Source organism: Chryseobacterium sp. WG14, from assembly GCF_024586945.1.
GTDB lineage: Bacteria > Bacteroidota > Bacteroidia > Flavobacteriales > Weeksellaceae > Chryseobacterium.
Genome location: NZ_JALCZD010000001.1, coordinates 57,672 through 115,342, shown reverse-complemented (window position 1 = coordinate 115,342; position 57,671 = coordinate 57,672). Strand labels below are relative to the sequence as shown.

The following is a 57,671-nucleotide window of genomic DNA, read 5'->3' as shown; positions in this document are numbered from 1 at the left end:
ATCATATTTACTCCAAAGCTCAAAAAAAACAAAAGAAAAATCTTCGTCTTCATATTATATTATTTAAATGGATTGATGTTTAGTTTTACTATTTCCTGTACCTCTTTTCAGAGTTTCTAAATCCTTTGTTGGATCAAGTAAGTACACTTAATTTCTTCTACCTATTAAGGAGAAGAGCTTATACCGAAGATGTTTTTGTTTGGATAGGTCTTTGTCCTGTATTCCCAGTATATTCACAAGATTGAATATAGGTGTTAAAACCTGTAACGGATACAGGCAGGAGGATTGTTTTTCTCATGGTTAGTTTTTATTATCATTTCAAATCTATATCACAAGCATTAAAGATATTATGCCGTTTCAATGAAATGTTATATTTTTTTCAAAAATAAAATAAATATAATTAAAAATATAAATTAAAAACTAAATAAAACGAAAATTAATTAACTATTTTACGAAAAACACTATTAAAACTGTAGTATTAGTAAACATCTGATCGGATCATAAGAACAAAATTAATACTTAAAAATATTTAGATTATCTTTGTAAAATGTAATTCTTTCAGGCTGAAGGAATTTTTATTTAAATTTTAAAATAATTCATTTGAATTTTACAGACTTACAATTAATAGAACCTATTGCAAAAGCAATCCAGGAACAAGGGTATACTAATCCTACTCCCATTCAGGAAAGATCTATTCCTGACATCTTAAATGGCAGAGATTTTTTAGGATGTGCGCAAACAGGAACAGGAAAAACAGCGGCCTTTTCTATTCCTATCTTACAGAACTTATCTAAAAAGAAAATTTCTAACAATCATATAAAAGCCTTAATCCTAACTCCTACAAGAGAACTGGCGATCCAAATAGAAGAAAATATCAATGCTTACGGTAAATATCTTCCATTAAAACAGCTTGTTATTTTTGGAGGGGTAAAACAGGGAAACCAGGAAGCTGCATTGAAGAGAGGTATTGACATTCTGGTGGCTACACCGGGAAGACTTCTTGACTTCATTGCCCAGGGCATTATCAGTCTTAAAAACATTGAGATCTTCGTTCTTGATGAAGCAGATAGAATGCTTGATATGGGGTTTGTACATGACGTTAAAAGAGTAATTAAGCTTTTGCCTCAGAAGAGACAGACTTTATTCTTTTCCGCAACCATGCCCGGGGAGATTCAGAAACTGGCTAATTCCATCCTGAATAATCCTGTAAAAGTAGAGGTAACACCTGTTTCTTCTACAGCAGATACCATCAAACAATCTGTTTATTTTGTAGAAAAAGATAATAAACTAAACCTGCTATCCCATATTCTTCAGAATGACATTTCAGATTCTGTATTGGTTTTTGCCAGAACAAAACATGGTGCCGATAAAATTGCAAGAAAGCTTCAAAAAGATATGATCTCTGCAGAAGCTATTCATGGTAATAAATCTCAAAATGCCAGACAAAATGCGCTGAATAATTTCAAATCCGGAAAAACAAGAGTGCTTGTAGCTACGGATATTGCAGCGAGAGGGATTGATATTGACGAATTAAAATTTGTGATCAATTTTGAATTGTCTGATGTTTCTGAAACCTATGTACACAGAATTGGAAGAACAGGAAGAGCCGGTGCTGAAGGAAACTCAATATCTTTTGTAGACGGACTTGATCTTCTTAATCTAAAAAATACGGAAAAACTTATCGGAAAGAAAATTCCGATTGTAAAGGATCATCCATTCCATACAGATGATCTGGTTGCTCAAAAAAGAGATTCAAACAATAAGCCGATGTCTGGAGGAGGCGAAAGACAGGGCCCGAGACCAGCAAGGACTCCCAATAATAAAAAGCCGGCTGCATCCACAGGATTTAAAAAGCCTAAGAATAAGAGTTTCACCAGAAAGAAATAAAAAAAAAGAAGCCTTTTCAAAATTTGAAAAGGCTTCTTTTTTATCTTATATTGAATAGAAATCATCTATTTGAATAGTCTTTCTGCGTTTTCAGTAGTAATCCTGTCAATCTCTGAAAAATCTTTCCCATAGATATTTACCAGTTTCCCGGCAACTAAATCAAGGTATGCACTTTCATTTCTTTTTCCTCGGTGAGGAACCGGCGCCAGATAAGGAGAATCTGTTTCCAGAACAATCTTATCTAAAGGGATTTCGTTCAGAAATCGGTCTATTTTACCGTTTTTAAAAGTAACCACTCCTCCTATGCCCAAAATAAAGTTAAGATCTACAGCATGCCTTGCCTGCTCCAGATTACCCGAAAAGCAATGAAAGATCCCTCTAAGCTTTGGATGTTTTTTTCTTTCCAGCACTTCAAATGTTTCATCAAAGCTTTCTCTTGTATGAATTACAATGGGAAGATCTTTTTCTATCGCCCAGTCAATCTGCTGTTCAAAAGCTTGCACCTGGATATCCAGGGTGGTTTTATCCCAATACAGATCGATTCCTATCTCCCCTATCGCCGGAAAATTTCTTTGATCAAGATAATTTTTAACAATATCCAGTTCTTTTTCCCAGGATTCCGGTTTTACATAACAGGGATGTAACCCCATCATTGAAAAAATCTGCCCGGGATATTCGGTTTCCAGCTGTAACATCTTTTCATGAGACTCAGAATCAATAGCAGGAAGATAAAACTCTGTAATCCCTCTATCTATAGCTCTTTGAATAGCTTCTTTTCTATCTTCATCAAATTCTTCTGCGTATAAATGTGTATGTGTATCAATCATTTTCTTATCATTTTAACAGATCTTCGTAAGGATTTTCAAGATGCATCAGCATGCCAAATGCCGGTTCCGTCTTTATTCCCTTTTTTTTCAGCTCTATTATCTTCTTTTTAAATTCTTCTCCTTTTTCCTGTAATATTTTGTATTCCGCAATCATATGCCTGTAAGCATTCTGCTCTCTGGCAGGTTTATTCTGACCAAAAATCTCAATAGGAAATTCTTCCAGCATAAAATTTAAAACAATACTTCTCTCCCCATTTAAAGTGATATTTTCAACCTTAACATCGATTTCCTGAGGAATCAGATCACATGACCTTAGTTCTTCCAAAAAATCCTCTTCAAATCCAGGATCTACTTCACAGATAATATCCAGGTCACTGCCCGCAATATCTATTTCAATAGGAATGGTTCCCGCCAGTAAAGGCGAATACTTACTTAATTTTTCAAAAATTTTATATTTTGTGAGCACTTCAAAAGCCCTCTTCTGTCTTTCGTTTCCATTTTCCAAATAATCAATCTGGGTAAAATCAATCATTTGAAAATATTTTATGTTTTACTTTTGTACGTTGGTTTTCAATTCTCTGATCCAGCTTTTCCCTGAATTCAATAAACTTCGGATCTTTTTTATCACTCGTTGTATGTTCTAAGGCTTTGGTAATTTTAAAATTTTCTTTAATAAAATCTTTAGTATCCTCAGAAAAATAAGCATCCCCAAATTTGTCAAAGATATAGTTTACAGCCTGGGTACTGGGATGGATCATATCTTCTTTATAAAAACGATAATCCCGGAGATCATCCATTAAAATCTCATAAACAGGTAAATAATGACAGTCTTCAAACATGGATATGGATTCATGAATAGCAGTAATAAGTTTGGATTTACTCAGCTGGTTCTCAATCATTCCGTCTTTGGTGTGCCTTACCGGTGAAACGGTAAATAAAATCTGCACCTCTTCTTTACAAATATCCTTAAGATCCAAAATTGTATTGTAAATAGAATCGGTCAGCTCCTGATGAGAAAGCAGTTTTTTTTCGAAAAACTTTTGGGGAATCTTATGACAATTAGCAACCAGCTGTTTCTTTGGAATAAATTCATAGATAAATGAAGTTCCATAGGTAATAATAATCCAGTCTGTCTCCTGAAGAAAAGCATTTCCTTCTTCAATAGCCCCATTGATCTTATCTAAAGTCTGATGAATATACCGTGTATCAAAACTGGTATGATGATCCAGTGAAATATATTCTTCATTATAAGTGATCAGGTCTTCTTCCTCGTAAAACAATGAATCATGAAGGATTTTTACTTCATTACGGATGGAAAGGGGGTTGAAAATTGTTCCAAAAGGATTATTAAGTGTTTGCAGCTGTCCTTGCTTTAATAAATCGGTCATTTCTGAAGCAAAGCACGAACCTATTGAAAATATTTTATCTTCAACCTCAATTTTCTTTTCTGATTTTTTAATATCAACTTCAGTTCTGAATTTCATTTTTTTCAGGGAGTAGAAATTAAGCAGCAGGTAATAAGTTCTTATTAACGAAACCTGCCACCTGCTGGCTCTTATCTAAAATCTTATTTAGCTTTCTCTTCTCAACAAATAATTGGCCAGTTCTATAAACGGCTTTTTCTTTTCTTCAGGAATATCAATTTTTTGAAGATAGCTCTGTCCTATTTCATTGTGCTTTTCAATCAGGCGGAGCGCTTTATCATCTACTTTTGCTCTTCTGAAGATTTTTTCAACACCATAGACTTTGTCTACATTATCTGTCTTCTTAGAATACCAGTAATCCAGTTCTTTTCTCTCTTCTTCCGTAGCATGTTCTTTTGCTAATAAATAAAGAACGGTCTTCTTATTTTCATAGATATCTCCAGCATGCTTTTTACCAAACTGAGCCTGATCACCGAAAACATCAAGATAATCATCCATAATCTGGAAAGCAATCCCAATATGTTTTCCGAAATTGAAAATAGCTTTTGCATCTTTAAAATCCGCTCTGGCAATCAATGCACCGATTTCAAAAGAAGAAGCACTCAGAACTCCTGTTTTATAGGTAATCATTCTGATATAATCATCAAAAGTTACATCTTTCTGAGTCTCAAAGTTGATATCATACTGCTGTCCCTCACATAGTAAAAGTCCCGTATGGGTAAAAATCCTGATACAGGCTTTGAAAATTTCCGGCTCCAGATCTTCAAAAAATTTATAAGCTTTAAGCATCAGCCCGTCTCCGGAAAGGATACCTACATTGATTCCGTGTAGCGTATGGATGGTAGGTTTATTTCTTCTTAAAGGAGCTTCATCCATAATATCATCATGGATCAGCGTGAAATTATGGAAAAATTCTATAGCCAATGCCGGCTTTATAGCCTCTTTCAGATCTCCTCCAAACAGATCACATGCCATCAGTACCATAATGGGACGAAGACGTTTTCCCCCATGAGAAATGATGTAGTTCATCGGATCGTAAAGTTCTCTGGGTTTATCTTTAAAAGTATACTTATTGATGGCGTCGCCAACGATCTGCTGGTATCTGTCTAAAAATTCCATAAATTCTTATAATTTGAACAAAAATACGATTTTCAGGGCTTTATAAAACAAAAAACTTTGCCCAAATGGACAAAGTTTTATATGATCATTTTAATTTTTCTTTTAAGATAAGAAACTTACTAAAAGATAGGTAATACCTGCTACAATAGCTGAGATTGGAATGGTAAGTACCCAAGCCCAAAGTAAGCTTACTGTAATTCCCCATCTTACCGCAGAAATTCTTTTCGTCAATCCCACCCCGATGATAGAACCTGTGATCGTATGTGTAGTAGATACAGGAATACCGAAGTGATCAGTAATGAATAGAGTGATTGCTCCTGCTGTTTCTGCACTTACCCCTTCCAGTGAGGTTACTTTTGTAATTTTAGTTCCCATTGTCTTGATGATCTTCCAACCGCCACTCATGGTACCCAAACCGATTGCCAGGAAGGAAACCAAAGGAACCCAAAGATAGTGCTGTGCAAAGTAATCAAAACGTCCTGCAGAAGGAATATTCAGATAAATAGGGTCATGCAGCATTTCAACATGATAATAGATCAATGCGGCCCCTATGATCCCCATTACTTTCTGTGCATCATTCAAACCATGTCCCAAGCTGAATAAAGCTGAAGAAGCCAGCTGTAATCTTTTAAAAGACTGGTCTGCCTTATGTGGGTTTGATTTTTTATAAAGATGAACAATTATTAATGTAATGATGATCGATATAATCATCCCTATAATCGGTGCCATAAAGATAAACAGGAAGATAGGAATTACTTTATCAAACTTTACAACACTCTGTGTCGTTACCTGATGGAGAGCATGTTTGCAGGTTTCAAAGAATCCTAAAGCAGGTTGAGCTGCTGCCACATCGCGATAATCCATCATAAAGGCATGCATCAGAGCAGCTCCCAAAAACCCACCAATTAAGGTGTGTGATGATGAGGAAGGAATTCCAAACCACCATGTTAAAAGGTTCCAGGCAATAGCCGCTACAAGACCTGAAAATATAACTTCAAGGTTGATAAAATTCTCATTAACAGTTTTTGCAATTGTATTACCGATTTTAAATTCTCCAATAATATAAGCGGCGATAAAAAAAGCGGCAAAGTTCCAGAGTGCTGCCCAAAGTACAGCCTGGAATGGAGTTAAAACTTTTGTAGAAACAATGGTTGCAATGGAGTTGGCTGCATCATGAAAACCATTGATATAATCGAAAATTAAGGCTAAAGCAATAATAACCGTAAGTAAAATAGGAAATTCCATTTTTTGCTATGTTATGTATTGTTTAGGCGTATTTAATCATGATGTTCTCAATCGTGTTGGCAACATCTTCAGCTTTATCAGTTACTATTTCAAGATAGTTCAATACGGATGAAACTTTGATGATATTGATAGCATCATTGGTTTCAAACAATTCTACCATTGAGTTGGAAAGCAGGTCATCAGCAATATTCTCAATAGAGTTTACTTTGATACAAGCTTCTTTTACCTGTTCCATATTCTTAAAACCTTTAAGGTTTTTCATAGCATTCTGGATTTCAAGACATGCCTTGTGGATCAGTAAAGAGAAGTCTGAATAAGCCTTCATCTCAGGTGATTTGTACAAAAAGATATATTTTGTAGAAGCATAGATGTAATCAGCGATATCATCCAATCCTGTTGCCAATGTGTGAATATCTTCACGGTCAAAAGGAGTAATGAAGTTTTTCCCCAGTTCTACAAAGATCTCGTGAGTAAGTTCATCATTTTTATGCTCAAAGTCGCTCATTTTTTTCAACATAGAGTCATCATTAAGATCGAAATCTTTGATTCCTGTGTTGAAGTCTTCAGACATTGCAACTAGATTTTCGGTTACTTTTTCAAAAAGCACGAAAAAGATTTTATCCTTTGGTTGAAAAGCGTGGAAAATATTACCAATTCCCATTTTTTAGTATTTATAATTTGAGTGCAAATTTCCTAAAAAAGGATTTGACCTGAAACTATCTAACATTAAGTTTTGTTAACATTCGCTTACCATTTGATAATCAAATAAAAAAACCGGCATTGCTGCCGGTTTTATATAGTGTCAATAAGGGTTTAGTTTGCCACTTCAGCCCTCATATCTTTTCCTTTGAACTTCATAGACTGAATATTGCTTAGGACATTGTCTTTGAATGATTTCTCAACTTCGAAGAAAGAGAATTTTTCTAAGATCTCAATATCTCCAATCTCAGCTCTTTTCTTGGTCTTTCCTCCTGCAGTAGCCTGGTTGATAATATCCAAAACGTCAAGTTTCTTCAAGTGATCTTTCTTTCCAAGATTAAAGAAGAATCTTACCATATTCTCATCTTTTCTTCTTGGCTTTCCACCACGGTCTCTGTCTCTTCCGCGATCTCTGTCTCGGCTATCTCTGCTGTCTCGGTCTCTTCCACGATCTCTGTCTCTATCACGACCACGGTCTCTTCTTGAGTAATCATCATCTCTGCTGCTCAATTTCTGCTCAACAAGATCGTGTTTGTCTTTGTAATATAAAGCAAGATCTTTCAATTGGAACTGTAGCAACTGGTGCACCAATTCTTCTTTTGTAAAGTTGCTTAGATCAGGAATCAGGCTATTATCAAACTCGAAAAGATCTTCGTGTTCTGTTAATAGTTTTTCGAAAACACCTCCTACCTGAGCTTTGATAATCTCTTCACCTGTAGGAATGAATTTTTCGTTGATATCAATCTTTGTTGCAGATTTGATCTGCTTCAGCTTTCTGCTTTCTTCAGGCTTAATTAAAGCCATAGAAATACCGTCTTTTCCTGCTCTACCTGTTCTACCACTTCTGTGAACAAATACTTCAGGATCATCAGGTAAAGAGAAGTGAATAACGTGAGTCAGAGAGTTTACATCCAATCCTCTTGCTGCAACGTCTGTAGCTACAAGAATATCGATATTTTTCAATCTGAATTTCTTCATTACCGTATCTCTCTGCGCCTGAGAAAGGTCTCCATGAAGTGCATCTGCTGCATACCCGTTCTGCATTAAGAAATCAGCAACCTCCTGAGTTTCCATTCTCGTTCTACAGAAGATAATGGAATACTGATTAGGGTTTGCATCGATCAATCTTTTCAACGCTTCTTTTTTCTGACGGTAACCTACCACGTAATATTCGTGTGTAATGTTCTTCTTCACTTCGTTGATAGAACCTACTGAAATACGGTGTGGTTTTGTAAGATAATTTTTGGAAATTCTTTCCACTTCTTTATTCATCGTTGCCGAGAATAAGAAAGTCTGTTTTGTTTCCGGAGTTTCGCTTAAGATGGTTTCCAATTCGTCTTTGAATCCCATAGAAAGCATTTCATCAGCTTCATCTAATACCAACCAATGAATAGCAGAAAAGTCTAATGCTTTTCTGTTGATAAGATCAATTACTCTTCCCGGAGTTCCCACAATAATCTGTGGTTTATCCCTCAAAGATCTCATCTGATCTACAATACTACTTCCACCATAAACTGCAGTAGTTTTGATGTCTTTCATGTACTTAGAGTAATTCTTTATGTCTTTAGAAATCTGAAGACATAATTCCCGTGTCGGACAAAGCACCAATAATTGGATTTTGCGACTCGTATCGTCAATCATATCCAAAATCGGAAGCGAAAACGCTGCTGTTTTGCCTGTCCCTGTTTGCGCAAGTGCGATCAAGTCGCGAATATCTGAAAGAATAAAAGGGATAGTCTGTTTTTGGATTTCTGTTGGGCTTTCGTAGCCCAGTTCGCCAATTGCCTTAAGAATATCAGGACTTAAATTGGTTTCCGTAAATAAATTCATTAACTATTTTAAAATTTTTGCAAAGATACAATAAATATTTGACTTGTTTTTGAATAAAGTTTTAAATATACAATCTTAAATTCAGAATCCTCTACTATTTTTTTGATTTTTTGAAAATTAAATCTAAAAAAACAAGCTTGAAATTAAAGACTTGTTAAACATTATTTTTTTTTATTAAATTGGATTGATTTTTTATGGGTTATTTATGAGTTTTTAAAAAATAACAGTACGCTTATTCTTTTATTCAACCGATTGATTATTTTTGAACCTATCCGTAAAAACCTGTTGATATTTTATTATACAATTAGGAATTACGCTGGAAATTCGGCCTTATAACTATGATTTATCATTATTTTTTTTAATAATATAATGATAAAAAAAGACTTCCCTCCAAGAAGGACAGCCTTGTGTTGGTTTTGCTAACAGTTAATGGTTGGGTACACATCTTAAAAATGTAGGATCTCCATTAAGCGCCTGGCAATAGCATTCGTAAATGTAATTTCCACACTGCTCCCCTTCTTTACTGCAATAAGATCCACAGCTGTATGCAGCTGCTCCACCCTGTAATTTTTTCAAATCCATTCTTGAAATTTTTTTCAGATTTTTCATAGTATTTACGTTATAATAAGTTGGTATCTCAAAGCTAAAAAATAAAATTCCCAGCTCCGTGAACTCCAGTTTAATTTTTGGTAAACGCAAGTTTATTTTTTAACTTCGTTTAAAATAAATCGGCATATCATTTCTTACAGCCCTTAGTAAACCAAGCTCACAAAATGAATACAATACAACCAGGAACACTTACCTTTTTAAAAAAGTTAGCCACTAATAATAACCGTGAATGGTTCAATGAGAATAAAAGCCTATACACAGCATCACAGGAAAATGTGATTTCTTTTTTGGAAGATTTAATAAAAGAAATGTCAGCATTTGATGAAGATCTGGCTAAAATAGACCCTAAAAAAGCAATGTTTAGAATCTATAGGGACACCAGATTTTCAAAAGACAAAGTCCCTTACAAAACCAACTTCGGAGCCTCTTTAGGAATGGGAAAAGGCAGCCAGAAAGGTGGATATTATCTTCATATTGAACCCGGTAAATCATTTCTAGCCGGCGGAATCTACATGCCTGAATCTTCTGTTTTGAAAGAGGTAAGGAAGGAAGTCTCTTTATATGGCGATGATTTTCTCAAAATTTTAAATCAAAAAAATTTCAAAAAGCACTTTCCTGAGCTTGATCAGGATGGTAAACTTAAAAAAGTTCCCCAGGGTTTTGAAAAAGAAGATCCTATGGCAGAATACCTGAAGCTTAAGAATTTTATCGTACTATACCGTTTAAAAGATGAAGAAATACTAGATAAAAAAGCAGTACAGAATCTGACAAAAATTTTTAGTCTGATGAAACCTTTTAATGATTTTCTAAACACTCCCTTTGTGTAACCAATCCGGAAACTGCTTCATAAAACAGTTCTGTTAAATTCTTACAGATACTGCAAAATTCTCTTTAACTCCCATTGATATGCCTTACAGGTAATATTGGGGAGAAAAAACAGCTATGCTTTATCATTTTATGCTGTTCCAGAATCTTTAAAACAAGCTGTTTATTAGCCAGAGGAGTCTCCCGGACAAAGAAAAAACCTGTTATATCTCATTTTCCCTCAAAACTATCAGGAAATATTATCAACTGAAAATCAACCTATTATATTTAACATTTTTTAAGATAAGTTTTACATTTTTGCTTATCTTTGCTGTTCGTCAAAAAGCTAAGGATGTCTTTATACCAAAAACTTGCAGAAAAACTACAATATATAAGTCCGAATTTCTACAAAAAAAGATATTTTAAGACCTTAAAAAATCTTAATAAAAATAATTTTTCGGAACGTAATGTAGAACCGGAACTGGTATGGATCAAGGAATACCTTCCTAAGAATGCTGTAATCCTTGACATTGGTGCGAATGTAGGAACTTTTCTCTATCAGCTGGAAAACAAGCTGGATCATGAACATATTTATGCTTTTGAACCTAATAAAAAGCTTTACCAGCGCCTTAAAAGGCTGTTTTCCACAATGCAGGTTCTGCCTTTGGCTCTTTCTGACGAAAATACAACAGCTGAATTTAAAGTTCCTGTTATTAATGGAAAAACAATTGCTTCCCGGGGAACCTTAAACACTTCTTATAAGGAAAAAGGAGAAGAAAAAAGCCTTACTGAAAAAGTAAAGGTCATTAAGTTGGATGACTGGGCTGCCCTGGAACACTTTGACAAACTGGATTTCATCAAAATAGATGTTGAAGGAAATGAAATAAAGACTCTTCTGGGGGCACAAGAAACCATCAGAAAGTTCCTGCCGACCCTAATGGTTGAAATGGAGCAAAGACACCATCAAACTCCTATATGGAATGAAATCTCTGAGGTAAAAAGCTGGGGATATGAAGCTCAGTACCTTAACAGAAACAGCTTTATCCTGGAAACACTTACAGAGGATATTTTACTGCAAAATACAAGTGACGAAAAAAATAAAACTCAGTATATCAACAATATTATTTTTATACCTAAAAACCTTTAAAATAACTTTATGAGCGTAGTAGCGAGACAAGGCTTCAAATATTCCATTATCGGTTATATTGGTTTTTTGCTGGGCACGGTTTCCGCAATATTCATTTTCCCCAACGACTTTGAATTTTACGGAAAGCTTCGCTATATCCTTCCTACTGCTGAGATGTTGGTTCCTTTTGTGGTATTGGGCATTTCTTATTCTAATGTAAAGTTTTTTCATTCGGTAGAAAAAGACGGCAAAAAGCAGAATATGCTTTCGTTATCGCTGCTCACTGTTTTTGTCAATTTTCTCATTTTTGCAGCCGTCTTTTTTGTGCTGCCTTATTTTTATCCGAAGTTCAGACATTCGGAAGCCTGGAAGATTAAAGAAATGATTCTTCCATTAATTTTGATTCTTTCGTTCTGTGCTATTTTCAATAAGTACACTTCCAATTATAAAAGAATTGTAGTTTCCAATATTTTTGATAATCTTTTCCCCAAAATAGCTAATCTGGGAGCATTCTGTTTGTTTTACTATTTTGCTCTTTCTCAAAAAATTGCTTTTGCATTCTTTTTCGGAATTTTTGCTTTAATGCTTTTTGGATATATCTATTACACGAACAAGCTTGAAAAGATACATCTCGATTTTAATACAGATTATTTTAAGAAGGATGATTTATGGAAAAAGTTTTTCAATTACAGCTTTTTCGGGTTTCTGGGGACTTTTGGAAATTACCTGGCCATCAACAGCTTTATGATTGGTGAATTTATGGGTATGGAAGAGGTTGGAATTTATTCTGTGCTGTATGCCCTTATTTCGCTGATTTCCATTCCCCAATTGGGATTATTTAATATTTCGGCTCCTATTATCAACAAAACACTTGCTGACGGAGATATGGAAGAGCTGGACAGGTTTCACAAGAAGACCTCACTCTCTTTATACTTTTTAGGTGCCGTGCTGTTTTCATGCATTATGGTGGGTTTTCCTTACCTTACCCAGTTTATGCCCAAAAATGGAACTATGCTCAGAGAATATGAGCCTGTGGTCTGGATCTGGGGATCTGCCGTTTTAATAGATCTGGCAACCGGCTTCAATGGAAATATTATTTCTCTCTCAAAATACTACCGATTCAATATTCTGGTGATGCTTTTATTGGCAGGATTAACCATTGGCCTGAATTATTATTTCATTAAAAATACTGATCTGAAACTCATCGGAATTGCCCTATCTACTGCTATTTCATTATCTGTTTACAATATCATCAAAATCATCTTTAATTATATCGTGTTTAAAGTTTCTCCTCTGACTATTGAGATGATCTTTGTTTCCATTATCTGTACTTTGGCAATTACCGTAGCTATTGTTCTTCCTAACTTCAACAGCAATCTTATCAATCTGTTTTATAAACCGGCTGTCGTATTGATACTGATCTATATAGGAAACTATTTCACCAGGATATTCCCGATTGAAGATTACCTGAATATGAGGTTTATTAAAAGTGTTTTTAAATTTAAATAAATGCGCTAGTATTTAATTTCAGAAACAATACACATAGTTTAGAAATGGCGTTACGGCACCAATATTAGCATTCCACTTCACTTAAAATCCATAGAATAATATAAAAAACGCTCCGGTTCGGAACGTTTTTTATGCAATAGAGCGTGCACTGAAGATTTCCGTATCTATTGAGCAGGAAGTTCAGGGGGTCTCATCTTATATTTATAGCTGTTAAGTGTTTTCAGAAAAGCTACAATATCAAAAACCTCATCATCTGTAAGATTCAGTCTGACAATCATCCCTGATTTATGAGGAAATTTCGGATCGTTCATCTGATTGGCCTTAGGTGTTTCTCTTCCCATTCCTGCATTATACATCATCACGACATTGGCAAGCTCCGGAAACAGGCCGTTATGCATATAAGGTTTATTATCTGCAACTTCTCTCAGGGTAGGTGTTTTAAACTTTCCTACATCTTCATTTTTCAGCGTTTCCGTATATCTTCCCAGATCTTCATATTTCCTGCCATAATACGTAAGACCTAGATTATGAAATTTCTGATCCGAGAAGTAAGGTGTATTATGGCAATTGATACAATTCGCTTTAGTACGGAATAGATGCAGCCCGTTAATCTCAGCATCGGTAAGTTCATTTTTCTTTCCTCCGATAAATTTATCAAATCGGGAGGCCGGGCTCACCAATGTTCTTTCAAAAGTTGCAATCGCCTGGGAAATCCTATCTTCAGTAACGTCCTTAGTTCCGAATGCTTTTTGAAAATAGGTTCTGTAGCCTTTTATCTTACGTATATTTTTTGTCGCCAGCTTATAGTGAAGATTCATTTCTACAGGGTTTTCAATCGGAGATTTTACCTGTTCTTCCAGTGTCATTGCCCTTCCATCCCAGAATAGAGTTTTAGCATACCCTATATTCACCAAAGTAGGAGCATTTCGGGTTCCCGTCTGCCTGTTATGGCCAAAAGAAACCCTGCTTCCATCTGCCCAACCCAGATCCGGATTATGACAGTTGGCACATGAAATCTGCCCGGATCCTGATAAACGCGGATCAAAAAAAAGCATTTTTCCCAATTCTGCTTTATCTTCAGAATACGGATTATCTGCAGGAAATTCCATTTCAGGGAGTGCTCCTATATCCTGAAATCCTTCTTTAGCCTCATCAAAAAGAGAGAGTTTAGGCCATAAAGCATGATTTCCGCTTCCATACATTTCACGCAGCTCTGTTACCGTATACCCTGTGGAATCATTGGATGTATAGGCAGACATTATGATCACTGATGCAATAGCGAGTATTGCCAGATATCTTTCCTTCATTTTAATAAAATACTTTCAGTGCAAAACTAGCAATAAAGTTCGCATTCCCATTATAACCAGGTACCGCTTGTTTATACTGATTGGCAGCCAGCCAGTTTTGTGTTAAAACTCCTTCCATTTCATATCGGATCTTTCCCCTGTTCATTTTATATTTCAGATTAAGCGTAAGCCCCAGTTTTTTGGAAGCATCATAAGCATAATCCGGTATGGCAATTCTCTGTACAAATATATTTTCTTTACTGCTCTCATAAGGAGTATATTCAAAGCTTTTATGAACAGGAAGATACAGATACTGATCCACTCCCAGCGCCAGTTTATCATCGGAATTGATACGGAATTCCTTTTCATATCCCAGATGGTACTGAAAATAATTAATTTCCCGGTTCAGGACAACCGAAATATCCTTCACACTATTCTGTCCATACAACAAATCCAGACGAATTTTCTGAGATTCATTTTTTGAATTAAACCAGCTCAGATTGTTATTCCATCCCAGCTGGTACTGATGCAGCCTATAGGTTCTGTATTTAAGTTCATAATTGAAATTATCATCCAGCTGGTCCCAGAAATAGAGTTTCGAAGCCCAGTTATATCCATTAAATCTCCCCAAAAAGTTCGCATACATACTATGTTTATCGGTTCTTAATCCTGAATACTTATCATAAACTCTATAACTCTGATTGTCTGTATCTTTGTAAGTGTATATTTTATAAAACCGCTCAATAGAATACTGATAGTCATATCCGGCACTGAAGTGAATATTCCTGTTATTGAATGCATATTCGCCTCCCCAGATATAACCGTCAGACTTATATTCGGTTGAAGAATAAAGTGTTCCCTTGTACTGATTTCCATATCCTTCATTATAGCGGATATATACACTGTCACTAGAAGGAACATTGGTATTCATATTGACGTACATAATGTCATTTACCTTGTAATCATTAAAATATTTTCCTTTTGCAAAAAGGCTATGCTGTTTCCAGTTCAGACCGATTTTTGAAAATACATTATACACATAATGGTCCGTTTTCGGGCGGGGATCAGCATCTCTATATGCTTTTGTAAAGTTACCTTCCACTCCCAACTGGGTAATCAGGAAATTCAAAGGCCTGTATGCCAGTACTCCATAAATATTATAATCCTGTTTCAACCAATCTGCCGCCCGGGGAGCATAAAAATAGGACGGGTTATGGATAAAAGACTGATTAGTGGTTCTTTCTTCTGTTAAGATAAAAGGAACAGCGTGTTCTTTTTCCCGGACAGCATTAAGCCTTCCGGAAAGCGCAACTTTCGGAGAAAGCTGAAATACACCTTGTGAATTGAAATTAAAGCCTTCGGATTTCTCAGGTGACTGCACTCTTTTAAATTCCTGTTTGTGAACAGAATAATTAAAAGAGGTAGCAGAGAAGTCCAATGGATGGAAAAAGCTCAGGTATGGATTTTCCAGCCTGATATTTCTTTCTACTGTACTGATATCGATACTATCGAGCCTCGTAGCCTGGGAAAATAAGCTTTGATTCGCCATTAACAGCAGGAATAGCAGTAGACATTTATTGAATGATAGTCTGTTTTTATGATTATTGTGCATTTCCTCGTGGGTTAGCTTTTATAGTTGTAAAGTCATTTTGTGAGTTATTGGTATCCGCCAGAACCACTCTGCCTTTGATAATTTCTTTTGTTTTGCGAATGATGGAATAAGAGCTGTAATCCGGATAAGGTGACCCTGCATCATTTTTTATGAAAGCTCTCGTAGCATCAATACTTACCGGTAAGTCTTTCGGAGCTTTCTGCTCTTTATCTGTAGTGTCTACCCCATCAATAATAATTTCTTTAGGAATTCTTACGAACAATGCCCCATTTAGATTTTTAGGACTCGGTACTTTTGCAAAAGAAGAAATTTCTCCCGGTGTTGCTTTAAAAACAATCAATGCAGGTCTTGAAGTAACTCCCAGTAACATATCCTTGGAATTTAACGCCCAATGCACAATTTCCATATCCGGAACCATTATATTCTGGATATCATACAGATAAGGACTTCCTCCATTGGCTGTAAAATAATCTCCAAGGTAGGTTTCGAAATCCGCTCCACTAAGATCTACCGTCTCTTCTGGTTTTTTTATACTCACAGACTGTCCTTTAATATCATCATACGGAGCCTTATGATTAATTGCCGTCTGGGCAATTACAATACTTTTCCCCGGGAGGATAGGATGCTCTTTTCCGCTTCCGGGAACTCTGATGATGGTACTGGCATATACAAAATCCGTATTGGCACTTCCTCCGATCGTGTTTCCTGTGGATTTACTCCAGTCATACTGCCCGTTAGATAAAGTATATGAAGTCACATTACTGTTTGTATTCCCTTCCAGAAGCCCCACATATAAACCGTCAGCATAGATCATTTCATTAGAATTATTATAAATCTCCAGGAAATGGTCTCTGAAGCTTGCTGCTTCAGTGGTAGAAGAACCCGCATAGTATACCTGCTTGATAACAAGATCTTCTATCCTTCCTGAAGAAAGGGTGATCACTGCTGCGAAAACATTGACATTAACAATAACTTTTTCCTGCATTCCCCCGAAATACACTTCAGGATTGATCGTAGGTATTTCAAACATATCTTCATAATCTTCTTTAGACATCGTCATGTCAGCGGTAATGGTATAGGTTCCGGGAAGAATGGCATTGAATTTTAATTCTCCATTGGCATCAGTTTTTCCAATAATTTTATCTCCGGTAGAGGTATTTTCCAGAGTGATATTGGCATTCGCAGCTTCTTTGCCATCCAACTTTGCATCATATTTAGCGGCTATAGTAAATGGTACAGGCTGAAGATCACTCCCACTACCGAAATCATCTTCTCTTTTACATCCTGTAAGCATAAGAAGAGGTAAAAACAAATAAGTTATTATATTTTTCATAGTACAAAAAGTCTTTTATTAAAATTTATATGAAATATTAGCTCCGAAAGATGCCGGACTGAAATTTGTATAGAGTGTCCCATATTCATTGTATGCCTTAAGGTTGAAAACATTATTTACATATATGGAAATCCTGAAACCGCTTAAGAAATCTTTTGTAACCCGAAGGTGTATATTGTGTAATGTTTTCTTCCCCAAACCGGATAAAGATTCTTCAGAAGCTTTTCTAAAAAGGGTCTGATATTTTGGATTACTTATTTCCCCTTCCGGAATCATCACCGTATTAAGCTCTGAATCTATATATCCAATGGGATAAATACTGCTGCCGGATGTTATTCTTTCATCGATTAAAAAATGGTCAGTGCGGAGCCCTATAATCAATCCGGAAGATGGCAGGTGGTAATCAAAACTAAAGCTGGCTCTTGCCATATTGGCATTTGAATACGTGTCATTATACAATCCGTACTGAAAGGCAGGGTCCGGAATAGACAGGGCTGCTATTGTAGGTATATCTTCATTCTTTTTACTCTTCGTCTTTACATAGGAAGCATTAAAGCCTGTTATCAGGTTCAGTGCTTCTATCTTTTTAAAAGATACCATAAGCTCCAATCCTTTATCGGTAGATTCATAGCCGTTTATAATCCTGTTTTGTAAATAATGGAATTTATCCTTACCCACAATCTCAAAAGTAGGAACATCGGTTCCCACTGCGGTTATTTCCACTTTAGCCTTATCCATCATTTTTGCTACGGATAGGGTACTGAAACCATCAAAAAGTTTGTTATAATATCCTGTTAGGTTGATGGCAGCGAAAGGCAATTTGTAATCTATTCCAAATTCTGTTTTCCAGCTTTTTGAAGGTTTAAGATCTACATTATCTCCGGGGGTTACCACTGTCTGCATTATTCCAACGGTGTAATATCCCGGAATACGGTAATCTCCCAACAGCATATCAAAATACCTTGGTCCTGTATACAACTGGTTAAGTGAAGGTGCTTTGGAAGTCAGTCCCACTCCGGCACGAAAAGTAAGATCCCCCATCTGGTAAGAAGTATTCACCCTTGGAGAGAGGGTTGATCTTCCATTCTGAATATCATAACGCAATCCAAGATTAGCCCTTATCCCATGCTTGTTATTTAATCTTTTAAAAATATTATCCTGCACATAAAAAGCGTATTGCGTACTAGCCAATACATTATCCTGATAATTATAATCTCTTACTCCGTTTGCCGTTCCTCCGGTAGTGGCAATTGTAGAGAATTGTCCGGCTGTCCCATATTTTCCTCTTCCAAGGTTATCACCGTATCTGAAATTAAATCCCGCAGAATAGGAATGAACCCATCTTTTAGACGTAGTATACACACCATCAGCACTTGTGTTGAAGTAAACATTGATCGGTTTTCCGTCCACATAGGTCATATTTTCATAACTTGGCGGCGTATAAGGAGCATAGTACACACTATTTTCCATTGCATTACCGTAGGGACGGGCTCCCTGATTCAGGAAATATTTTCTTTCCGTACGCTGAGTGCCATAGCTTAGTCCTACATCTGCTCCAATACTTCTAACTATTTTTTTAGTTCCCTTAAAAAGATATTTAAAATTATTGCTTAATGAAAAACTTTTATTTTTACTGCTGATTACAATACCCTGAAGGTCATCAGGATCTCTTTTCCCATTGCTTGTATTTTGAGAGAAAGCAAAAGAAAGTTTATTTTTTATACTGTTTTTATTAATCCCCCAAAGAACATTACTGCTAAACCTGTCATAACCTACCAGGCTTGTTCTGGGATCTACAATAGAATTCATATAGTCTGCAGAAATATTCAGAGCCTGATCATTTTTCAGAGAAAACCCTCTGGTAAGTCCCAGCTGATAAGTACCTTCCCTTATGGATGCATCCAGACGCAGAGGAGACCTTTTGGCGAATGTAGTCACCTTAATCAGCCCGGAAGTAAGATCTCCGTATTTAGCATCAGGAATTCCCTGGATGACTTCTATACTTTCAATATTTTCTGTAGGAATTTCGCGCAGGTCAACCCCGAAATTAGGCTGTGAAGGAGTCAATGTACCTGATTTTCCGGCTGTGGCGGTAAAGTTGAGTCCGAATGGTGAGCCGTATGCAGAATTATAGCTTTGCATATTTTCATTATTAGACAACGCAATGTCATTCACCATTACCTGTACCCCAAAAGCTTTGTTTCCTGCCTCATCTCCACTTAAGGATGTAGAACTCGATGTCACTGAAGCTCCACTTGCTGTACGAAAAACAATATTCTTGAATTGTGCATTATCAAAAGGCTGTATATACTGCCCCGGCAATTGCTGAAGGACGTCACCAATAGAAAATGACTGTATATTCTGAAGAGCCTCCTGTTTGATTTCTATTTCAGAGAAGTTCTTCTTTTTGGCTGTAAGTTCTATTCCATCTATCCTAATATCTGAAACAACATCTGTGTAAACTATAGCCGCTTTCTTGTCTCTGACAACAAGTTTTTCATTCTTTTTTAAAAAAATAGTTTTAGGAGCTTGCCCGGGTTGCTTTACAATAATCTCACATCCTCCTGCATAGGTAATATCGTCTTTATTAGCGTATATCATTCTGCAACCTTTAACTTCAAAAGTACCGGCATTCAGGTCAATCTTCTTTTCCTGACCACATAAAATCGTAACAGACCCCATGAATAGGGCTGTGCTTAATACAATTCGTTTCAATTTTTTATAATTAGAGCGCGAAGTTATTTATAATTTTTCTAAATAAAAATAGTTTAATATTGAAATTTATCATTTTTACAATAATTATAATAAAAATATATAATATCATTAATAATACACCCTGTTGTGAAAAACCAAAATACCCCAACAAAAAGAAGCTCTAACATAAGTCAGAGCTTCTTTTTATAGGTAAATATTGTAATCAGACCAGATTATTTGGAAATAAGCCTGAATAAAATTTGTTCTGTTTTTTTCTGAATTTCTATTTTGCTATAGTGCTTCTGAAAATTAAAATGAAGATGGGAAAGCTCATTCAGCTGTTCCAGAATATTTCCTTTTTCAGGAATGATAAAGTCTAGTTTTGATGGGTATCTGGCAGGGAAAACAGCCCATTTTCCGTATGCCACAGCATCACCGAGATTACCGGTCATTTTTGTGACCCCATAAGTCTCTTTCAAACTGAAGAACTCCGTTTGTTCCTGAATAGGACACCAAAGAACATCTGCTTTCTGCATCCATTTTTCAAAATCTTCAGCAGAAACTCTTTCTGAAAAATAAGTAATGCGGATATTATCCGGTAATTTTTGCGACAGTCTTTCTAAATCTTTTAATTCGCTTCCTGTTGCTTTTCCAAGAAATACAAATTCACAGGGTTTATCGGTCTTAGCATTTTTAAGTGTTTTAAAAATATAGTGGTAATCTCTCCTTTTCTGCGATACACCACCGGGAATAACCACTACCCTATCCTTGTTTTCAGCAGCATGACCATTCTTTGTATAAAAAAGAGGTAAAAACTGATATTTTTCTGAACTCATAGCCTCGTCTAAAACCAAAAGTGCTCCTGAAGCCTGGTATACTTTAGAAGAATATAACAACCCTTCTTTCATCCATAATTTGAGTCTGTACATCACATCTTTTTTAAAGACACTTTTTACCAGATCCAGCTTTGAGGCTTTGGTAAAATTGAGATTATGGGCAATAACCGCCGTATTATATTTCTTTGTTATGGCTAAAAATGTATTAAAAAAACGGTGAACCGTTCCAATAATAATCAGATCGTATCCTTTTTCCTTTAATTGGTCTAAGATCATGGAGCTGTCTGACAGAAATACAGCTTCTTCATTTTTGCTGATCCGGTCCTTAATTTTTTTTGAAAAATAATAATCTATGGTAAAATCCTTAGTATCCCTCATGATATCTATGAAAGACTGTGCTATTTCTGCGTGGGTGTCTATTTCTATATAGGCAATTTTTTTCATGGATTATCGGTGATCTTTTTATGTCTTGACTAAAGCCGGATGACTTTTCTTTTTATTAAATGGCTAATGCCTGTTTCTACTGAATATATCTTTCAACTTACATGTTAAGCCATTTTTTCTTCAGCATTTTCCAACGTTGGTCATTTACTGCCTTCTGTTCTTCTTTTGTGATCTTCAGTTCCATTTTCTTTGCTCTGCAGCTTTCGTACGATGAAATAATATCAAAGAAAAATGATGGCGATTTACTTTTCATCGCTTCTTTGGAAGAGGCAATATAGGCCAGAAACCTGTTTAAACCCAGAAAATAAAAATATTTGCCATAGTAATCGGCAGGCCGTATGGTATAGTCAGCTCCTTTCACTTTAATAAGCTTTACCTGAAGTTCCGGAAGAACAACTTCCTTCCATCCAAGGCTCTCAAGGAGTATAGCATCTATATTATCCCAGCCTAATGTTTCCCTTAAGCCTCCGATCTGAATAAAACAGGCCTTCCTGTAGGCCTTCATTGGACCTCTTACATGATTTTTATTGGAGTTTCCTTCGTATACCCAGTGTCCGTCTTTCTCCACATACAGCAAACCGCCTACCAATCCATAGGCAGGATTACCGGCAAAAGCTTTTTCTAGTGTTTCCAGATAATTTTCAGGGAGAATGATATCGGCATCAAATTTACAGATGATATCAAAATCATCTATAGGCTGTTTCTGCAAACCGTTTTTAAAAGCATGAACAACTTTAGAGCCCGGCTGATGCTCAGATTTCTGAAGGCTAATGGTTTCAAAACGGGAATCAGTCTCGGTATATTTCCGGATAACCTCAGCAGTACGGTCTGTGGAACCGTCATTAACCACAACGGCTCTAAAATCTTTACTGCTTTGCTGCTGTAAAGAATCTAAAGTAAATGAAAGATTATTTTCTTCGTTATGGGCAGGAATGATGATTAAAAACCTCACTACTATTTTATAAATGATGAATAATAAGTGATAAATGATGTAAAACAATCGCCATCATTTATCACCTATTGATTGATATTATTTGTTATGCGGTTTCAGCATATTTTTAGGATCCAGAATTTCATCTAATTTTTCCTGAGAAAGAATTCCTTTCTCCAAAACAAGATTATAAACGCTTTTTCCGGAGGATAATGCTTCTTTAGCAATCTCTGTAGACTGCTTGTAACCGATATAAGGGTTAAGTGCTGTTACAATACCAATACTGTGTTTTACCATATTCAGGCACACTTCTTTATTGGCAGTAATTCCTACTACACATTTATCACGAAGGGTATCCAGAGCATTGCAAAGGAAATTGATATTTTCCATGATTGCATGAGAAAGTACCGGCTCCATTACGTTAAGCTGTAATTGCCCTGCTTCTGCAGCAAACGTTACTGTAAGATCATTTCCAAATACTTTAAAACATACCTGGTTCACTACTTCCGGAATTACCGGATTTACTTTACCTGGCATAATGGATGATCCCGGCTGCATTGGAGGAAGGTTGATTTCAAAAAGGCCAGCTCTTGGTCCTGAGGAAAGCAATCTCAAATCGTTACATATTTTTGATAATTTTACGGCAAGGCGTTTTGTTGCTGATGAATAAATCACATAAGAACCCGTATCCGGTGTAGCTTCTACAAGATCCGGTGCCGAAATAATCGGGAACCCGGTGATTTGGGCCAGATTCTTAGCACAAAGGATTGCATAGCCTACCGGAGCATTTAATCCTGTCCCAATGGCTGTGGCCCCCATATTTACCTCTACAAAAAGGCTGGCGTTATTATTCAATTTAGAGATATCTTCTTCCAGTGTAGCTGCATAGGCTTCAAATTCCTGTCCCAATGTCATGGGTACAGCATCCTGAAGCTGGGTACGTCCCATTTTGATGACATCCTGGAATTCTACTCCTTTAGCACGGAAAGCCGCCACAATTTTCTCAAGCCTTTCTACCAACCCGATATTCATGTGCAATAATCCCATTTTAATAGCAGTAGGATAGGCATCATTGGTGGATTGAGAAAGGTTGATATGATCATTTGGAGAGCAGAATTCATATTCTCCTTTGTTTTTTCCTAATTTTTCCAACACGATATTGGCAATTACTTCATTCGCATTCATATTGATTGAAGTTCCTGCTCCGCCCTGGATCATATCTACCGGAAACTGATCGTGATATTTTCCATCTACGATTTCGTCACAAGCTTCTGCTATTTTAAAATACAGGCTTTCTTCAAGCAGCCCCAATTCATAGTTGGTTTTTGCAGCTGCTTTTTTTACAAAAGCTAAGCCTTTAATAAAATCCGGGTATGAAGACAAAAGCTGTCCTGAAATTTTAAAATTGTTGATTGCTCTTTGTGTCTGAACCCCATAATAAGCGTCTAAAGGTACATTAAGTTCCCCTAACAGATCGCTCTCTTTCCTGAAATTTTCCATTACAGATATTTTACTGTTTTTGATGGTTTAAAGATAGCAAAAACGCATCTAACCGATGCGTTTTAATTTGACTTTATTTTACAGGATATTTTTGAATTAACGCCTGCAGTATAGACCATGTTTCGGCATCCATAATTCCGTCATAATTTTGAGGACGGTAATGGTACTGGAAGGCTTCAATGGTTTTCTTGGTTGCATCATCCCATTTTCCGCTAAGATCTAAAGCATACCCAAATTTCTGCAATGCAGTCTGTGTCTGAAAAATAAAAGATGAATCAATATATCTTGTTGCAAAATCTGCCTGTGCGATAGTAAAGAAATTCTGTTTTGCCGTTTCATCATACCACATTCCCAGCTGATACTCATCATATAGCTTCTTCCATGGAAACATTGGGCCGGGATCCTGTTTTCTGGTAGGGGCAATATCCGAATGAGCCAGAACATTGGTTGCCGGAATCTGATATCTGGTTACAATATCTTTTGCCAAAGCAGCTACTTTTCTCACCTGCTCATCACTGAACGTTGCAAATATTCTTTTCCCGGTTGCATCTGTAGTATATCCGGCATTTACAATCTCTATTCCTATGGAAGTATCGTTAAGATTTTTATCATTTCTCCATGCGCTTACTCCCGCATGATAAGAACGTTTGTTTTCATCTACAAGCTGATAGATCTCATTATCTCCGGTATTGTTTACCAGATAATGGGCGCTCACAGCCTGCTGGGTAAGTACTGTAATCGATTTATCATCCGGAAGTGCTGTATAATGTAATATTAAATAACGCTGTCTGAAGTTTTGTGCAATAGCAGGAAAATAAGTCTTTACCACTTTATATCCGGCTGGTTTTGCAGAAACAATTGAACCATAACTTGCCGTATTATCATTTTTTGCCGGGTCTGCTATATTGGTAGTGAAAAATTCTATTCCACGGTCTGAAACAATTTTTGGTTTTGGAGCTTCCGGACTTGCTGTTTTAACGACCGGTTTAGGCTGTGATACGGGGGTTTTCGGTTTGTAAGTATTTTTTTTCACATTTTGCTGAGAAGTACATGAAAAAACAAAAGTGCTTAATCCGATGATATATAATGTCTTACGCATTTGTTCAGTTTTTTAATGATTTATTACCTCAAAAATACATAAATTTTTCTTGAATTTTATTTGGTAAATAAAGAAATCTATTCTATATTTGCACTCGCAATAACGGAACAACGATCATTAAAAAATAAACAAAAAGGAGGGTTGCCAGAGTGGTTAATGGAGCAGTTTGCTAAACTGTCGACGCGAAAGTGTCGCAAGGGTTCGAATCCCTTACCCTCCGCATTCTATATATCTCGGGGCGTAGCGTAGTCCGGTCATCGCGCCTGGTTTGGGACCAGGAGGTCGCAGGTTCGAATCCTGCCGCCCCGACTTTTTAATGAAGCTTATTCGATAAGCAAAAACAACTTTTAAGGGTGCGTAGCTCAGCTGGATAGAGCATCTGCCTTCTAAGCAGACGGTCAAAGGTTCGAATCCTTTCGCGCTCACAACGAACTCACAATTTTTATTGTGAGTTTTTTATTTTATATTAGCTTCATGTGCTACTCTGTTGCATACTTTATTCTCAAACCTTAGAAAAATGGATCAGGTTATAAACTTGGGGACTAAGCAAATTGGGTTAAATCTAAACTTCTTGTTTAGATGACATTCAAAAATCTATGTATAAAATATGTGATTTTTATATTTGACTTGAAAATAGGATGGAAATAACCTTTTATTTCACGCAAAGGAATAATCATTCGGATGTTCTATTTTTAAGAAAAGCAAAGAAAGGGACTTTGTCGCTGAATAAGCGATATAAAAAGTTAGCTTCATCAAAATCGATTTCTAATCGATTCATTTTTGGCTCGCTTTACATATTATTCCCGTAATTACAGCACGACTATTTTTAAATAGCCGCGCTGCATTTGGCCACAAACTGCTCAAATTTCCGATCTGTATTTCGCATGACCGGTCCGTGACCGAAGCAGATAATTGCAGGGTTCAGTTTTGCTAACTTCTGAAGCGATTTGATGTTGAGCTGCTGATCTGAGGTGAATATGTTTGGCGGAAGCCGCAGACCAACCGCTGTCGTGAGCAGGTTCATATTTGTCGCTACATCTCCGATTATCAGTATACCATCTCGCTCACGGAATAAAGAAATATGACCTGCCGAATGTCCGGGTGTCTCTATTACCCGAAAGTTCCCGATGCTATCGTTTTCCACGATTGTCTGTTCGACTTTATGCCCCTGACCTGCCCAATACTTTTGTTGAAGCTTTGCTACCCAATGCTGCGGAGTTGGATAGTCGTTGGTTACCATACCGGTTTCGGTCCTAAAAACTTCGTCGGGATGACAGAGTAAGGGTATGACGAACTCAGCGCATATCTGATCGCTACAGCCCTGATGGTCTGCATGCGCATGCGTCAGTATATGTTGATAAACGGGAATTTTCCGGAGCGCTTTCTTGATAGTAGTATACGAACTCCGTATTCCGGAGTCTACCAAGACCCCTTCGATAATATAGCAGTTGATACTGTTTCGTGGCATCAGTGAAACCTGAAACACTTCGGGAGCAATTTGATGTAACATATTTTTTCGTGCAAATCTACATCACTGATCAGGATTACATAAGGACATTTGTCCTAAAACAGATCAGGTCTGTGTATTTGTCCTTTTGCCCGTGTAAGCGATCGCTGTGTGATGCCCAGGTATGATGCCAGATCCTGTGTCGCTATGCGCTGAACGAGCATCGATTCGCTAGACAAGACATGACGGTATTTATCCACAGCGGACTTATTATTGTAATTTAGCAGATAATGTTCCTTTTGGGTATACTCCTGTTCCATCACCGACTTTATCACTCCGTTCCAAGCGGTCACCTGGCCAAGCAGATGCTGATAGTCCGGGTAGTTTATCCTGTAGATTATGCTGTCTTCTATAGTCCTGATACTCCTTCTGGATTTTTCCTGTGCCACAAACTCCGAAAACGAGGTGACAAATTCATTTTCAAACTTGAAGCAGGTTATATTTTCCTTTCCTTCTTTGTCGACAGCATATGCTTTTACAGCGCCACTGGCGATAAATCCAATATGACGGCAGGATTCATCCTCACGAATAAAAAAATCACCTTTTTTTAAGCGGACCGGTTTGAAGAACTGTGCAGAAAAGTTGATTTCCCCGGCAGACAGTCCTCCTGTTGAGGATAGATAATTTTCAAATATGTCAGTCATTTCGCAATCTTTCGTCCTTTTATTTTCTTTTTTTAACTGCCTGTGGATAGATACCAAATCCAACATCCAAATCTAACAATTATTGTACATTCAAAACCAACAATTATTGTACATTCTAAAAAGGCTGCAGATGCAGCCTTTTTAGTAAACAACGAACTAGAAACCAATGCCAGATAAAACAGACTGGTGTAAAAGTATAATATCTTTATGGTGAACATTTTGGAAACCAGCCACCAACTGTTTTATAAAAAAACCGTCATTAAACTTAACAAGCAATGACGGTCATCCATTTTAAATGATACCTGACCCGAATTCAGGCCATATTATTTATTCTTATTATTGTACATATGCTACATAAGATTCATTAATAGCACCTTTAGTTGTTTTTGCAAAAAAGGAATAGTCAATCCAAAAATAACCATTACTTCCCCAAGATGAACCCCAAGAATTCTGTACTTTAAAGGCTTGTTTAGCGTCATCATACCCTATCACACAAATTGCATGTCCACCATACACTTTCCCAGAATGTGATTTCCAAACCCATCCTGTAGAAGACATATTATAGAAACTTTGATCCACAGTTATTCCTATGATTATCGGAAGCTTCATGCTTAGTAATGTTTTTATATTAGTTAAATCAGTTTTGTTTACAGTAGCCCAAGTCGTGAATTTATGTGCACTTGCTGCCTGTTTTTGTGTAGCATTAGGCTGTGTTGAACATTCCGCATCTGTATAAGGCATTTCTGACCAACTGCATACCCCTTGATTTTTTATTAAGTCTAATCCATAGCTAACATAAGTTCCACCTGAACAATCACCTATTTTAATCTGATTATACACATATTCGGGACTTCTAGGTTCTGTAACACCTTTAAAGTTATATTCCAAAGCACTTGCTGCTGCATAAGCTGTTGCCCAGGCAACACATGATCCCTCACTACCCTGATCGCCAATTGCAGAACCCGCAATAGTAAAACTAGATGGTAAAGCAGCTTGTACTGAAGTGGCACTTTTCCCAAGGTATTTCATTGCCAAAGCATTAACATCCACTTTCTGAAAAGACTCATATGTTTTTGAATCAACAAATTTTGCACCTAATGCATACTGCTTAGAGGAATCCGGGATATCAGCTAAATTACTTTGTTCAGAAGAATTGGTACAGGAGGAAATAGAAAATATCCCTACTGCTGCAATAATAAGTTTTAAATTTTTCATAATACTATAAATATTTTTAGAGAATAAATATATATACTATTTTCAAAGATTTATGATAAATTATTATTTATTTTTCAATTAAAGTAATTTTTTAATAAATTATTTATAAACAAAAAGCAATTTATAAGTTGAAAACGTAAAAAATGGAATTTTTTTCTTTGAATCAATAAATATTTAGAATTTTTATACGGCATCTTTATTAATTATTCAATTAACCGTTAATCCGTAACACTTTTACTTTTATCTTTTTTATAATCTGTTTGCATTTGGGTCAGCTATAAAAGCACTTGAGAATATTCCTTTTTGTACTCACTACAAACTTAGCCATGTCCAGAAGTAACAAAAGTATGTTGCTGTAATTTCAAAGTTCATTTTTCTTTTTATCAGGAAGACTTGCTTATATTTGAGAGCTGGCAAAATTTGAGAACACTATAACGCTTAGAATATGAAAATACAACTTAGCTATTTATTTATTTTATTATATACCCTTGTAAGCTGTCAGGAAAAATCAACCATCAATGATCTGAAATTTTCTAACTATTCAGGCCATCCCAAAAAAATTACAGAGATCATCACTTTTTCAAATCAAAATATTGATAAAAGCATTTCTTATTTTGACAAAGACGGCTTTCTGACAAAAATTGAATCTTTTAATTTAGCCAAAAGCGAATTCCCTGATAAAAGGTTTATAAGTGATATTACACAATATAAATCACAGGGTAAAGCTAAACGCTATTTCGAAACTATCAATCCTGAAAATAAGAAGATAGAAGGTAAGGGCTATTTTGAAAAAATTTCTGATTCTTTATATAAGAGAGTTTCAAATTTTAATGTTGACAGTACATCGCTTAACAAACTATTTTATTTTGACAAAAATAACCGCCTTATAAAAACAGAAGAAACCGGGAATTTTAATGGCAGACCTGTTAATAACACCATTTCTTATACTTATATCAATTCAGTAAAAAATGAAATGCTTTTTGAAGATTTAATTAATCATAAAACATTTAAGATTATTTATAAAAATGTAAAGCTCGACCCATACGCCAATTCTGTTTATGAAGAATTAGTTGATGACCATGGAACGTTACAACAGAAAGTAGTAAGAGAATTTGAATATTATTAAGACAAAAGCCTCTACAATTTCTCATGACTATTGAGATACCAAGAAAATAGAAAATGCATGGAGTGATGTGATTTTAATTCCGGATCATATTTCAGGTATTTTATCATTGATCCTTTGCTATCCGTACCTCTACCCTAGCCCCGATAGAAACGGTTACCCCGCAACAAGCCAGGCTTTTTCAGCGGAGGCGTGAGGAGTATGAGTGGATAGCGGGATAAAGCTCCATATGGTCTAGATATATTGCATTGAACATAAATTTACATTTCATAAAACAGCCTTAGAATTCATGATTCTAAGGCTGTTTTTATTACTATCAGGCAGCTTCTTTTATTTTTATTTTAGTTTTGGAAGCTTCATATTTTCTATTTTTAGATTCTTCCCGTTTCATTTTTCTATATTCCCAGGGAGCCACAGCACGGTTATCCTGCCAAAGACCAACTTTTTTACGCTGTGCAGTATCCTGCAGCTCTCCCAAAGCAGTATCTTTTGAATAGGAGAAATACCACCATCCGAAACCTGCCTTTATAAGCTCTTTTGAAAGGTATTTACCGTTATCATAGTATACTTTTGCAATAGAACGTCCATACCGGTCGGTATTGGTTTCCACAAAATTAACAGTCTTACCAAACACCTGATCTGAGGTGAATTGTCTTGCATTTTTACCGAACGGCTGTCCTTTCTCCGGACAGTCAACTTCAGCAAGCCGAAGTTTTTTTTGCAGGTTTCCTTTTAAAAGAATAGTAATGGTATCTCCATCTGAAATTTTTATTACTTTTCCACTGTTTTGGGAGAAACCAAGCAGTGGAAAAAAGAGGCATGCTAATATCAATCGTTTCATGGGCTAAAGATAGCAATTAAGAACTCTGAAAACCTATAATTCATCGTATCTTCAAGAGTATTTTAAAATTTTTCATTATCTAATCTTATCTTTTTTTACAATATGCAATGAATCAGGATATTTAAAATCATTGATTAGAATAGTAAGGTATCTGTTTGGATATTTAGTCCTGAAATACGAACATTTCGGAATATTGATAGTCCTACTTTTTCTAGTACAAGATTATATATTCTATAAAATTTCTTATTAACTGTATTGACATTTTTCTATTGATAAAAGTAGTTTAAGACATACAGCAAAGAGAAAAAGATTAGAAAAGCAGATTTTTATCAGTCCATATAACTCAATGGTTATTAGCAATCTAAAATAAATAAAAAAGTACACCTGAAAATTAATAAAAATTTATCCTTCATTTTATTTTTTTATTTGATAAAGTATTGTACCTTTGCAACCGCAAAAACGAAGTAAAATTCGTTAGAGATGACTATCAATCGGGGCGTAGCGTAGTCCGGTCATCGCGCCTGGTTTGGGACCAGGAGGTCGCAGGTTCGAATCCTGCCGCCCCGACTTTTTAAATTCAAGGGTGCGTAGCTCAGCTGGATAGAGCATCTGCCTTCTAAGCAGACGGTCAAAGGTTCGAATCCTTTCGCGCTCACAATGAACTCACAGAAAATGGCGGGTTCTTTTATTTCACAAAAAAGCTTTGTATCTTTGCAACTGCAATCACAAGGTAATTTAAGATGATCATCAATCGGGGCGTAGCGTAGTCCGGTCATCGCGCCTGGTTTGGGACCAGGAGGTCGCAGGTTCGAATCCTGCCGCCCCGACTTTTTAAACTCAAGGGTGCGTAGCTCAGCTGGATAGAGCATCTGCCTTCTAAGCAGACGGTCAAAGGTTCGAATCCTTTCGCGCTCACTAAAGAACTCATAAGAAATTATGGGTTCTTTTTTGTTTATATAACAATCCTTTCTTTTACTGTCCTTTGAGGAATAGTGGAGCAGATGCAAAAGTTTTTTTGGTGAAAGGGAACATAAACTTACATCAGTACAGTTTTTCTCTGACGCAAAGTTATATTTTTATTATGTTTGATTTTAAGTGAGTCAAGAATGAATCGATTAGAAATCGATTTTGATGAAAGTAACTTTTTATATCGCTTATTCAACGACAAAGTTGCCTTTCTCGCTTTCTTAAGATAGAACATTCGAATTATCAAATATAAAATCACATATTTTATTTAATACAGCATAGATCTCTGAATACCCTCCAAACAAGAGGTTTTAGATTTAACCCGATTTGCTTATCCCAAAGTTTATAACCTGACCCGGGATAGTCCATTTCTTAGAAAATTCAGTTACTGATATAAAATTCATATAAAAAATGTCAGAACCTCTTATATTATAAAGGCTTGGTTAATACTACTTTCTCCAAAAGAATCAGTTTTAACTGAAAATGGATTTTACTGGAATAAAGCTTTCTTATACTTAATTTATTTGTTGATTAAATAAATTACCTTTATAACCTTTCTTTGCAACGGTCAAAACAACATAAAACAGCTTTCTTATTGGGTATGATCTCGATAATAAGCCTGAGCATTACACTGCTTGCTTATTTCAGTCTTGTAACTGGAATTGATATCATAATCGGGGTACTGTGCTTTATCATTTCTTTTATTTCTTCAGTAGCTGCCATTATCCTAAACAAAAGTAATAAAGTGTGGTGGTTTATATTTTTAATACATATGATTGTTTTAATTGCAGGTAAATGGAAGCTGTGTGATTTTACCCTTCCTTTATAATCAAAAGAAGAGAAGAAACTGGATTGGCTGATTCCAATCCTATTTTTTCTTTATCCAGCCATAGAAAAAGTCCTCACTTAAACAGCAAGGACTTATATTTTTTAATGACCCATGTCAAAGGTTATTTCAATCGATAGGAACTTCCATTCCAAAGATAAGTTTTGGAAGAGCGTTTTTTCTTCTCCCGATCTTTATCATCTTTTTCCATTTCTTCCATTTTAAAAATAAAAGCATCAGGAATTCCACCTTTATCATTAGGGAAAATATATTGCTCACTATGGTAAAAAACATCTGCATCTCCTACATTCATCAGCTGTGGAAGGGCAATTAGTTTTTTATCCTTAAAAAGAACATATTGGTCATAGCTAGCAATACCACAGGCTTCACCAGAAACCAATGCCTTTAAAGTAAGCGCTACATTCTGCAGTTTATGACTGCTTTCAATATTGAAAGTAGCATAGCTCAGCTCCTCTCCACTTCCGGTATCAAAATAGACCTCATCTACAAGCATATTACCCTCCATCACTTTGATTCCTGCAATATTCTGTTTCTCTATAGTATTAATCTCTTTGTTTTTTCTGTCTATGGTTTTTGAAAGCCCGAAAAGGAAATCATATCCGTTTTTATTACGGTATCCTATACAAAGGTTACCTCCCCAAACATATCCTTCAGAAGTCATATCTCCCTTCTGATAAGAGATCTTGTACCAATTAGCACCTCTTTCCCCTAATCTTAATATGGCTTCTTCTTTTTTAAGGATTAATACCTGTTGATTAGCCTGCAATGAGTCTACAACCGGTGCCTGAACATTAGGTTCTTTTCTGATCCTTGTCCAATCCGTAAAAATCTTTTGGCTTTTATTCTCTTCAAAACCAAAAACCCCATCAGCATACGCTTCATTTTCCTGTGCTGAAAAAAACGGCAGTATCAGTAATAATAAAGCGGTCCATAAAGTTTTCATATCTGTATTTGTTTTTTTATTTTTCTAACAGCAAGCTTACCCACTCTTCGCGTTGTATTTGCTTTTTCAGCTCAAGACCGCTTTCTTTACATACTTCAAGAATATCATCTACATCAAAGAAGCAAAGCCCCGAAAGCAATAGTTTTCCGCCTTCATTCAACACAGAAACATAGGTTGGAATATCTGAAATCAGAATATTTCTGTTGATATTTGCTAAAATAACATCAAAATTTTCTTTTCCTAAGTTTTCGGCTGTTCCCAGTTCAATATCCAGTTCAACGCCATTTCTTACAGCGTTTTCTTTTGAGTTTTCTACAGACCATTCGTCAATATCAATGGCTTTGGTATCTCCGGCCCCCTGTTGTTTTGCATAGATAGCCAATACAGAAGTCCCACACCCCATATCCAATACTTTCTTTCCACTAAGGTCAAGCTCCATCATCTGCTGGATCATCAGGTGTGTGGTAGGGTGATGCCCTGTTCCGAAAGACATTTTAGGCTGAATAATAATTTCATGCATTCCCGGTACAGACTCATGAAATTCTGCTCTGATTAATACTTTATCATCGATATTGATAGGAGAGAAATTCTTTTCCCATTCTTCATTCCAGTTGATATTAGGCATTTCCTCAAAAGAGTACTCAATCTTTACATTTTCATTTTCAAAAATAGGAAGGGCCTTAAGCTGCTCTTCATGAAACAGATCTGTCTGAATATATCCTAAAATTCCGTGAATCTCTTCTGTAAAGCTGTCAAAACCTATCTCAATAAGCTCTGCCATTAATATCTCATTCCAGGGTTGCAATGGAGAAATTTTGAAATTGAATTCTAAATAATTTTGCATGTGACTAATTTGCTGCAAAAATACTAATGTTATTACTGTTAAAAAAATGGAAGCATGAAGTTTTAGTCTTACTCAAGAATTTATTCAGTTTTAAAAGGCCAACATCGCGTTTCCTTATAGTAAGATTTCTTCTATAATATGATCAATAGTGAATATTTTTGATATACAAAGCGTAAAAAATTTATATAAATTTGTAAATTGCAGTAAGAGCAGATTCCATTCGGAATATCTGAAAAACAATAGAAACCTAAGCAATCCGTCACATGGTAGCCTACGAAAATTTACATGATACCCTTTCTTTTTACAGGATTGATTGCCGCCAGTCTTATTATATATCTTCAGGAAATCCTATTTTCAATTTTCCAAAAGCACCGTTCAGGATGGATTATTATGCCCTATGTATTTGTACGGCTGGAGAAATAAGTATTGAAATAGACAGTAAAAAATATAAAGTAACCACCCACAGTTTATTTATAGCCGCTCCTTCTACCATTGTAAGATTTCTGGAAACCAGTGAAGATTTTATGATGAAGCTCTTATTTTTTGATAAGAATTTTCTCATCAAAAACATATCTAACCCTTTCATTATTGAGAAAATGAATCTCTTCTCTAAGGGTTCCTACAGCATTATAAAAACAACAGAAAAAAATTCTCTGCAATTACAAAACCTGCTGGATTACCTTAAAAAGAAATCCAGAAAACAAGGCAAATTCACAGAAGAGATTATCAGGACAATTATTTTTAACTTACTGCTTGAAACTGCAGAAATCATAGAAAAAGAAATCAATACAGTTTCTCAGAAAGAGGACGGAAAAAAAGACCTTTTCCTGAAATTCAGTAAACTGATCCGGGAAAATATCAGACAGCAGAGAACCGTTCAGTTTTATGCCGAGGAGCTTTGTATTTCTAATAAACACCTTATAGAGATTATTAAAAAAGCCAGTGGAAAAACCCCTCATGAAGTCATTGATGAGACTTTACTGAAAGAGGCTTATGTCATGCTGGGAAATCCCGATATCACGATCTCAGAAATAGCTTTTGAGCTTCAGTTTAATTCGGCATCAGCTTTCAGCCGTTTTTTTAAAAAACACACTTCTTTTTCTCCTTCAGAGTATCGGACAAAAGAAAATATCCAGTCATAAGAATTTGGGGATGACAATTCCGACATTGGGGATATGTGCTGCTTTTTGAATAGAAGTACCTTTAACATGTTAATTAAAAACAAACAAAAAATGAGTACGATCAATTCAAAATTCGAAAAAGTTTTAAATGCTTCTGAGCAGTTTGGAAAAGTAAACCACGAACCGGATTCAAGTAAAGAAGTTCAGATTAACACTCCTGAAAAAACGATGCCTTTTTCTGACCAGATCGGAAATTATCAACGTAATAAAGGAATTCCTTCACAATCTTATGAAAACACTAAAATCTATATTGTAGGAAGCGGAATTGCGGGAATGTCTGCCGCTTATTATTTCATCCGTGATGGCCGTGTTCCGGGTAAAAACATTATTTTCCTTGATCAACTCAATGTAGAAGGAGGCTCTCTGGATGGAGCAGGAAACGCAAAAGACGGCTATATCATCCGTGGAGGACGTGAAATGGATATGACCTATGAAAATCTATGGGATATGTTCCAGGATATTCCGGCATTGGAATTACCCGATCCATACAGTGTATTGGATGAATACCGCCTTATTAACGACAATGACCCTAATTATTCTAAAGCAAGACTGATTCATAACCAGGGGCAGATCCAGGATTTCAGTAAATTCGGACTTGAGAAAAAAGACCAGCTGGCAATTGTTAAACTTTTATTGAAGAAAAAAGAAGAGCTTGATGATCTGACTATTGAAGATTATTTCGCTGAATCTTTTCTTAACAGTAATTTCTGGTTTTTCTGGCGTTCTATGTTTGCTTTTGAGAACTGGCACAGCTTACTGGAACTGAAACTGTATATGCACAGATTCCTGCATGCCATTGACGGAATGAAAGACTTCTCATGTCTTGTATTCCCTAAATACAACCAATATGACACGTATGTAACTCCTCTTAAAAATTTCCTTGTTGAGAAAGGAGTACAGATTCAGTTTAATACATTAGTAAAAGACCTTGATATCCATATCAATACGGAAGGAAAAACAGTGGAAGGGATTATCACCGAGCAAAATGGCGAAGAAGTAAAAATACCCGTTGGTAAAGAGGATTATGTGATTGTTACTACAGGCTCAATGACTGAAAGCACCTTCTATGCAGATAATAATACGGTCCCGGAAGTTACGATAGACAACAGCAGTGCAGGACAAAGTGCGGGATGGAAACTGTGGAAAAATCTCGCTGCCAAATCTGAAGTATTTGGTAAGCCTGAAAAATTCTGCAGTCATATTGAAAAATCTTCGTGGGAATCTGCTACATTAACCTGCCGGCCTTCTGCTTTCACAGAGAAACTGAAAGAACTGTGCGTGAATGATCCTTATTCCGGAAGAACAGCTACAGGAGGGATTATCACTATCACCGACTCTAATTGGGTGATGAGCTTTACCTGCAACAGACAGCCACACTTCCCTACTCAGCCGGATGACATCCTCGTTGTATGGGTATATGCCCTACTGATGGATAAAGAAGGTAATTACATAAAAAAAACAATGCCTCAATGTACCGGAAATGAAATCCTTGCAGAATTATGTCACCACTTGGGAATGACAGACCAGCTTGATAATGTTATAGAAAATACCATTGTTCGTACTGCATTTATGCCTTATATTACCTCTATGTTTATGCCAAGAGCTCAGGGTGATCGTCCGAGAGTTGTTCCCGAAGGCTGTACCAATCTAGGGTTGGTAGGACAGTTTGTGGAAACCAACAATGATGTAGTATTTACTATGGAAAGTTCAGTAAGAACAGCCAGAATAGCAGTATACAAACTTCTGAACCTCAACAAGCAGGTTCCGGACATCAATCCATTACAATATGACATCAGACATTTACTGAAAGCTACCCAGGCTCTTAATGATTATAAACCATTCTTAGGAGAAGGTATTTTAAGAAAAATACTGAAAGGAAGCTATTTTGAACATATTCTGGTCAACCGTCCTGAAGAAAAAGAAGAACATGAATCTTTCTTTATGGAACAGGTAGGTAAATTCCAGGATTGGATCAAAGGAGTAAAAGGGTAATGTTATCTTAAGGCTCCAGTTATAAAAAACGAAAAGCAGGACTTCAGTGAGGTCCTGCTTTTATGTATGATCATCCTGAAATTATTCAGGCTTATAAGAATCTTTTAGAGTTACTGTACGGTTGAAAACCAACGCAGCGTCCGTAGAATCCTGGTCTTTGGTAAAGTACCCGATTCTCTGGAACTGAAGGGGTTCACCTACGGCAACTTCTTTCAGGCTTGGTTCAGCAAAACCTTGAATAGTACTTACCGAATCAGGGTTAATGAAATTCAGGAAGTCAACATCTTTTTCAGCATCCGGCTGCTCCACGGTAAATAATTGGTTGTAAACCCTTACCTCTACAGGGATCGCGTGTTTCGCAGATACCCAGTGTAATGTTCCCTTTACTTTTCTTAAGCTTTCTTCCGTTCCGCTTCCGGATTTACTCTTTTCATCGTAAGAAGCATAGATGGTAGTAATCTCTCCATTTTCATCCTTCTCCACTCTTTCTGCTTTAATGATATAAGCAGACTTTAAACGAACTTCTCCACCTAACTTCAGTCTGAAGAATTTATTATTAGCCTCTTCCTTGAAATCCTCACGTTCGATGTATAGTTTTCTTGAAAAAGGAACTTCTCTGGTTCCTGCATTTTCCTGTTCAGGATTATTTTCAGTTTCCAACCATTCTTCCTTGTCTTCAGGATAGTTTTCGATCACTAATTTAACAGGATCTACTACTGCCATTACACGTTTAGCTACTTTATTAAGATCTTCACGCACACAGAAGTCAAGTAACTGGATTTCAATCAGGTTTTCTCTTTTGGCAACTCCCACTTTATCAATAAAGTTTCTGATAGACGCCGGCGTGTATCCTTTTCTTCTCATCCCTGAAATAGTAGGCATTCTAGGATCATCCCATCCTGTCACCGCTCCTTCGGCTACAAGTCTTTGCAGCTTTCTTTTGGAAGTGATCATATAGGAAACATTCATCCTTGCAAATTCTCTCTGCTTGGGAGCTACTTTAGTTTCATCAGATACCTGCTCCAGATACCAGTTGTAAAGAGGTCTGTGGTTTTCGAATTCCAATGAACATAGAGAGTGTGAAACTTGTTCCAAATAATCCGATTCCCCATGTGCCCAGTCGTACATCGGATAGATCTTCCAGGCAGTTCCTGTTCTGTGGTGCGGTCTTTTCAGAATTCTGTACATCACAGGATCACGCATATTCATATTGGGGGAAACCATATCAATTTTTGCACGAAGCGACATTGTTCCTTCCTCGAACTCACCGTTTCTCATTCTTTCGAATAGATCCAATGATTCTTCAACCGGACGGTTTCTGAATGGCGATTCCACACCTGGTTCCGTAGGATTTTTTCTCTGTTCGGTAATCACTTCAGATGGCTGCTCATCTACATAAGCCTTTCCTTCTTTAATCAGTTGTACTGCCCATTCATAAAGCTGCTGGAAGTAATCTGATGCATACAATTCTTTGTCCCATTTGAAACCTAGCCATTCCACATCTTTCTTGATTGAATCTACGAATTCCTGCTCTTCTTTCTCAGGATTGGTATCGTCAAAACGAAGGTTTACAGGTGCATTGTATTTTTCTCCCAAGCCAAAATTGATGCAGATCGCCTTTGTGTGGCCTACATGCAGATATCCATTCGGTTCAGGGGGAAAACGGAAACGAATCTGATCTCTTTTCAGTCCGTTTGCCAAATCATCTTCTATAATTTGCTCAATAAAATTGAGTGATTTTTTTTCTTCTTCCATTAAATTAGCTTTTGTTTTTAGCAAAAAAAGTTGCACAAAGTTACGGAAAATTTGGGGCTTACGAAAGTCATAATTAAAAAGTACAATGGCTGATAATTCAGTATTTTTCTGTATCTTAGAGAAAGTTACAAACCTGATTATCATGGCTGTTTATATCTTAAGCAATCGAAAAATTGTACGTCATAAGGGTGAAAGCGTAGACTCTTTTTCCAATGAAGAATATTCAATTCCCAATTTCAGAATTGCCAAATGTGATTTTGAGGGTTATAAAGAACCTACTGCACCGGCCAAAAAGAAGAAAGATTACAAGAACAGAAACATTATCAACTACAAACTGTTTTCGGAACCCGAAAAACAGGGATATGAAGAGGTTTTAGAGGTTTTGCTCAGTGAAAAAGGGATTAAAAAATCTTCTTTAACAGCTAATAATCTTGGTGGCACCCAGAGAATGTTCTATGAGCTATACAAAAACATGTCTTCCACCAAAGACCGGAGCGATGTCCTTATATTTATCCATGGATATGCCTATGATTTTGATGATGAATTAAAGGCTATACTTGATCTTAAAAAGCTGTTTATTGATCATCCTGAATCTCCTGTTGAACATATTTTATTTGTAAGCTGGCCGGCCTCAAGCAGCATTGTTCCCTTGACTTATTTTGATGATAAGGCGGCAAGCATCAACTCCGGAACTTCATTATTAAGACTCTTTTACTTTTACACCCAGTTTCTAAAAGATATTTTTTCCAATCGGGATCTTATCCCATGCAACCAAAGAATCCATATGATGACTCATTCTTTGGGAAACCGGGTTCTTCAAAGCATGCTGTATAGTTTGAAAAAAGAAAATATTTTAAGGGTTATTGACCAGGTTATTTTACTTAACGCAGATGTTACGTACAAAGTATTTGAAGACTCCGAGGATTCCTTCAATAAACTTCCTCTTCTTGCAAACCGCATTTCCATCTATTTAAACAGACAGGATGTCATTTTGGGACTTTCCCAATTTACCAAAAACATCCTTACTCCACGGCTTGGAAAAAATGGACCCAGTGATATTGAACGCTTTAAAGATATTGTGTCTGTTATCGACTGTACTTTCGTTAAAGATGATCTTTTAAACAGTTTCAAATTTGAGGTGGGAAAACATTGGGGATACCTTTCCAGCTCGCAGGTTCAGAGAGATATTTTTCAAAATCTGTACGGAATAGACAGAACCCTTATCACGAACAGAACAATGGATAACGAAAATGTTTTCACAATTATTTCTTAACAATAAATTAAAAAAATATTATAAAAAAGACAATAAGTTAAAGTTACTGAAAATTGAGAAAATGGCATAAAGATTGCCAATTCATACTCTAGAGAATTACAATTTTTTTATTATGAAAAGAATTAAAAGTAAATTTTCTTATATATTTCAGTATATTAAGAAAGCGATTTTCGTAAAAGATGTGATTTAACAGAAAAAATAACTCGAAAAAAAACAGAATATTCGAACCTAAAATTACTTTATCATTAAAACAGAATTAAAAGTATATCAGGCTCCTATAATCTACTGTAGGGGTTTATTTTCATGTCTATATTTTATGAAAGATAAATATTCCTTCAGATATTTCGTATTGAAAAAGAATATTTTATTCAGGTAAGCACTTCCGCATATCTCTGTCTTCTGGAAAACCCACAATAATCATTATTCACCACATTAACAATTCACACAATACCAAAAACATACACTCATAATGTTGTCCAGCTGGAAAAAAAATTCGATATTTATTGACCAAACCATAACCTATCAATTATGAAAAATCAACAAAGCAACATGAAGAAATTGAGTAAGAGTGAGTTAAAAGCCATGAATGGCGGTAATCCTCCCCCAATCCCTATAGGATGTAACAATTGGGATCCAAAAAACAGATGCTGCAGAGAATGGGATTATGATCACTGGGACAATCCTACCTGTCTTAATTAATTTTCTCTTCAGTTTTGAACCACAGCAACTCATTTCTGAGATCAAGGCTTGATTCAAAATTATTAACAAATAAAGATCCGGTGCCCAATCCTTGAGGCATTGGATTTTTTTTGGTCACTGTATATTGAGCAATGGCATTCAGCCCGATATTACTTTCCAGCGCAGAAGTAATCCACCAACCTATATTTTGTTCTTCAGCAAGGGAAATCCACTCGTCAGAACCGGAGAAACCTCCCACTAAAGCAGGTTTCAAAATAATGTATTGTGGCTTTATTGTTTCTAACAGAAGTTTCTTTTTATCAGGATTAATTATTCCTATCAGTTCTTCATCCAATGCAATTGGTGTAGGTGTTTTTGAACATAATTCTTTCATATCGTACCAATTTCCGGCTTTAATGGGTTGTTCAATAGAGTGAATATCCAGATCTGCCAGTTGCTGCAAAACACCCATCGCTTCTTCTTTATTAAACCCTCCATTGGCATCTACACGCAGTTCCAACTGATCGCCGGAGAATTTTTCTCTAAGCTTTTGAAGAATAATATATTCTTCTTTCCAGTGGACACCGATTTTCAGTTTGATGCAATGAAAGCCTTTTTCCAGTTTCTCTTCAATCTGTTCTTCCATATAGCCGATCTCCCCCATCCAGATTAAACCGTTGATGGTAATAGCAGATTTCCCTTCAGTAAATTCACTGGGAAAATAAAGACGGCCACCATACTTCAGGTTCAAAACCGCCTGCTCGTAACCAAACCATATTGACGGAAAATCTTTCAGCTCTTCTTTTAGATCAGCAAAATTCTTTTCAATATTCTCACAAAGCCATTTCAGTTTTTCTTCATAATCCGGCCGGTCATCAAAACTCAGCCCTCTGAAAATGGCACATTCTCCTACTCCTTTTTTTCCATTTTCTGAAATCTCAAGAATAAAGGTTTCCTTATCAAGCAAAACGCCGCGAGATGTTCCACTCGGGCGTTTGAATTGTAATAGATATCTAAAATAAGACGCTTCCATACTATGATGTTATTTCACACTATCGATACGCATAAACTCTTCTGCTTTTTCTACCATGTCTACACTTCCGCAGAAAAATGGAATTCTCTGGTGAAGTTCCGTCGGCTCAACTTCCAGAATTCTTCTAAATCCGTCTGTTGCCTTACCACCGGCCTGTTCTGCCAGGAAAGCCATAGGATTACATTCGTATAATAATCTCAGTTTACCGTTCGGAGCCTGAGAATAAGACGGGTAAATATAAATTCCGCCTTTCAGCATATTTCTATGGAAATCTGCAACTAAAGAACCGATATACCTTGAAGTATAAGGACGGTCCCCTTCTTCCATCTGACAATATTTAAGGTAGTTTTTCACTCCCTGAGGGAATTTAATATAGTTTCCTTCGTTGATAGAATAGATTTTACCTGTTTTTGGGAAAGTCATACTGGGATGAGAAAGGTAATAAGTTCCCAAAGAAGGATCCAGGGTAAATCCGTTTACTCCGTTTCCGGTAGTATAAACGATCATTGTAGAGGAACCATAAATAACGTATCCTGCAGCAATCTGATTAATTCCTTTCTGTAAAAAGTCTTCCAGCTGCACAGGAGTTCCAGGTTCAGTAACTCTTCTGTAGATAGAGAAAATAGTTCCTACGGAAACATTTACATCAATATTGGAAGATCCGTCTAAAGGATCAATAAGCACTACATATTTACTTAAGTGACCGTTCTCTCCGCATTTAATATCAATAAAATCATCATTTTCCTCAGACGCAATACCACAAACAACCTCTCTTTGAGACAAAGCCGTAATAAAAATTTCATTAGCGATCACATCAAGTTTCTGCTGTTCCTCGCCCTGAATATTCTGGTTACCGGCAGCTCCTGTTATATCTACAATTCCGGCTTTATTTACTTCTCTGTTTACCACTTTCGAAGCCAATCTTATTGCGCTTAGAAGACGAGAAAATTCACCTGTAGAATATTGAAAATCGTCCTGTTTATCTATAAGAAATTCTCCTAAAGTCTGTAATGGTTGATTTGACATATTTTTCTTTTTACGTTTTCTCCAAATTTCGGAAAATTTATTGCATTAAGAAAATTTAATTACAAAAGAGGTTAACATCTGAATTTCAACACAATATAAATAAAACCTAGCGTAACATCAAACGATTATTGAAAATTATGCCTCCGGATTTGTTATATGGGGTACACGAAAAATTCAAATTATTTCATTAATTGTTGATTTTAAGGAAATCTTAATTCTATCATTCCGCTCGCCTATTTCATATCTCGTTGTAAATTTATAATTTTGACGTCCGTAAAAAACTCATGTCATTTTTTATCTAACAATTTTATTTTTAACAATTTAATGAAAATTTTCAAGTTTGGTGGGGCATCGGTAAAAGATGCCGAAAGTGTAAAAAACGTGTCTATGGTTCTAAAAAGCCAGGGATTTGCCAAATGTTTGCTGGTAATTTCAGCAATGGGCAAAACGACGAACGAGTTGGAAAAGGTTGTAGAACTTTATTTCAAAAAGGATAACTATCAAACTGAGATTGAAAAGATAAAACGAAAACACATTGAGGTAGCGGAGGGTCTCTTTCCTGAAAACCATGCAGTTTTTGCTGAAATCAATCTCTTTTTTGATGATATAGATTCTTTTTTAAGAAGAAACAAATCTCCTAATTACAGCTTTGTATATGATCAGGTGGTAAGTTGCGGAGAAATGATTTCAACTAAAATTGTAAGTGAATACCTGAACGAGATTCAGTTTACCAATCAGTGGCTGGATGCCAGAGATTACATTAAAACAGATAGTTCTTATAGGGAAGGTAATGTAGATTGGACAAAAACTGAAGATTTTATCTCAAATTTAAATCCTGAAATCTGCTATGTTACCCAAGGGTTCATTGGTTCAGACGACAATAATTTCACAGTAACTTTAGGAAGAGAAGGTTCTGACTATTCTGCTGCTATTTTTGCATTTTGCTTAGATGCTGAAGCAATGACTATCTGGAAAGATGTACCGGGTGTAATGACGGGAGATCCGAGAAAATTCAACGATGTAACTCTTCTTTCCAATATATCTTATGAGGAAGCTATTGAGATGGCTTATTACGGGGCAAGTGTAATACACCCAAAGACATTACAGCCACTCCAACAGAAAAGTATTCCTTTTTATGTAAAATCTTTCGTAGATCCTACGAAGGAAGGAACTAAAGTAGGAGCTTCAGACAAAAACCAACAGGAAGAAACTTATATTTTGAAAGAAAATCAGGCTCTGCTGAAAATATCAACAAGAGACTTTTCTTTCATCGCAGAGGATCATATGAGCCTTATATTCGGCTATTTATCAAAGTACAAAATTAAAGTTTCCCTGATGCAGAATTCTGCTATTTCATTGGCTTTATGTCTGGAAGATAAATTTAACCATATTGAAGAACTTAACGAAGAACTTCATAAAATTTTTAAAACCGAAGCGATTAAAAATGTATCTTTATTCACAGTAAGAAATGCGAAGATGGATCATATTGAAAAATTTTACCATGAAAAGAATGTATTATTGGAGCAAATTTCCAAGAATACGCTTCAAATGGTAACACAATAATTTTAATTGCGACTAAACACACATGAGTTTAATTTCGAAAAACGATCTGATCAAAGCTTCCGGCTTAAGTAAAATTGGATTTCTAAAGAATCCAGTAGCATCTGCTGTGATGAGCATTGCTAAAATAAATGAAGTAAATAAATTATACGACAAATTAAAAGATAAGGAAGGTAAAGACTTTTTCGACTCATTTGTAAGAGAAAGAAACTTAAGCTATGTAGCTTTTGAAGAAGATCTTGCAAAAATCCCCAAAACGGGACCTTTTATTCTGGTTTCCAATCATCCGCTGGGTGCTATTGACGGAATTTTAATGTGCAAGATCCTTACGGAGGTTCGTCCGGATTTCAAAATCATGGGAAATTTCCTTTTGGAAAAAATAAAGCCTATGGAACCGTACGTAATCCCTGTAAATCCTTTTGAAAACAGAAAGGAAGTCTACAGCAGTTCTTCAGGAATGCGTGAAACCCTTAAGCATATCCAAAATGGAGGCTGCGTAGGTATTTTTCCGGCAGGGGAAGTTTCCAATAAAAATAATCCTTACGGAGAAATCTTAGATAAAGACTGGGAAAAAACGGCACTTAAGCTTATAAGAATGGCTAAAGTGCCGGTAGTTCCTATGTATTTCCATGCTAAAAACAGCCGTCTTTTTTATCAGGTTGCCAAACTTCATCCGAGTTTACAGACCCTGATGCTGCCTGCTGAAATGATGAATGACAGGGAAAGACCTATCAGAATCCGGATCGGACGGCCTATTACCTTAAAGGCAATGGACGATATGGAAACGATTGAAGAACTGGGTGAGTTTTTGAAACGTAAGGTTTATATGATGAAATCTTACTATGAAAAGAGAAAATCTTTGGCCCAAAGCATCAATCTTCAGAATCTGTATGTGAAGTTTCCTTTATTAAAAGAAGAAAATATTGTTCAGAACATTATTGATGAAACACCTAAAGAGGATATCATCAAGGATGTTGATAAATTGAGAGGTACTGATAAGATGCTGTTCAGTAATGGAAATTACGAAATCTACTTTACCACCTATGAAGAAATACCTTCTATCATGAGGGAAATAGGACGTCAGCGAGAACTTACGTTCCGTGCTGTAGGTGAAGGGAGTAATCTTCCGTTTGACCTTGATGAATATGATAAACACTACCACCATCTTTTCCTTTGGGACAATGGTGAAAAGAAACTGGCAGGAGCTTACAGAATGGCCCTGGGTAGAGAGGTAATGAAAAAATACGGCATCAAAGGTTTTTATACCAGTTCATTATTTGAATTTGAGCAGGATATTCACCCTTTCTTTAAAAAGGTGATTGAGATGGGCCGTGCCTATATCTGTCAGGAATATCAGCAAAAGCCACTACCTCTGTTCCTTTTATGGAGAGGGATTGTACATGTATGTCTGAGAAATTCTGACCATAAATTTCTGATGGGTGGGGTAAGTATCTCGAATAAGTTTTCAGAGTTTTCCAAGTCTCTGATGATAGAATTCATGCGTTCCAATTACTTTGACTCGGCAGTGGCTCAGTATATCACTCCAAGGAATGAATATAAGGTAAAGCTTCGTGACAGGGATAAGAATATTTTCTTTGAAGAAATGGAGTCTGATCTTAATAAGCTTGATAAGATTATTGATGACCTGGAGCCTGAGCTAAGATTACCTGTTTTGATAAAAAAATATATTAAGCAAAACGCTAAGGTAATTGCTTTCAATGTTGACCCAAACTTCAATGATGCCATTGACGGATTGATGTATATCAGGATTAGTGATCTTCCGGAAAACACCATTAAACCGGTATTGGAAGAGATGAGTGAGCAAATCAGAAAAGAACAGGAAAACAATCCGGCTGATAATCAGTAAGTTTTTAAGTCTGGTAAAAAAAAAGTACGATGAATACTTGCTTTGTATACCAAAACTTACTACTTTTGCATCACTTTAAAACAACGAAGTAAGACACACAAAAATATAATGGTTTCTTAGCTCAGTTGGTAGAGCAATGGATTGAAAATCCATGTGTCCCTGGTTCGATTCCTGGAGAAACCACTTTAAAACCTCTAATTTACTTAGAGGTTTTTTTGTTTTTTTATCTTCAGCTATTGACCACCTGAAAAGCCAAACCCTATTCCTTTTCCGTTTTTATCATTTTTATAGAGCAATAATTTTTGCCGCTTTTAAATCAATCTGTCATTCTTCATATCGGATCCGTAAACAGGGAATAAAAAATTCGGAATTGAAATTTCAGAAAAATTCACCATGTTATTTTAATTTTAATAGTTCATTTTTGTATTTCAATGATGTTAAAAAAATACAATTACTACCATGCATGGTGAAGATCCAAAGCAGAGCCTGGGTTTTGTAAGAAAAACCAACCGGAAGTTACAGGAAAGAAAATATGAGATTCTATTATTCGCCTTGCTACAGCATTTATTTGTGGGAGTATTTCTTACAGATATGGACTTCTATACCCGCGTAATATGGCCTATAAATATGGTAATTCTAGGATTGGGATCTGTTTTCTTATTTACAGGAAAGCATAGCTGGAAGCACTGGTTCAGAAATCTGCATTTCATTGTTATTTTATTATTACCCATTGGTATTCCATTTTTTAAAGATATTTCCTGGTATTTTACTTTTTTGAACATCAATTATGTAGTTTTTTTCTGTTTTCTTTTTATGGAAGTTCTGCGGTTTCTTATAAAACCGGGGTATATCAATACAGATATTATTTCTGCTTCAATCTGTGGATATATGCTGCTGATTGAAATTGCAGTTTTTTCACTGCAGTTTTTCCAATATCGCAACCACGCGTCTTTTAAGGGGGTTGATATATCTTCTCCTGCTCTTACTTTTATTGATCTGGTTTATTTTTGCTCTATAACATTTACAAGTATCGGATTTGGGGATATCACTCCCAATACACATGTTACAAAGCTGATAACCGCTTTTGTGGGTATAGCCGGACAGTTCTATACTGTAGTGCTTGTGGGTATTCTGATCAGTAAATTTTCTTCAAAAAATTAATTTGTTATGAATACAGGCTCACATTACAAGCTTTATCAGTTTATTCCGTGGACAAGGAAGAAAATCTATAAGATGCTTATTTTAAGTATTATTCCTACCGCTTTATTTTATTTTCTCGGATGGAAATGGCTGGCCATTCCATGGGTTCCTGTAGCATTACTGGGAACAGCCACAGCATTCATTTCTGGGTTTAAAAATACCCAAACCTATAACCGAAGCTGGGAAGCACGGCAGATTTATGGAGCAATCATCAATAACAGCCGCAGTTTTGGCATACTGGTAAAGAACTTTATAAGAGCTGATGATAAAACCCTGGAAGCTGCCATACATCAGCAGATCATCTACCGTCATTTTGCCTGGCTTACTGCATTAAGATTTCAGCTCAGAGAAACCAAGAGCTGGGAGCATGTAAAAACAAAAAGCTACAACAGGGAATATTTAAAATATTATAAAGTTCCGGAATGGGAGAATGCTATTGAAGATGAGCTGAAACCTTTTTTAAATAAAGATGAGCTGGAACATATCCTTACTACAAAAAACAGGGCTACCCAAATCATTTCTTTGCAATCCACTCACTTGAGAACATTGAATGAAGAGGGTAAAATTTCAGATTATAATTATACCGCTCTGGAAAATCAGTTTAAAGAATTATATGATCAGCAGGGAAAATGTGAAAGGATTAAAAATTTTCCTTATCCACGGCAATTCTCCAGCATTAATCTGTATTTTACAAATGCTCTGTGCTTTTTATTACCATTAGGATTTATAGGAGAATTCTCAAAAATGGTGGAAAAATTTGGCGAAGACATCATCTGGCTTACTGTTCCTTTTAGTGTATTGCTGGGCTGGGTATTTTTGGTTCTGGAACAGATTGGCGAAAGTACGGAAAACCCATTCGAAGGAAATGCAAATGATATTTCAATTACACAAATCAGCAGGAATATAGAAATTGATTTGCGTGAAATGTTTGGAGAAAAAGAATTACCCGCCGCTATACAGCCTGTTAATAATATTTTAATGTAAAAATTACAACTATATTGCTGGTAAAATTTAGTGCAAAAAAAACAAAAAATATGAGTATAGAATCTGTAAGAAAATGGTACCCCAAAGCTTTAACATCTATTGATACGGTCAACCGGCTATTAGATACCATTGAAAAACATTTAGAATTAAAACCTAATCAGCTGATGCATGCCGACAGTATGTGTTGTGATGATGTCAACGCAATACAGTATCCACCAAGGGCATATGAAATGCTTGGTCCGTTTCATCTGGGAGGACTTGATGGCTTTCCTTTTGCGGGCCTCACAGGAATGGGAGCTTTTGCTCATCACGTTCCTGAGGATGGGGCTGTAGTCATTTTTTACGCACCTCATATCGGGATTACTAAAAGTGGACAAATTGGAGAAATAAGCAGAATAGGGCAAAGTAACAGTTCTGCCTGCTGTGGTGCCGCAAAAGGAGCATTAGGAAAACTGGCAGCAGGACAAATTATAGAAGGGAATATCACTTCACTGGATTTTCAGATGAATACCATTGAGCAAATATTTCTTCACAGCAAAGACAGGATCCTGAATGCAGAGAATCAGATTTTTGAAGCTACCGAAGTCATGTATGAAGCTATAGACGAACGTATAGAAGTACTGGTAAAAGAAACCAACTACCCTTGCAAGTATGTCATTTTGGTAGGAGGCATTTTTATTAATGGTGATAAAGATATGGGATCATTCTGCCAATATAAAAAGTTTGAATATATCAATCTGGAAACCAAGGAACGGAAAAGCCTTATGAAAGAGTATTATGAATAATCCTTATTTGAATGAGTTAATACTTAATCTGACGGTTGTTATCAAATTGAATAACTTTAAACAGATTAAGTATTATGGCTTCGTAAAAACACAAATCCTCTGGGCTTCAACTGATTAAAAAATAAATCTCATAATAAACCTTTTTTTTGAAAAAAATAATCAGAAAAAACTTGTGTGGTATTACAAAATATTATACTTTTGCATCACTTTAAAACAACGAAGTAAATCAAACAAAAATATAATGGTTTCTTAGCTCAGTTGGTAGAGCAATGGATTGAAAATCCATGTGTCCCTGGTTCGATTCCTGGAGAAACCACTTTAAAACCTCTAATTCACTTAGAGGTTTTTTTGTTTCATATCATATAAAGAGGCCGTCTCACAACTCGTGAAAACGGCCTTTTTTATTAAATAGGCTTCGAATCGTACTATTTTTTAATAACAGCTTTCAGATTTTCTATTTCTTTATTCTGAGAAATGACGTAGAGTGTCAGTTCTTCAATCTTCTGAAGTAATTTCATCTGGAAGTCTCCTAAATTGACGCTATCTTTCATGATAGACTCTCCGGAAGGAATTTCCGGAAGATGCTTATTCTCTCTTACAAAAGATTCCAGTTCACTAATGGTTGGCATTTGATAATCCGGTCTGATAGAAGATTCACCGTCAAAATATTTTTGAAACACATAATCTGCAGGAACATTCATATCCACCATGACATCTTCAGCATGAATTTTTCCTTTTACAGTAAGTTTCTGATCCGGGTTTTTAGTTCCTATTCCTACATTTCCATTAGGAGCGATTCTCATCAATTCGTTCATAACAATGGGTGAATTGATAGCGCTTTGTGCACTGGCACTTCCCAGGAACTTTATTCCTTCATTTCCCAGGGTAACCGCGTTTTTATAATTGGAAAAGCTTCCGTTGCTTGATACCCATCCATAAGCTGTGGTGGGTGAAGCCTTTACCCCATAACTCATATAGGTTTCTGCACCGCTTCTTAAAGCCCCCCAGTTATTAAAAGATCCATTTTCGTATCGTATTGCGAAAGCATTAACTCCTTCTGTCGCCGATTTACTTCCGGACAATATCTCTCCTACAACATCCAGTTTTGCTGCCGGAGCTTCGGTCCCGATTCCTACATTCCCCTTAAGGAAAACACGATCATCACCCGCAAAAAATTTAGCGATACTTCCGCCATATTTTCCGACAAAATAATGATCAATCTGGTTATTGGTACCCAAGGCTCCGAAACCGCCCAAATGCTGCGTATTATCAGGTGATACAAAATTATATCCTCTGGACCACTGGGTAGTATACCCAACAATTCCCACGCCGCTTACCACACTAGAACCGGCATTCAATAAAATCCGTCCCTGAACATCTAATGGCGCAAGCGGCTTTTTGGTACCTATTCCCACATTATCATTATAATTGACATAATGTTTATTCTGGCCGGTAAGGACATTGGTATAAATGTCAGACAGTACTGCCTTATCAATGACAGCAGTTGAATTACAATGCTGTATCAGCCTGATTGCATACACATTTCCAGACTGACGTGTATGATACAGCGTGAGTTTATATTGTGCTATAGTACTATCCCATATGATATCACTGAGATAAATATGATCTGTGATAGGTCCCGAAGCCTCTATAATTCTTGATACAGGTGCGGACCAGATACCTCCGTTAGGATTTGCGCCAACGATAATTTGCTTCTTAATGATCCCTACGGTATTTTCGCTATTCCACGCACCTACAACATATATTTCTATATTCCCATTAATGATCGTTCCCAACAATATGTCTACTGCCAAGTTGCTTTCCAGATTGGGAAACTTAACGGATAAGTCTTTATGCTTAAAACTATTAGGAAATACGGTAGGATCATCCAGATGTACATAACTATCTAAAAGATCCCCAAACTGACTTTCCGTTGGTCTTTTCCCTGCTTTAAAATAATTTTTTAATTGTGTGATTGTTATTTTTGCCATAATTAGTTTGATTTTAAAACATCAATCTCTTTTTTCATCGAGATCATGTATAATGTTAATTCTTCAATTTTCTGAAGTAATTTGATTTGAAAGTCTCCTACCGACAAGCCACTATCTGTCATTTCTTTTGCAGAAGGAATTTCCGGAAGGTGACTTTTTTCTGAAATAAATTTTTCAAGTTCACCCATCTCTCTTAAGTTATAATCTGCCGCGAAAACATGATCGGCAGTAGGTGTTGTAGTGATCACTACATCTTTTGCTTCAAGTTTACCGTGTAATGCCATATTGCCGGCATCAGATAATATGAGTTTTGCACCGCCTCCACCATCGTTAAGATAATTCCAGAATTGTAAACTATTCGTGTATTGCCCTGTCATATTATAGATTGCCCATCTGTTTGCTGTACCGGGTGTTGTTTTAGATTGATTATCTAAATAGATAGCTCCTCCTTCATTAGTACTGATTTGTGACATGATTACTCCCTGTACATCAAGTTTCTGCTGTGGGTTGGCTGTACCAATTCCTACATTTCCACCGGGTCTTACGGTCATCTGAATATTTTGGCTTGTCACGAAATTGATAGATCCAAAGCGTGGATCATAAGAATTATCATTTTCTATATTAAAGTCATAGTAATCTCCATATCTTCTTCCTAAGCCTGAAAACCCAGAGTTTAATTCCAGATTGGCTTTATTATGATAAGAAAGACTTACTATATTACTTCCTCCTGTCGCGCCGTTCGTTGTAAATTTCGCGGTCGTGGAATTTTGATTCAGCGAGTTTTCCTGTACTACATTCAGCTTTGTTTCAGGTGTAGCAGTTCCAATTCCAACATTTCCTTTAGCATTGACTTTCAATCCTATTTTAGCACTTTCAGTTGATAGAAGGTTTCCTACCCATAGGTTCCATTCATTAGACATTGGCTGAAGAGGAACGGAGGCTAGGCTGTTACCTTTGTTATCTATTGCCGTCCATCCATCATTCTTATTAACAGATCTTATTTTAATAAAAACTTTTAGCACGTGATCTGGAGATCCATATGTATGAATCGCTCTGATACGGAACTTACATCTTCCACCATTTACATCAATCGTAAAATTATAATTTGGCTCACTGTCTATATAATTATTTTTATTGATCGTGCCACACTCTCTCCATATATCTGGATTAGAGTGTGAAACTGCAGCAATATGAGTTGCGCCACAAGCAATATTTCCTCTGGTATATGCCAGAGATATTTCATAGAATCCACCTGCATTAGCACTGGAAGGTGCAAAATTTAAAAATTCCATGTAGTCTCCTACTTTATAATCTGCAGGAAATTCTACAAAAGAGGAATATTCTGAAGATCCATCTAAATGTACATAGCTGTCTATAAAATCTCCAAACTGACCTTCAGTTGGTCTTTTTCCTGCTTTAAAATATTCTTTTAAAGCAGCTATTGTTTTTTTTGCCATGATTTGTTGTTTTTTGATGATTATTCTTTCCTTTTATTTACTTAACAGGAAAGATTTTAATTTTTTAAGCCAAAACTTCTAAAGCAAACTGGCCCATATTTATTACCTTTAAATCTTTTGTGATATAGATTTTCATATATTTCATTGGCTCTACCACAACAGCTGAACGCCCTTTTATCTGAAGCTCAATAAAAGAAGATGTTGACAGGTTGATGATTTTAATTTCCTGTTGAGAATACAATCCCGTTATATTACAAATCATATCTGACGGCTGATTACCTGTAACGGTAATGAAGTCTGTTGTATCGTTTACTTCTAAATAAAAAGCTGAATCAATTTCATATTCTTTTTTAACGGGTTGTATACTTTCTCTGATCTGAGCATAAGAAACTTCAGCTGTTGACATTGTAGCTCTGGACGCCGAAGCCAGCTGAGCAGTAACCCAATCTCTTGTTGCAAGCTGTCTCCAGGCTCCTTTACCATCACCAGATTGAAACCACAGATTATCTGAGTTATCCCTGGCTCCCAGTAATCTTGTTGAAACAGCTGTGCTACCAAAAGAGATCAATCCTCCTGCCTGTGTGAAAGGTAAATTAACAGCTCCTGAGCTCACTGCTGATACATAAGTTCCTACCGGTACCGCCAGCATATCATTTTGATAAGGTAATGCACTGACCGGAGCAGCATAATTTATGGGTAAATATTTTCCTGCATGGCTTCCCCAACCGTAAGCTGTATTCCATTGGTCGGAGCTTCCATTGTTTAATGTACTGATCACACCGGTGCCTGATATCTTTACCAATTCAATAAGTGATACCGCTGAGCCATTTGTTGTACTGCTATTCGCCCTGTTAAATGAAAAACCTTTGTGGTTATTGACTGTAAAAGCCCAGGAATTCAAGGTTCCTCTTGGCTGAATAAAATCTGTTCCGTTAAACTGGAGATTGTGTGCCATCCATATACCATAACCTGGTGTATTAACTCCTGGAATATTGGTATGGAAAACAGATGATCCTGTAGTTATTTGAGATCCAAAAAGTAAGTTATAATTATCTACATACTGAGTTCCGTTCGCATTAATGATAATTTGGTTTGTGGTAACTGTATCTCCTGCAGGTCTTAAAAATATCCCACTTGTACCACTACTGGATGCTGCTGATAATATGGTATTTACGCTGTCTGCCCTTAGCTTATTAACATTTAGATGCTGAACCTGTAATGAACCCTGATAGGTATTCAGATTGCCGGCAAAGGTTACATCTCCTCTTACATATGCGTTTCCTATTACATCTAATGCATATCCTGTAGTTGGGACTACTGCAGCACTACCACCTATGGCAACTCTCTGATCAGAGGTCCATCTGATTGCATTTTTCCCATTATAGGTAGTTCCTCCAATAAATCCCCAATTCATAGTTACCGAACCAGTATTTGTGACTGCCCCATAGTATCCAAAACTATCAATATCTCCATTGGACCCCGTGAGCTTTGTAAAATATCTGGAAAAGCTACTATTAACTGATACATCTGAAAAATCCCTGGAAATCCACGTTGTACTGGTATTACCTAAACTTAAAATGCCTGACATTTTCCCTCCCGAGAGCGGCAGATAAGCATTAGGATTAAAAGCATCCATATGTACATAGCTGTCTATAAAATCTCCAAACTGACTTTCAGTTGGTCTTTTTCCTGCTTTAAAATATTCCTTTAAGGCAGCTATTGTTTTTTTTGCCATAATTTGTTGTTTTTTGATGATCAGCTCCTCCTCACCGAGCGGGAAAGGAGGAACTTTTTCATCTTTATTAATAATTAGGATTTAGGTAGGTCTTACAATGAAAGTTCCCTGTAAGATCATTCCGTCTGTTCCGTCATGAGAGATTCCACCGATATCCGTCCAGGTTTCTTCTTTGTAGATGGTCAGGATTTTTTCTTCGGTACTGAACATATTGGAAGTATTCTGAGATACCATTTTGAAGTGATGATAAAGTATTCTTCCTTCTGCATCTTTAATCTTCATAGGATCCAGACCTAATTTTTCAACCGGAAGGAAAAATTCATTTCCTGTCATATCAAATGCTTCCTTAAAGAACCATTCATCTTTATTAGTTGCCGGATTGTTACCATACAGATACAATTTTGCTTTTGAAGTATCTTTTTCATCTGTATCTATTCTGGCCAGCTCTTTCCAGTTCCCCTGAGGGCTCATTTTATAAAGGTGATATTTCCCTTTATAACAAATCTGATCCCAGGATAGAATCACCCAATTGATCACATCAGAGTCTACCGGCTCGGAATGATATCTCAACACGGGTGCCGGTGGATTATAATTTTCTACCAGCATCGTTACCGTAGTTTTTGAAGGTAACGACGGAGCCTGCTCCTGTACATTTTTTGTAACGGGAGGTGAAACAGTATAATCTGTGGTTGTGTATTCTACTTTTCTTGAAGCAACGATACGATAGAAAAGAGGATCACCATAAGGTTTTTCATCCAGATCTTCGAATTCATCATACACCGTCCATGATCCGTTTACAGGATTCACTTCTACATCAGCAATATTCACTGTTTTAATGTGTTTCATGCTCAATATGGAGTCTGCATCCAGTTTATTGGTTGCTCTGTACACCGAAATCTCATTGATCTTATGTACATCGGTATAAGAATTGATCTCAATTCTTATTTTGGCAGAGATTCCTAATGTTGCATTGTCTACCACCGGGAGCAAACTCAAGATTTTTGGTGGTTCCGCAGGATTGGTATTCACCAATTTAATCGGTCCCTGGAATTTACTGAATTCGCTCATCTGCATTTGATTTCCTAACTCTCTTACTCCATAGAAGTAGAAGTTATCCGAAGCCCCATCAAGCGTAAAATCGGTAAACAATGTCGAATGAGGAGTACCTCCCTGGCCTTGGCTGTATACAGCAGCCATTGGAGCCATATCAAAATCCTGATGTGTAGTAGGCAATAAATAGCCTGAAGCATCCCTGATATTCTGTTTTTTATTTTTAGGCCTGTGACCTGTGAGACTATTGAAATCAAAATTCTGAATCTGCTGATAGATAATCGGCACCTCCGTAAGTGGCAGAAAGCAGTTGATGATCGCTTCTTTAATAAAATGTCCTAAATACAATACTGAAGAAACACCTGGAAGCTCTTTAATAATAGGCTCATTAATTGATATGGTTCCTATTGCCGTATCATCAATCGGGTGGGAATACAGTGGGTTACTAGGATTTAAACTATAATGCTTATTATGTTCTTTAATAAACGCATTGATAGCAGCAAAGAAAACTATATTATCAGGCATCGGTAATGCATCATCCATACTATCTGAGAAGTTTTCATATCCATCCTTTACTCCACCGGTAAGCATTTCAAAATCCACAAAATTCATCCATCTGTTATTGAAAAAGACTTCGTCATTTCCTCCCAGACTATCCAGCATTTTTTTGATGGATATAATTGTTCCGGACTCATATAATGAGGCAAGTAATACTGCATTATTAGCTCTGAAAAACTGTACAGAATATGGTTTATGGTCATATTCGGTAATAAAACTATAGGTAGCCTTTCCAAATTTATCCGGTCTTGTTGCATATTTAGAACCTTTTGGCTGTTTTGGCGGTTTAGGTTCAACAATTCTGTTGGCAAACATCACAGCAGGAACACTGAACTTAGATTTGTACTTCGCACCCTGCATATCCACATTGTCATTATCCACACTCTTAAATCCAAAGATTGAATATCTTACATCAACACCTTCTGGTGGTAACACAGCTTCTTCAATGAGATTATTAGCTGCGTTTTTATACAGATATACTCTGTAAGAAGGATAGTAATTTACCTTAAGATTAGCTCCCATTATCGGCTCAGAAGGTTTTATCGAAGTGACATTATCATATATGAATTTTGGCTGCTTATTAGCATCTTCCTCTATTCTGAAGTTTTCATCATAAACATATACTACCAAATCATTATTGGTTCCTATATTTTCTGTAAGCACAACTTTAAAAATAGATCTGGATTCAATAGGCTGATTATTATTGTAATGCTCATTTGTAAATAATCTTACAATTCCGTTTACCCACTCTACAGAATCCAAACCAGGTGAATACTGAGAATGCTGAGCCAGTTTGAATCCTGGGAATGTGATTTTATAAACTCCCTGATGGACCATAGGATAAGGAGATGGAAATTTGATAATTTCCCCCTTACTATTCTGGTATTTTTCAATTTTTTCAAAATGTCTTTCCACTGTTGCTGTTTTCCAGAACCCTCTACTTTTTTCAAGGAATCTCTGAACAGATCCGTCCGATTGCTGCGTATTAATAACTTCCCTGTGGATTCCCCAATCATTGGTTCCAATCTTCACTTTCAATGAATTTGGGTTTTTCACGCCCCAGGTTGATGTATTCTGCATATTCTCCGTAGCATTGAACAACCCTTCAGTCCCGGGACTGAATGTTGGAAGTACCAGACTGCTTTGGTCAATTACCGGTGTGGCACCTGAAATAATAGCTGCACTTGGTGTTTTTTTGAACACTGTAAATTTCAATCCTGAAGGCTCTACTTCGATTCCGTTAATGATATAACTTTCGGAATCCAATAAGAAAATTCCTCCGATAAAATCATTAATGGTAGTTCCTGACGGAATTTCCGATTTTAAAATATGGGGTGGAATTGAAGGCTGAGCAGGGGTTCCAGATCCCGGAAGAATAGTTCCTCCTGAGCTTGGGAGAGTATAATCCGCTGTCTTAATAACAGCTAAAAGCTGATTAACAGGATGATGGTCTATGTTTACAACCTTTGCTGAAATCTCCTTCATGGTATAATTTCTGTAGAAGATTTCCACTTCATCTGCCATTACTTCTTTATCATCCGGAAAAATAGTATCGGGACCCAGATAGTAATCATCTGGCAACGTAGAGTCAAATGAAATAGGATATATAATTTCGTCCTGATAAATATGATGATCAAAGCCTAATCTTACCAATGTTTTATCCGGATCTGTGATTGCTTTTCTACGATCCTGTTCTTCCTGAGAAGTAAGTGTTACAGGATATTCTTTCTGGATAAGAAAAGCATTTGTTGCTGTAGGAGGTAATAATCTGTTGTTAGGTTTAATCTTTGTATCAATTGAGA

The 57,671-nt window shown here is 36.3% G+C and carries 44 protein-coding genes and 9 tRNA genes (2 of these 53 cut by a window edge); 23 read left to right on the top strand and 30 right to left on the bottom strand.

What is annotated here, in order from left to right; translation table 11 throughout:
- Nucleotides 1–53, bottom strand: the 5' portion of a protein-coding gene (locus tag MP478_RS00445) for a T9SS type A sorting domain-containing protein (protein WP_257199247.1). Its footprint begins 1,615 nt before the window's first position; 53 of the gene's 1,668 nt are visible here — the first part of the coding sequence; its start codon is at nt 51–53; its stop codon lies beyond the left edge, outside the window.
- A 547-nt stretch (nt 54–600) separates the two neighbouring features.
- Here MP478_RS00445 and MP478_RS00440 point away from each other — a divergent pair.
- The gene (locus tag MP478_RS00440) at nt 601–1,887 is read left to right on the top strand and encodes a DEAD/DEAH box helicase (RefSeq protein ID WP_230036932.1); all 1,287 of its coding nucleotides are present in this window, start codon (nt 601–603) and stop codon (nt 1,885–1,887) included.
- 65 nt (nt 1,888–1,952) lie between these two features.
- Here MP478_RS00440 and MP478_RS00435 read toward each other — a convergent pair whose 3' ends face one another.
- From MP478_RS00435 to MP478_RS00400, 8 genes are all read right to left on the bottom strand, one after another.
- Nucleotides 1,953–2,714, bottom strand: coding sequence for a TatD family hydrolase (locus MP478_RS00435; RefSeq protein WP_257199246.1), 762 nt, complete (start codon nt 2,712–2,714; stop codon nt 1,953–1,955).
- A 7-nt stretch (nt 2,715–2,721) separates the two neighbouring features.
- On the bottom strand, nt 2,722–3,246 hold the full coding sequence (locus MP478_RS00430; protein WP_257199245.1) for a DUF4269 domain-containing protein: 525 nt from the start codon (nt 3,244–3,246) through the stop codon (nt 2,722–2,724).
- Complete coding sequence (locus tag MP478_RS00425) at nt 3,239–4,198, bottom strand: GSCFA domain-containing protein (RefSeq protein ID WP_257190688.1); 960 nt, start codon at nt 4,196–4,198, stop codon at nt 3,239–3,241. The genes MP478_RS00430 and MP478_RS00425 overlap by 8 nt, the downstream gene beginning before the upstream one ends.
- 87 nt (nt 4,199–4,285) lie before the next feature.
- Entirely contained in the window at nt 4,286–5,257 is a 972-nt protein-coding gene (locus MP478_RS00420) for a polyprenyl synthetase family protein (protein WP_257190689.1), read from the bottom strand.
- A 102-nt stretch (nt 5,258–5,359) separates the two neighbouring features.
- Nucleotides 5,360–6,502 (bottom strand): inorganic phosphate transporter, encoded by a 1,143-nt coding sequence (locus tag MP478_RS00415; protein WP_257190690.1) that lies wholly within the window; start codon nt 6,500–6,502, stop codon nt 5,360–5,362.
- A 22-nt stretch (nt 6,503–6,524) separates the two neighbouring features.
- Entirely contained in the window at nt 6,525–7,163 is a 639-nt protein-coding gene (locus MP478_RS00410) for a DUF47 domain-containing protein (protein ID WP_042723220.1), read from the bottom strand.
- Between the two features lie 152 nt (nt 7,164–7,315).
- The gene (locus tag MP478_RS00405; RefSeq protein ID WP_230036944.1) at nt 7,316–9,031 is read right to left on the bottom strand and encodes a DEAD/DEAH box helicase; all 1,716 of its coding nucleotides are present in this window, start codon (nt 9,029–9,031) and stop codon (nt 7,316–7,318) included.
- A gap of 426 nt (nt 9,032–9,457) precedes the next feature.
- Nucleotides 9,458–9,640, bottom strand: coding sequence for a hypothetical protein (locus MP478_RS00400; protein WP_230036946.1), 183 nt, complete (start codon nt 9,638–9,640; stop codon nt 9,458–9,460).
- Nucleotides 9,641–9,804: 164 nt separating this feature from the next.
- On the opposite strand from MP478_RS00400, the gene MP478_RS00395 reads away from it, so the two are divergent.
- The 3 genes from MP478_RS00395 to MP478_RS00385 all read left to right on the top strand — a co-directional run bounded on the left by MP478_RS00395 (nt 9,805) and on the right by MP478_RS00385 (nt 13,079).
- Complete coding sequence (locus MP478_RS00395; protein WP_257199244.1) at nt 9,805–10,467, top strand: DUF2461 domain-containing protein; 663 nt, start codon at nt 9,805–9,807, stop codon at nt 10,465–10,467.
- Between the two features lie 329 nt (nt 10,468–10,796).
- Nucleotides 10,797–11,591: an FkbM family methyltransferase gene (locus tag MP478_RS00390; protein ID WP_257199243.1), complete on the top strand. Its 795-nt coding sequence runs from the start codon at nt 10,797–10,799 to the stop codon at nt 11,589–11,591.
- Between the two features lie 9 nt (nt 11,592–11,600).
- Nucleotides 11,601–13,079, top strand: a complete 1,479-nt coding sequence (locus tag MP478_RS00385) for a lipopolysaccharide biosynthesis protein (RefSeq protein WP_257190692.1) — start codon at nt 11,601–11,603, stop codon at nt 13,077–13,079.
- Between the two features lie 164 nt (nt 13,080–13,243).
- On the opposite strand, the gene MP478_RS00380 is transcribed toward MP478_RS00385, so the two are convergent.
- From MP478_RS00380 to MP478_RS00345, 8 genes are all read right to left on the bottom strand, one after another.
- Nucleotides 13,244–14,386, bottom strand: coding sequence for a cytochrome-c peroxidase (locus MP478_RS00380; RefSeq protein WP_257199242.1), 1,143 nt, complete (start codon nt 14,384–14,386; stop codon nt 13,244–13,246).
- A 1-nt stretch (nt 14,387) separates the two neighbouring features.
- Entirely contained in the window at nt 14,388–15,977 is a 1,590-nt protein-coding gene (locus tag MP478_RS00375) for a DUF6850 family outer membrane beta-barrel protein (protein WP_257199241.1), read from the bottom strand.
- A complete protein-coding gene (locus MP478_RS00370) occupies nt 15,967–17,310 on the bottom strand; it encodes a DUF4876 domain-containing protein (protein ID WP_257199240.1) in 1,344 nt (447 codons plus the stop codon). Before MP478_RS00370 ends, MP478_RS00375 begins: the two co-directional genes overlap by 11 nt.
- An 18-nt stretch (nt 17,311–17,328) precedes the next feature.
- The gene (locus MP478_RS00365) at nt 17,329–20,025 is read right to left on the bottom strand and encodes a TonB-dependent siderophore receptor (protein ID WP_257199239.1); all 2,697 of its coding nucleotides are present in this window, start codon (nt 20,023–20,025) and stop codon (nt 17,329–17,331) included.
- Nucleotides 20,026–20,237: 212 nt separating this feature from the next.
- Complete coding sequence (locus MP478_RS00360; RefSeq protein ID WP_257199238.1) at nt 20,238–21,284, bottom strand: hypothetical protein; 1,047 nt, start codon at nt 21,282–21,284, stop codon at nt 20,238–20,240.
- 97 nt (nt 21,285–21,381) lie between these two features.
- Nucleotides 21,382–22,284 carry a glycosyltransferase family 2 protein gene (locus MP478_RS00355; RefSeq protein WP_257199237.1) on the bottom strand — a complete coding sequence of 301 codons (903 nt, stop codon included), beginning with the start codon at nt 22,282–22,284 and terminating at the stop codon, nt 21,382–21,384.
- A 30-nt stretch (nt 22,285–22,314) separates the two neighbouring features.
- Nucleotides 22,315–23,715 carry an aspartate ammonia-lyase gene (gene aspA / locus MP478_RS00350; RefSeq protein ID WP_230036965.1) on the bottom strand — a complete coding sequence of 467 codons (1,401 nt, stop codon included), beginning with the start codon at nt 23,713–23,715 and terminating at the stop codon, nt 22,315–22,317.
- Between the two features lie 73 nt (nt 23,716–23,788).
- Nucleotides 23,789–24,814 (bottom strand): N-acetylmuramoyl-L-alanine amidase, encoded by a 1,026-nt coding sequence (locus tag MP478_RS00345; RefSeq protein WP_230036967.1) that lies wholly within the window; start codon nt 24,812–24,814, stop codon nt 23,789–23,791.
- A 135-nt stretch (nt 24,815–24,949) separates the two neighbouring features.
- Between MP478_RS00345 and MP478_RS00340 the strand changes: the two genes are divergently transcribed.
- The 3 genes from MP478_RS00340 to MP478_RS00330 all read left to right on the top strand — a co-directional run bounded on the left by MP478_RS00340 (nt 24,950) and on the right by MP478_RS00330 (nt 25,239).
- A tRNA-Ser gene (locus MP478_RS00340) sits at nt 24,950–25,034 on the top strand.
- A 14-nt stretch (nt 25,035–25,048) separates the two neighbouring features.
- Nucleotides 25,049–25,123: transfer RNA gene (locus MP478_RS00335), tRNA-Pro, on the top strand.
- A 42-nt stretch (nt 25,124–25,165) separates the two neighbouring features.
- Nucleotides 25,166–25,239: transfer RNA gene (locus MP478_RS00330), tRNA-Arg, on the top strand.
- 401 nt (nt 25,240–25,640) lie between these two features.
- On the opposite strand, the gene MP478_RS00325 is transcribed toward MP478_RS00330, so the two are convergent.
- From MP478_RS00325 to MP478_RS00315, 3 genes are all read right to left on the bottom strand, one after another.
- Complete coding sequence (locus tag MP478_RS00325; protein ID WP_257199236.1) at nt 25,641–26,324, bottom strand: MBL fold metallo-hydrolase; 684 nt, start codon at nt 26,322–26,324, stop codon at nt 25,641–25,643.
- Between the two features lie 53 nt (nt 26,325–26,377).
- Nucleotides 26,378–26,965: a Crp/Fnr family transcriptional regulator gene (locus tag MP478_RS00320; RefSeq protein ID WP_257199235.1), complete on the bottom strand. Its 588-nt coding sequence runs from the start codon at nt 26,963–26,965 to the stop codon at nt 26,378–26,380.
- Nucleotides 26,966–27,301: 336 nt separating this feature from the next.
- A complete protein-coding gene (locus tag MP478_RS00315) occupies nt 27,302–28,180 on the bottom strand; it encodes a C1 family peptidase (protein ID WP_257190702.1) in 879 nt (292 codons plus the stop codon).
- Nucleotides 28,181–28,625: 445 nt separating this feature from the next.
- Here MP478_RS00315 and MP478_RS00310 point away from each other — a divergent pair, with 445 nt between their 5' ends.
- A complete protein-coding gene (locus tag MP478_RS00310) occupies nt 28,626–29,306 on the top strand; it encodes a hypothetical protein (RefSeq protein ID WP_257199234.1) in 681 nt (226 codons plus the stop codon).
- Nucleotides 29,307–29,619: 313 nt separating this feature from the next.
- Here the strand turns inward: MP478_RS00310 and MP478_RS00305 are convergent, their stop codons facing one another.
- Entirely contained in the window at nt 29,620–30,144 is a 525-nt protein-coding gene (locus MP478_RS00305) for a thermonuclease family protein (protein WP_230036979.1), read from the bottom strand.
- 492 nt (nt 30,145–30,636) lie between these two features.
- Here MP478_RS00305 and MP478_RS00300 point away from each other — a divergent pair.
- From MP478_RS00300 to MP478_RS00285, 4 genes are all read left to right on the top strand, one after another.
- Nucleotides 30,637–30,711 (top strand) — tRNA-Pro (locus MP478_RS00300).
- Between the two features lie 14 nt (nt 30,712–30,725).
- Nucleotides 30,726–30,799 (top strand) — tRNA-Arg (locus tag MP478_RS00295).
- 97 nt (nt 30,800–30,896) lie between these two features.
- Nucleotides 30,897–30,971, top strand: a tRNA-Pro gene (locus MP478_RS00290).
- 14 nt (nt 30,972–30,985) lie between these two features.
- Nucleotides 30,986–31,059: transfer RNA gene (locus tag MP478_RS00285), tRNA-Arg, on the top strand.
- 1,001 nt (nt 31,060–32,060) lie between these two features.
- Here MP478_RS00285 and MP478_RS00280 read toward each other — a convergent pair.
- Together MP478_RS00280 and prmA are read right to left on the bottom strand one after the other, a co-directional pair.
- On the bottom strand, nt 32,061–32,900 hold the full coding sequence (locus MP478_RS00280; protein ID WP_257190704.1) for an SH3 domain-containing protein: 840 nt from the start codon (nt 32,898–32,900) through the stop codon (nt 32,061–32,063).
- Between the two features lie 16 nt (nt 32,901–32,916).
- Entirely contained in the window at nt 32,917–33,744 is an 828-nt protein-coding gene (prmA, locus tag MP478_RS00275; protein WP_257190705.1) for a 50S ribosomal protein L11 methyltransferase, read from the bottom strand.
- 263 nt (nt 33,745–34,007) lie between these two features.
- Here prmA and MP478_RS00270 point away from each other — a divergent pair, with 263 nt between their 5' ends.
- Both MP478_RS00270 and MP478_RS00265 read left to right on the top strand, forming a co-directional pair.
- Entirely contained in the window at nt 34,008–34,886 is an 879-nt protein-coding gene (locus tag MP478_RS00270; protein WP_257190706.1) for an AraC family transcriptional regulator, read from the top strand.
- Between the two features lie 90 nt (nt 34,887–34,976).
- On the top strand, nt 34,977–36,917 hold the full coding sequence (locus MP478_RS00265; RefSeq protein ID WP_257199233.1) for an oleate hydratase: 1,941 nt from the start codon (nt 34,977–34,979) through the stop codon (nt 36,915–36,917).
- Between the two features lie 81 nt (nt 36,918–36,998).
- Here the strand turns inward: MP478_RS00265 and MP478_RS00260 are convergent, their stop codons facing one another.
- Nucleotides 36,999–38,672, bottom strand: coding sequence for a glutamine--tRNA ligase/YqeY domain fusion protein (locus MP478_RS00260; RefSeq protein WP_257199232.1), 1,674 nt, complete (start codon nt 38,670–38,672; stop codon nt 36,999–37,001).
- Nucleotides 38,673–38,757: 85 nt separating this feature from the next.
- On the opposite strand from MP478_RS00260, the gene MP478_RS00255 reads away from it, so the two are divergent.
- A complete protein-coding gene (locus MP478_RS00255; protein ID WP_257199231.1) occupies nt 38,758–39,945 on the top strand; it encodes an alpha/beta hydrolase in 1,188 nt (395 codons plus the stop codon).
- A gap of 528 nt (nt 39,946–40,473) precedes the next feature.
- The gene (locus MP478_RS00250; RefSeq protein WP_257190710.1) at nt 40,474–40,644 is read left to right on the top strand and encodes a hypothetical protein; all 171 of its coding nucleotides are present in this window, start codon (nt 40,474–40,476) and stop codon (nt 40,642–40,644) included.
- Here MP478_RS00250 and MP478_RS00245 read toward each other — a convergent pair.
- Complete coding sequence (locus tag MP478_RS00245; protein ID WP_257199230.1) at nt 40,637–41,656, bottom strand: o-succinylbenzoate synthase; 1,020 nt, start codon at nt 41,654–41,656, stop codon at nt 40,637–40,639. The genes MP478_RS00250 and MP478_RS00245 overlap by 8 nt on opposite strands.
- A 9-nt stretch (nt 41,657–41,665) precedes the next feature.
- Complete coding sequence (gene fbp, locus MP478_RS00240; protein WP_257199229.1) at nt 41,666–42,682, bottom strand: class 1 fructose-bisphosphatase; 1,017 nt, start codon at nt 42,680–42,682, stop codon at nt 41,666–41,668.
- Nucleotides 42,683–43,006: 324 nt separating this feature from the next.
- Here fbp and MP478_RS00235 point away from each other — a divergent pair, with 324 nt between their 5' ends.
- From MP478_RS00235 to MP478_RS00205, 7 genes are all read left to right on the top strand, one after another.
- The gene (locus MP478_RS00235) at nt 43,007–44,245 is read left to right on the top strand and encodes an aspartate kinase (RefSeq protein WP_257199228.1); all 1,239 of its coding nucleotides are present in this window, start codon (nt 43,007–43,009) and stop codon (nt 44,243–44,245) included.
- Nucleotides 44,246–44,267: 22 nt separating this feature from the next.
- Nucleotides 44,268–46,109: a lysophospholipid acyltransferase family protein gene (locus MP478_RS00230; RefSeq protein WP_257190712.1), complete on the top strand. Its 1,842-nt coding sequence runs from the start codon at nt 44,268–44,270 to the stop codon at nt 46,107–46,109.
- A gap of 110 nt (nt 46,110–46,219) precedes the next feature.
- A tRNA-Phe gene (locus tag MP478_RS00225) sits at nt 46,220–46,292 on the top strand.
- A gap of 276 nt (nt 46,293–46,568) precedes the next feature.
- A complete protein-coding gene (locus MP478_RS00220; RefSeq protein ID WP_257190730.1) occupies nt 46,569–47,270 on the top strand; it encodes a potassium channel family protein in 702 nt (233 codons plus the stop codon).
- Between the two features lie 6 nt (nt 47,271–47,276).
- A complete protein-coding gene (locus MP478_RS00215; protein WP_257199227.1) occupies nt 47,277–48,293 on the top strand; it encodes a bestrophin family protein in 1,017 nt (338 codons plus the stop codon).
- A gap of 50 nt (nt 48,294–48,343) precedes the next feature.
- A complete protein-coding gene (locus MP478_RS00210) occupies nt 48,344–49,078 on the top strand; it encodes a hypothetical protein (RefSeq protein ID WP_230037005.1) in 735 nt (244 codons plus the stop codon).
- Nucleotides 49,079–49,321: 243 nt separating this feature from the next.
- Nucleotides 49,322–49,394, top strand: a tRNA-Phe gene (locus MP478_RS00205).
- A 109-nt stretch (nt 49,395–49,503) separates the two neighbouring features.
- Here MP478_RS00205 and MP478_RS00200 read toward each other — a convergent pair.
- The 4 genes from MP478_RS00200 to MP478_RS00185 form a co-directional block, all read right to left on the bottom strand.
- On the bottom strand, nt 49,504–51,069 hold the full coding sequence (locus MP478_RS00200) for a hypothetical protein (RefSeq protein WP_257199226.1): 1,566 nt from the start codon (nt 51,067–51,069) through the stop codon (nt 49,504–49,506).
- Nucleotides 51,070–51,071: 2 nt separating this feature from the next.
- On the bottom strand, nt 51,072–52,526 hold the full coding sequence (locus MP478_RS00195) for a hypothetical protein (RefSeq protein WP_257199225.1): 1,455 nt from the start codon (nt 52,524–52,526) through the stop codon (nt 51,072–51,074).
- 64 nt (nt 52,527–52,590) lie between these two features.
- A complete protein-coding gene (locus MP478_RS00190; RefSeq protein ID WP_257199224.1) occupies nt 52,591–54,261 on the bottom strand; it encodes a hypothetical protein in 1,671 nt (556 codons plus the stop codon).
- An 81-nt stretch (nt 54,262–54,342) separates the two neighbouring features.
- Nucleotides 54,343–57,671, bottom strand: partial view of a hypothetical protein gene (locus MP478_RS00185; protein WP_257199223.1) — the 3' portion only. The gene runs 2,896 nt beyond the window's last position; only the last 3,329 of its 6,225 coding nucleotides appear in the window; its start codon lies beyond the right edge, outside the window; its stop codon occupies nt 54,343–54,345.

What these genes read in the sequence shown, in the direction of transcription:
- MP478_RS00255 (WP_257199231.1), top strand. Translation starts at nt 38,758, where the DNA reads ATGGCTGATAATTCAGTATTTTTCTGTATCTTAGAGAAAGTTACAAAC.
- MP478_RS00325 (WP_257199236.1), bottom strand. Translation starts at nt 26,324, where the DNA reads ATGTTACATCAAATTGCTCCCGAAGTGTTTCAGGTTTCACTGATGCCA.
- MP478_RS00265 (WP_257199233.1), top strand. Translation starts at nt 34,977, where the DNA reads ATGAGTACGATCAATTCAAAATTCGAAAAAGTTTTAAATGCTTCTGAG.
- MP478_RS00425 (WP_257190688.1), bottom strand. Translation starts at nt 4,198, where the DNA reads ATGAAATTCAGAACTGAAGTTGATATTAAAAAATCAGAAAAGAAAATT.
- MP478_RS00360 (WP_257199238.1), bottom strand. Translation starts at nt 21,284, where the DNA reads ATGAAAAAAATTGCCTATATAGAAATAGACACCCACGCAGAAATAGCA.
- MP478_RS00200 (WP_257199226.1), bottom strand. Translation starts at nt 51,069, where the DNA reads ATGGCAAAAATAACAATCACACAATTAAAAAATTATTTTAAAGCAGGG.
- MP478_RS00245 (WP_257199230.1), bottom strand. Translation starts at nt 41,656, where the DNA reads ATGGAAGCGTCTTATTTTAGATATCTATTACAATTCAAACGCCCGAGT.
- MP478_RS00190 (WP_257199224.1), bottom strand. Translation starts at nt 54,261, where the DNA reads ATGGCAAAAAAAACAATAGCTGCCTTAAAGGAATATTTTAAAGCAGGA.
- MP478_RS00420 (WP_257190689.1), bottom strand. Translation starts at nt 5,257, where the DNA reads ATGGAATTTTTAGACAGATACCAGCAGATCGTTGGCGACGCCATCAAT.
- MP478_RS00305 (WP_230036979.1), bottom strand. Translation starts at nt 30,144, where the DNA reads ATGAAACGATTGATATTAGCATGCCTCTTTTTTCCACTGCTTGGTTTC.
- MP478_RS00400 (WP_230036946.1), bottom strand. Translation starts at nt 9,640, where the DNA reads ATGAAAAATCTGAAAAAAATTTCAAGAATGGATTTGAAAAAATTACAG.
- MP478_RS00435 (WP_257199246.1), bottom strand. Translation starts at nt 2,714, where the DNA reads ATGATTGATACACATACACATTTATACGCAGAAGAATTTGATGAAGAT.
- MP478_RS00210 (WP_230037005.1), top strand. Translation starts at nt 48,344, where the DNA reads ATGAGTATAGAATCTGTAAGAAAATGGTACCCCAAAGCTTTAACATCT.
- aspA (WP_230036965.1), bottom strand. Translation starts at nt 23,715, where the DNA reads ATGGAAAATTTCAGGAAAGAGAGCGATCTGTTAGGGGAACTTAATGTA.
- MP478_RS00280 (WP_257190704.1), bottom strand. Translation starts at nt 32,900, where the DNA reads ATGAAAACTTTATGGACCGCTTTATTATTACTGATACTGCCGTTTTTT.
- MP478_RS00315 (WP_257190702.1), bottom strand. Translation starts at nt 28,180, where the DNA reads ATGAAAAATTTAAAACTTATTATTGCAGCAGTAGGGATATTTTCTATT.
- prmA (WP_257190705.1), bottom strand. Translation starts at nt 33,744, where the DNA reads ATGCAAAATTATTTAGAATTCAATTTCAAAATTTCTCCATTGCAACCC.
- MP478_RS00415 (WP_257190690.1), bottom strand. Translation starts at nt 6,502, where the DNA reads ATGGAATTTCCTATTTTACTTACGGTTATTATTGCTTTAGCCTTAATT.
- MP478_RS00390 (WP_257199243.1), top strand. Translation starts at nt 10,797, where the DNA reads ATGTCTTTATACCAAAAACTTGCAGAAAAACTACAATATATAAGTCCG.
- MP478_RS00260 (WP_257199232.1), bottom strand. Translation starts at nt 38,672, where the DNA reads ATGGAAGAAGAAAAAAAATCACTCAATTTTATTGAGCAAATTATAGAA.
- MP478_RS00370 (WP_257199240.1), bottom strand. Translation starts at nt 17,310, where the DNA reads ATGAAAAATATAATAACTTATTTGTTTTTACCTCTTCTTATGCTTACA.
- MP478_RS00310 (WP_257199234.1), top strand. Translation starts at nt 28,626, where the DNA reads ATGAAAATACAACTTAGCTATTTATTTATTTTATTATATACCCTTGTA.
- MP478_RS00385 (WP_257190692.1), top strand. Translation starts at nt 11,601, where the DNA reads ATGAGCGTAGTAGCGAGACAAGGCTTCAAATATTCCATTATCGGTTAT.
- MP478_RS00220 (WP_257190730.1), top strand. Translation starts at nt 46,569, where the DNA reads ATGCATGGTGAAGATCCAAAGCAGAGCCTGGGTTTTGTAAGAAAAACC.
- MP478_RS00235 (WP_257199228.1), top strand. Translation starts at nt 43,007, where the DNA reads ATGAAAATTTTCAAGTTTGGTGGGGCATCGGTAAAAGATGCCGAAAGT.
- MP478_RS00270 (WP_257190706.1), top strand. Translation starts at nt 34,008, where the DNA reads ATGGTAGCCTACGAAAATTTACATGATACCCTTTCTTTTTACAGGATT.
- fbp (WP_257199229.1), bottom strand. Translation starts at nt 42,682, where the DNA reads ATGTCAAATCAACCATTACAGACTTTAGGAGAATTTCTTATAGATAAA.
- MP478_RS00230 (WP_257190712.1), top strand. Translation starts at nt 44,268, where the DNA reads ATGAGTTTAATTTCGAAAAACGATCTGATCAAAGCTTCCGGCTTAAGT.
- MP478_RS00250 (WP_257190710.1), top strand. Translation starts at nt 40,474, where the DNA reads ATGAAAAATCAACAAAGCAACATGAAGAAATTGAGTAAGAGTGAGTTA.
- MP478_RS00395 (WP_257199244.1), top strand. Translation starts at nt 9,805, where the DNA reads ATGAATACAATACAACCAGGAACACTTACCTTTTTAAAAAAGTTAGCC.
- MP478_RS00405 (WP_230036944.1), bottom strand. Translation starts at nt 9,031, where the DNA reads ATGAATTTATTTACGGAAACCAATTTAAGTCCTGATATTCTTAAGGCA.
- MP478_RS00430 (WP_257199245.1), bottom strand. Translation starts at nt 3,246, where the DNA reads ATGATTGATTTTACCCAGATTGATTATTTGGAAAATGGAAACGAAAGA.
- MP478_RS00410 (WP_042723220.1), bottom strand. Translation starts at nt 7,163, where the DNA reads ATGGGAATTGGTAATATTTTCCACGCTTTTCAACCAAAGGATAAAATC.
- MP478_RS00320 (WP_257199235.1), bottom strand. Translation starts at nt 26,965, where the DNA reads ATGACTGACATATTTGAAAATTATCTATCCTCAACAGGAGGACTGTCT.
- MP478_RS00345 (WP_230036967.1), bottom strand. Translation starts at nt 24,814, where the DNA reads ATGCGTAAGACATTATATATCATCGGATTAAGCACTTTTGTTTTTTCA.
- MP478_RS00375 (WP_257199241.1), bottom strand. Translation starts at nt 15,977, where the DNA reads ATGCACAATAATCATAAAAACAGACTATCATTCAATAAATGTCTACTG.
- MP478_RS00215 (WP_257199227.1), top strand. Translation starts at nt 47,277, where the DNA reads ATGAATACAGGCTCACATTACAAGCTTTATCAGTTTATTCCGTGGACA.
- MP478_RS00195 (WP_257199225.1), bottom strand. Translation starts at nt 52,526, where the DNA reads ATGGCAAAAAAAACAATAGCTGCTTTAAAAGAATATTTTAAAGCAGGA.
- MP478_RS00380 (WP_257199242.1), bottom strand. Translation starts at nt 14,386, where the DNA reads ATGAAGGAAAGATATCTGGCAATACTCGCTATTGCATCAGTGATCATA.